This window comes from Rhizobium rhizogenes NBRC 13257 (assembly GCF_000696095.1).
Lineage (GTDB): Bacteria > Pseudomonadota > Alphaproteobacteria > Rhizobiales > Rhizobiaceae > Rhizobium > Rhizobium rhizogenes.
The window spans coordinates 1-57212 of sequence record NZ_BAYX01000008.1 but is presented as its reverse complement, the minus strand read 5'-3'; the positions used below and the strand labels follow the sequence as shown (position 1 = coordinate 57212).

General features: G+C 61.7%; 53 protein-coding genes (1 of these 53 running past the window's edge). 36 read left to right on the top strand and 17 right to left on the bottom strand.

Translation table 11 applies throughout. From position 1 onward, the window contains the following. The 4 genes from RRH01S_RS18880 to RRH01S_RS18865 form a co-directional block, all read left to right on the top strand. Nucleotides 1–259: the end of a glucokinase gene (locus RRH01S_RS18880; protein WP_012650739.1), read on the top strand. 764 nt of this gene lie to the left of the window's left edge; the window shows 259 of its 1023 coding nt (coding positions 765–1023); the start codon falls outside the window, past its left edge; the stop codon is at nt 257–259. A 185-nt stretch (nt 260–444) separates the two neighbouring features. After that, a complete protein-coding gene (locus RRH01S_RS18875; protein ID WP_042473642.1) occupies nt 445–2238 on the top strand; it encodes an ABC transporter ATP-binding protein in 1794 nt (597 codons plus the stop codon). A 15-nt stretch (nt 2239–2253) separates the two neighbouring features. Further along, nucleotides 2254–3078 carry a 4-hydroxy-tetrahydrodipicolinate reductase gene (gene dapB / locus RRH01S_RS18870; protein ID WP_042473638.1) on the top strand — a complete coding sequence of 275 codons (825 nt, stop codon included), beginning with the start codon at nt 2254–2256 and terminating at the stop codon, nt 3076–3078. Nucleotides 3079–3200: 122 nt separating this feature from the next. Next, nucleotides 3201–3836, top strand: coding sequence for a 2,3-bisphosphoglycerate-dependent phosphoglycerate mutase (locus RRH01S_RS18865; protein ID WP_007702987.1), 636 nt, complete (start codon nt 3201–3203; stop codon nt 3834–3836). Nucleotides 3837–3899: 63 nt separating this feature from the next. Here the strand turns inward: RRH01S_RS18865 and phnF are convergent, their stop codons facing one another. After that, nucleotides 3900–4634 (bottom strand): phosphonate metabolism transcriptional regulator PhnF, encoded by a 735-nt coding sequence (gene phnF, locus RRH01S_RS18860; protein WP_007702989.1) that lies wholly within the window; start codon nt 4632–4634, stop codon nt 3900–3902. 102 nt (nt 4635–4736) lie between these two features. Between phnF and phnG the strand changes: the two genes are divergently transcribed. From phnG to phnN, 15 genes are all read left to right on the top strand, one after another. After that, the gene (phnG, locus tag RRH01S_RS18855) at nt 4737–5213 is read left to right on the top strand and encodes a phosphonate C-P lyase system protein PhnG (protein WP_007702990.1); all 477 of its coding nucleotides are present in this window, start codon (nt 4737–4739) and stop codon (nt 5211–5213) included. Next, a complete protein-coding gene (phnH, locus tag RRH01S_RS18850; RefSeq protein ID WP_042473635.1) occupies nt 5213–5839 on the top strand; it encodes a phosphonate C-P lyase system protein PhnH in 627 nt (208 codons plus the stop codon). The genes phnG and phnH overlap by 1 nt, the downstream gene beginning before the upstream one ends. A 3-nt stretch (nt 5840–5842) precedes the next feature. Continuing rightward, complete coding sequence (locus RRH01S_RS18845) at nt 5843–6952, top strand: carbon-phosphorus lyase complex subunit (RefSeq protein ID WP_007702997.1); 1110 nt, start codon at nt 5843–5845, stop codon at nt 6950–6952. Beyond that, the gene (locus RRH01S_RS18840; RefSeq protein ID WP_007703001.1) at nt 6949–7845 is read left to right on the top strand and encodes an alpha-D-ribose 1-methylphosphonate 5-phosphate C-P-lyase PhnJ; all 897 of its coding nucleotides are present in this window, start codon (nt 6949–6951) and stop codon (nt 7843–7845) included. Before RRH01S_RS18845 ends, RRH01S_RS18840 begins: the two co-directional genes overlap by 4 nt. Next, the gene (gene phnK, locus RRH01S_RS18835) at nt 7842–8618 is read left to right on the top strand and encodes a phosphonate C-P lyase system protein PhnK (protein WP_007703004.1); all 777 of its coding nucleotides are present in this window, start codon (nt 7842–7844) and stop codon (nt 8616–8618) included. Before RRH01S_RS18840 ends, phnK begins: the two co-directional genes overlap by 4 nt. Before the next feature lie 12 nt (nt 8619–8630). Then, nucleotides 8631–9338 carry a phosphonate C-P lyase system protein PhnL gene (gene phnL, locus RRH01S_RS18830; RefSeq protein ID WP_007703007.1) on the top strand — a complete coding sequence of 236 codons (708 nt, stop codon included), beginning with the start codon at nt 8631–8633 and terminating at the stop codon, nt 9336–9338. Further along, the gene (locus RRH01S_RS18825; protein WP_042473630.1) at nt 9335–9952 is read left to right on the top strand and encodes a DapH/DapD/GlmU-related protein; all 618 of its coding nucleotides are present in this window, start codon (nt 9335–9337) and stop codon (nt 9950–9952) included. The genes phnL and RRH01S_RS18825 overlap by 4 nt, the downstream gene beginning before the upstream one ends. 94 nt (nt 9953–10046) lie before the next feature. After that, nucleotides 10047–10610 carry a pyridoxamine 5'-phosphate oxidase family protein gene (locus RRH01S_RS18820; protein ID WP_042473626.1) on the top strand — a complete coding sequence of 188 codons (564 nt, stop codon included), beginning with the start codon at nt 10047–10049 and terminating at the stop codon, nt 10608–10610. Between the two features lie 226 nt (nt 10611–10836). Continuing rightward, nucleotides 10837–11691: a phosphonate ABC transporter ATP-binding protein gene (phnC, locus tag RRH01S_RS18815; protein WP_042473624.1), complete on the top strand. Its 855-nt coding sequence runs from the start codon at nt 10837–10839 to the stop codon at nt 11689–11691. 95 nt (nt 11692–11786) lie between these two features. Further along, nucleotides 11787–12692 (top strand): phosphonate ABC transporter substrate-binding protein, encoded by a 906-nt coding sequence (gene phnD, locus RRH01S_RS18810; protein ID WP_007703018.1) that lies wholly within the window; start codon nt 11787–11789, stop codon nt 12690–12692. Nucleotides 12693–12760: 68 nt separating this feature from the next. Beyond that, nucleotides 12761–13741 carry a phosphonate ABC transporter, permease protein PhnE gene (gene phnE / locus RRH01S_RS18805; RefSeq protein ID WP_042473989.1) on the top strand — a complete coding sequence of 327 codons (981 nt, stop codon included), beginning with the start codon at nt 12761–12763 and terminating at the stop codon, nt 13739–13741. A gap of 8 nt (nt 13742–13749) precedes the next feature. Further along, on the top strand, nt 13750–15096 hold the full coding sequence (gene phnE / locus RRH01S_RS18800) for a phosphonate ABC transporter, permease protein PhnE (protein WP_042473620.1): 1347 nt from the start codon (nt 13750–13752) through the stop codon (nt 15094–15096). Nucleotides 15097–15286: 190 nt separating this feature from the next. Further along, nucleotides 15287–15979, top strand: a complete 693-nt coding sequence (locus RRH01S_RS18795; RefSeq protein WP_042473617.1) for a DUF1045 domain-containing protein — start codon at nt 15287–15289, stop codon at nt 15977–15979. A gap of 10 nt (nt 15980–15989) precedes the next feature. After that, a complete protein-coding gene (locus RRH01S_RS18790; protein ID WP_042473614.1) occupies nt 15990–17129 on the top strand; it encodes an alpha-D-ribose 1-methylphosphonate 5-triphosphate diphosphatase in 1140 nt (379 codons plus the stop codon). Next, nucleotides 17126–17728 (top strand): phosphonate metabolism protein/1,5-bisphosphokinase (PRPP-forming) PhnN, encoded by a 603-nt coding sequence (gene phnN, locus RRH01S_RS18785; protein ID WP_042473612.1) that lies wholly within the window; start codon nt 17126–17128, stop codon nt 17726–17728. The genes RRH01S_RS18790 and phnN overlap by 4 nt, the downstream gene beginning before the upstream one ends. Nucleotides 17729–17750: 22 nt before the next feature. Here the strand turns inward: phnN and polA are convergent, their stop codons facing one another. Further along, nucleotides 17751–20753, bottom strand: a complete 3003-nt coding sequence (gene polA / locus RRH01S_RS18780) for a DNA polymerase I (RefSeq protein WP_042473608.1) — start codon at nt 20751–20753, stop codon at nt 17751–17753. A 431-nt stretch (nt 20754–21184) separates the two neighbouring features. Between polA and RRH01S_RS18775 the strand changes: the two genes are divergently transcribed. Then, the gene (locus RRH01S_RS18775) at nt 21185–21616 is read left to right on the top strand and encodes a MarR family winged helix-turn-helix transcriptional regulator (protein ID WP_007703039.1); all 432 of its coding nucleotides are present in this window, start codon (nt 21185–21187) and stop codon (nt 21614–21616) included. Here RRH01S_RS18775 and RRH01S_RS18770 read toward each other — a convergent pair whose 3' ends face one another. Next, nucleotides 21617–23953 carry a bifunctional diguanylate cyclase/phosphodiesterase gene (locus RRH01S_RS18770; RefSeq protein ID WP_012650734.1) on the bottom strand — a complete coding sequence of 779 codons (2337 nt, stop codon included), beginning with the start codon at nt 23951–23953 and terminating at the stop codon, nt 21617–21619. A 197-nt stretch (nt 23954–24150) separates the two neighbouring features. Here RRH01S_RS18770 and RRH01S_RS18765 point away from each other — a divergent pair, with 197 nt between their 5' ends. The 3 genes from RRH01S_RS18765 (at nt 24151) to RRH01S_RS18755 (ending at nt 28327) form a co-directional block, all read left to right on the top strand. Beyond that, nucleotides 24151–25536: a M20/M25/M40 family metallo-hydrolase gene (locus RRH01S_RS18765; RefSeq protein WP_007703049.1), complete on the top strand. Its 1386-nt coding sequence runs from the start codon at nt 24151–24153 to the stop codon at nt 25534–25536. 86 nt (nt 25537–25622) lie between these two features. Beyond that, the gene (locus tag RRH01S_RS18760) at nt 25623–26546 is read left to right on the top strand and encodes a nucleoside hydrolase (protein WP_007703052.1); all 924 of its coding nucleotides are present in this window, start codon (nt 25623–25625) and stop codon (nt 26544–26546) included. Continuing rightward, the gene (locus RRH01S_RS18755; protein ID WP_042473604.1) at nt 26543–28327 is read left to right on the top strand and encodes an adenine deaminase; all 1785 of its coding nucleotides are present in this window, start codon (nt 26543–26545) and stop codon (nt 28325–28327) included. The genes RRH01S_RS18760 and RRH01S_RS18755 overlap by 4 nt, the downstream gene beginning before the upstream one ends. Here RRH01S_RS18755 and RRH01S_RS18750 read toward each other — a convergent pair. From RRH01S_RS18750 to RRH01S_RS18730, 5 genes are all read right to left on the bottom strand, one after another. After that, complete coding sequence (locus RRH01S_RS18750) at nt 28324–29499, bottom strand: M20 aminoacylase family protein (protein WP_034519802.1); 1176 nt, start codon at nt 29497–29499, stop codon at nt 28324–28326. The two genes, RRH01S_RS18755 and RRH01S_RS18750, sit on opposite strands and share 4 nt — an antisense overlap. 81 nt (nt 29500–29580) lie before the next feature. After that, nucleotides 29581–30642, bottom strand: coding sequence for an ABC transporter ATP-binding protein (locus tag RRH01S_RS18745; protein WP_012650730.1), 1062 nt, complete (start codon nt 30640–30642; stop codon nt 29581–29583). After that, on the bottom strand, nt 30639–32192 hold the full coding sequence (locus RRH01S_RS18740) for an ABC transporter permease (RefSeq protein ID WP_174010250.1): 1554 nt from the start codon (nt 32190–32192) through the stop codon (nt 30639–30641). Before RRH01S_RS18740 ends, RRH01S_RS18745 begins: the two co-directional genes overlap by 4 nt. 173 nt (nt 32193–32365) lie before the next feature. Further along, on the bottom strand, nt 32366–33382 hold the full coding sequence (locus RRH01S_RS18735; protein WP_007703078.1) for an iron ABC transporter substrate-binding protein: 1017 nt from the start codon (nt 33380–33382) through the stop codon (nt 32366–32368). A 223-nt stretch (nt 33383–33605) separates the two neighbouring features. Next, nucleotides 33606–34943, bottom strand: coding sequence for an MFS transporter (locus RRH01S_RS18730; RefSeq protein ID WP_007703079.1), 1338 nt, complete (start codon nt 34941–34943; stop codon nt 33606–33608). A 389-nt stretch (nt 34944–35332) separates the two neighbouring features. Here RRH01S_RS18730 and cyoA point away from each other — a divergent pair, with 389 nt between their 5' ends. From cyoA to RRH01S_RS18705, 5 genes are all read left to right on the top strand, one after another. Continuing rightward, entirely contained in the window at nt 35333–36460 is a 1128-nt protein-coding gene (cyoA, locus tag RRH01S_RS18725) for a ubiquinol oxidase subunit II (protein WP_012650729.1), read from the top strand. Between the two features lie 47 nt (nt 36461–36507). Then, nucleotides 36508–38511 (top strand): cytochrome o ubiquinol oxidase subunit I, encoded by a 2004-nt coding sequence (gene cyoB / locus RRH01S_RS18720; protein ID WP_007703086.1) that lies wholly within the window; start codon nt 36508–36510, stop codon nt 38509–38511. A 5-nt stretch (nt 38512–38516) separates the two neighbouring features. Beyond that, complete coding sequence (cyoC, locus tag RRH01S_RS18715; RefSeq protein ID WP_007703088.1) at nt 38517–39146, top strand: cytochrome o ubiquinol oxidase subunit III; 630 nt, start codon at nt 38517–38519, stop codon at nt 39144–39146. Next, nucleotides 39143–39544 carry a cytochrome o ubiquinol oxidase subunit IV gene (gene cyoD, locus RRH01S_RS18710; protein ID WP_007703092.1) on the top strand — a complete coding sequence of 134 codons (402 nt, stop codon included), beginning with the start codon at nt 39143–39145 and terminating at the stop codon, nt 39542–39544. Before cyoC ends, cyoD begins: the two co-directional genes overlap by 4 nt. 78 nt (nt 39545–39622) lie before the next feature. Then, the gene (locus tag RRH01S_RS18705) at nt 39623–40402 is read left to right on the top strand and encodes an SURF1 family protein (protein ID WP_374188761.1); all 780 of its coding nucleotides are present in this window, start codon (nt 39623–39625) and stop codon (nt 40400–40402) included. Nucleotides 40403–40485: 83 nt separating this feature from the next. Here the strand turns inward: RRH01S_RS18705 and RRH01S_RS18700 are convergent, their stop codons facing one another. Continuing rightward, a complete protein-coding gene (locus RRH01S_RS18700; RefSeq protein WP_012650727.1) occupies nt 40486–41052 on the bottom strand; it encodes a histidine phosphatase family protein in 567 nt (188 codons plus the stop codon). Nucleotides 41053–41291: 239 nt separating this feature from the next. On the opposite strand from RRH01S_RS18700, the gene RRH01S_RS18695 reads away from it, so the two are divergent. Genes RRH01S_RS18695 through RRH01S_RS18685 form a run of 3 tightly spaced genes read left to right on the top strand, consistent with a single transcriptional unit; the run spans nt 41292 to nt 42921 of the window. Then, entirely contained in the window at nt 41292–41501 is a 210-nt protein-coding gene (locus RRH01S_RS18695) for a CbtB domain-containing protein (protein ID WP_042473599.1), read from the top strand. 12 nt (nt 41502–41513) lie between these two features. Further along, nucleotides 41514–42254: a CbtA family protein gene (locus tag RRH01S_RS18690; RefSeq protein ID WP_012650726.1), complete on the top strand. Its 741-nt coding sequence runs from the start codon at nt 41514–41516 to the stop codon at nt 42252–42254. A gap of 1 nt (nt 42255) precedes the next feature. Then, nucleotides 42256–42921, top strand: coding sequence for a hypothetical protein (locus RRH01S_RS18685; protein ID WP_012650725.1), 666 nt, complete (start codon nt 42256–42258; stop codon nt 42919–42921). 41 nt (nt 42922–42962) lie between these two features. Here RRH01S_RS18685 and RRH01S_RS33545 read toward each other — a convergent pair whose 3' ends face one another. Beyond that, nucleotides 42963–43289, bottom strand: coding sequence for a GCG_CRPN prefix-to-repeats domain-containing protein (locus RRH01S_RS33545; protein ID WP_012650724.1), 327 nt, complete (start codon nt 43287–43289; stop codon nt 42963–42965). 279 nt (nt 43290–43568) lie between these two features. Here RRH01S_RS33545 and RRH01S_RS18680 point away from each other — a divergent pair, with 279 nt between their 5' ends. Beyond that, complete coding sequence (locus tag RRH01S_RS18680) at nt 43569–45176, top strand: inorganic phosphate transporter (RefSeq protein ID WP_037220887.1); 1608 nt, start codon at nt 43569–43571, stop codon at nt 45174–45176. Between the two features lie 184 nt (nt 45177–45360). Here RRH01S_RS18680 and RRH01S_RS18675 read toward each other — a convergent pair whose 3' ends face one another. The 5 genes from RRH01S_RS18675 to RRH01S_RS18655 form a co-directional block, all read right to left on the bottom strand. After that, nucleotides 45361–45810, bottom strand: coding sequence for a Ros/MucR family transcriptional regulator (locus tag RRH01S_RS18675; RefSeq protein ID WP_034520463.1), 450 nt, complete (start codon nt 45808–45810; stop codon nt 45361–45363). A 118-nt stretch (nt 45811–45928) separates the two neighbouring features. Beyond that, the gene (locus tag RRH01S_RS35240; protein WP_012650721.1) at nt 45929–46519 is read right to left on the bottom strand and encodes a helix-turn-helix domain-containing protein; all 591 of its coding nucleotides are present in this window, start codon (nt 46517–46519) and stop codon (nt 45929–45931) included. Further along, nucleotides 46516–47298: an EAL domain-containing protein gene (locus tag RRH01S_RS18665; RefSeq protein WP_007703124.1), complete on the bottom strand. Its 783-nt coding sequence runs from the start codon at nt 47296–47298 to the stop codon at nt 46516–46518. Before RRH01S_RS18665 ends, RRH01S_RS35240 begins: the two co-directional genes overlap by 4 nt. 353 nt (nt 47299–47651) lie before the next feature. Then, complete coding sequence (locus tag RRH01S_RS18660) at nt 47652–48518, bottom strand: sugar phosphate isomerase/epimerase family protein (RefSeq protein ID WP_234711711.1); 867 nt, start codon at nt 48516–48518, stop codon at nt 47652–47654. Nucleotides 48519–48749: 231 nt separating this feature from the next. Beyond that, nucleotides 48750–50627, bottom strand: coding sequence for an adenine deaminase (locus RRH01S_RS18655; protein WP_110924644.1), 1878 nt, complete (start codon nt 50625–50627; stop codon nt 48750–48752). Between the two features lie 272 nt (nt 50628–50899). Between RRH01S_RS18655 and RRH01S_RS18650 the strand changes: the two genes are divergently transcribed. Genes RRH01S_RS18650 through RRH01S_RS18635 form a run of 4 tightly spaced genes read left to right on the top strand, consistent with a single transcriptional unit; the run spans nt 50900 to nt 54661 of the window. Further along, a complete protein-coding gene (locus RRH01S_RS18650) occupies nt 50900–51940 on the top strand; it encodes an ABC transporter substrate-binding protein (protein WP_007703133.1) in 1041 nt (346 codons plus the stop codon). 40 nt (nt 51941–51980) lie between these two features. Beyond that, nucleotides 51981–52805 (top strand): ABC transporter permease, encoded by an 825-nt coding sequence (locus RRH01S_RS18645; RefSeq protein WP_042473590.1) that lies wholly within the window; start codon nt 51981–51983, stop codon nt 52803–52805. 2 nt (nt 52806–52807) lie between these two features. Further along, on the top strand, nt 52808–53596 hold the full coding sequence (locus tag RRH01S_RS18640; RefSeq protein ID WP_042473588.1) for an ABC transporter permease: 789 nt from the start codon (nt 52808–52810) through the stop codon (nt 53594–53596). A 6-nt stretch (nt 53597–53602) separates the two neighbouring features. After that, nucleotides 53603–54661 carry an ABC transporter ATP-binding protein gene (locus RRH01S_RS18635; protein ID WP_007695269.1) on the top strand — a complete coding sequence of 353 codons (1059 nt, stop codon included), beginning with the start codon at nt 53603–53605 and terminating at the stop codon, nt 54659–54661. Between the two features lie 87 nt (nt 54662–54748). Here RRH01S_RS18635 and RRH01S_RS18630 read toward each other — a convergent pair whose 3' ends face one another. Together RRH01S_RS18630 and RRH01S_RS34675 are read right to left on the bottom strand one after the other, a co-directional pair. Then, nucleotides 54749–56692 (bottom strand): methyl-accepting chemotaxis protein, encoded by a 1944-nt coding sequence (locus RRH01S_RS18630; RefSeq protein WP_042473584.1) that lies wholly within the window; start codon nt 56690–56692, stop codon nt 54749–54751. Nucleotides 56693–57018: 326 nt separating this feature from the next. After that, the coding region (locus tag RRH01S_RS34675; RefSeq protein ID WP_210165234.1) for a hypothetical protein at nt 57019–57212 on the bottom strand (194 nt) is incomplete at its 5' end.

Here is a 57212-nt window from a genome sequence, read left to right as displayed (position 1 = left end):
CGGCGATATCGCGCTGGTCTTCATGGCGCGGGGTGGCGTCTATATCACCGGCGGCATCTCGCAAAAGATCCTGCCGGCGCTGCAGAAGCCGGAATTCCGCGCCGCCTTCGAAGACAAGGCGCCGCATACCGCGCTCTTGAAATCGATCCCGACGCATGTGGTCACCCATCCGCTGGCGGCACTCTCAGGCCTCACGGCCTATGCCCGCGCACCGGCCAGTTTCGGCCTGGCAACGGACGGACGGCGCTGGCGGCGTTGATCCGGTCAGGGCCGTAGGCAGCCTTTTTGAAGGGGCTTCCTTCCCTTATAATGATCTTGGCTCCATGGCTTGCCCCTTAACCAGTGCGGCAGGCCATCTCTAGCCAAAGCCGTCCTAACTCTTTATAGAGCCGCGAAAGCATGTGCCATGTGCGGCTCGCTTGGTTTGAGACAGGAAGCCGATTTTTGAAATCGCCCGATACCAAAAACAATAGCGTCGACAGTGAGACCATCAGCGGTATCCTGAAGCGCATCATTGCCGAAAATGGCCGTGAGCACCTCTGGGGTTATTCGATTGCCATCGTTTGCCTGATCCTGGTGGCGCTTTCGACCGCATTTATCGCCTACATCATGAAGACGATCATCAACCAGGCCTTCGTCGAGCGCCGGGCCGATATCGTCTGGCTCGTTTGCTCCGCGATCTTCGTCGCTTTCGTGATGCGCGGTTTCGCGGGCTATTTCCAGTCGGTCATTCTCAGCAAGATCGGCAATAACATCATCGCGCGCTACCAGCGCCGGCTCTACGCGCATCTGATGACCTTGTCCGTTGGCTTCTTCAACGAGGCGCGGTCGGCACAGATCGCCGCGCGGGTTAGCCAGAACGTCTCCGGTATCCGCGACGTCATGAACCTGACGATCACCTCGACGGCACGCGACCTTCTGACCTTTGTCGCCCTGCTCGGCGTCATGGTGGTGCAGGATCCGATGCTGAGCCTTGCCGTCTTTATCGCGGCACCGCCGCTGCTCTATGCCCTGCGCTATGTCTCCAAGCGCCTTCGCTCGGCGACGCGCGAGGCAGTCAATCTGAACAGCCACGTTCTGGGCGCGATGCAGGAGACGATCCAGGGCATCTCCATCGTCAAAGCCTTCACGATGGAAGAGCAGCTGGATCGCAAGATCAATAAGCTGATCACCGCAGCCGAACACCGGCAGAACCGAATCGCCCGACTGTCGGAGCGCAACGGACCCCTGACGGAAAGTTTCGCCGGTTTCGCGGTCGCGAGCGTACTGGCCTATGCCGCCTACCGCTCGATCTATCACGACGTTCCTCCGGGCGCCTTCTTCTCTTTCGTCACTTCGCTGCTTCTGGCCTACGACCCGGCTCGCCGCCTTGCCAAGCTGCAAGTGCAGCTCGAGCGCGCCGTCGTCAACGCGCGGATGATCTACGAACTGCTCGACATGGAGCCGCGCCAGCGCGATCTGCCGGACGCCAAGCCGCTGGTCGTCACCGATGCCCGTATCGAATTTCGCGACGTACAGTTTGCCTATGGCGACGACACCGTTCTATCGGGCGTGAGCTTCACTGCCGAAGGTGGACAAACGACGGCGCTCGTCGGCCCCTCCGGCGCCGGCAAGTCCACCGTCATCAATCTCATTCCGCGCTTCTACGACCCGAAGGCCGGCAGCATCCTGATCGACGGGCAGGACATCAGCCACGTCACCAAGCAGTCGCTGCGCCAACACCTCGCCTATGTGTCGCAGCAGCCCTACCTCTTCGAAGGCACGATCCGCGACAATATCCGTTATGGCCGTCCGGAAGCGACGAATGCCGAAATCGAGGAAGCAGCCCGGCACGCTTACGCCCATGACTTCATACTGGCGCAACCGCAGGGCTACGACACCCCGGTCGGTGAAAACGGCGTGACGCTTTCCGGCGGCCAGCGGCAGCGCCTGTCGATTGCCCGCGCGCTGGTGCGCAATGCGCCGATCCTCCTTTTGGATGAAGCCACATCGGCGCTCGATACGGAGTCGGAAGCGGCCGTACAGAAGGCGTTGGACGAAGCCATGAGCGGCCGCACGGTCGTCGTCATCGCCCATCGCCTGTCGACGGTGGTCCGGGCCGAGAAGATCATTGTCATGCAGAATGGGCGCGTCGTCGAAGAGGGCAACCACGAGACGCTTGCGGAGGCCGACAATGGCCTTTACGCTCGCCTCAACAACCTTCAGCGGCCGGCCGTTTCCGGCAATTCCCGCAAATAAGACGATAGAGACGACATGAGCGACGATGCGATGAAGCTGGTGGTGGTGGGAGCGGCAGGCCGCATGGGTCAGGCTCTGATCCGCCTCATCCACGCCACCGAGGGCCTGACCCTACACGCCGCCGTCGCGCGTCCCGGTTCGGCTTTCATCGGCAAGGATGCCGGCGAGATCGCCGGGCTGGGGCCGATCGGCATTCCCGTCACCGACGATCCGCTTTCCGCCTTCCTGCATGCCGACGGCGTTATCGACTTCACCACGCCGGCAACCAGCGTCACCTTCGCCGACCTCGCCGCCCAGGCGCGCATTGTCCACATCATCGGCACCACCGGCTGCTCTGCCGAAGACGAGACCAGGTTCAAGGCTGCCGCCCGACACGCCCGCATCGTCAAGTCGGGCAATATGGGCCTCGGCATCAACCTTTTGAGCGTCCTTGTCGAGCAGGCCGCGCGGGCGCTTCCGCCGGCCGATTGGGACATCGAAGTCCTGGAAATGCACCATAAGCACAAGGTCGACGCGCCATCGGGCACCGCCCTGCTGCTGGGTGAAGCCGCTGCCAAGGGGCGTGGCATCGATCTCGGCGATCATTCCGTGCGCGTACGCGACGGCTATACCGGCCCGCGTCCGGCGGGTTCGATCGGCTTTGCCACGCTGCGCGGCGGTGCCGTCATCGGCGATCACTCAGTTATTTTTGCCGGTGAAGGCGAGCGGCTGACGTTGTCCCATAGTGCCGGCGACCGGTCATTGTTTGCCCGCGGTGCGCTTCAAGCGGCTCTCTGGGCGCGCGACAAGAAGCCCGGTCTTTATTCCATGCTCGATGTCCTCGGGCTTTCCACACGTTGATCCGATACTGGAGCGGTTCAGCACGGAACTGCTGAACCGCTCCAGCCTTTTGTTCTTACGCAATTCCGGACGGAAAACCGCTACGCACTTTTCCTGGAATTGCTCTATTAAGGAGTGACATTATGAGCGGTACTCTCGTCCTCGTTCGCCACGGCCAGAGCGACTGGAATTTGAAGAATCTCTTTACCGGTTGGAAGGATCCCGACCTGACGGCGCTGGGCGTTGAAGAAGCCAAGACCGGCGGCAAGGCGCTCGCCGATTACGGCATCAAGTACGACATCGCCTTCACCTCGGTGCTCACCCGCGCCCAGCACACGTTGAAGATCATTCTCGATGAAGTCGGTCAGCCCGGCTTGGAAACCATTAAGGATCAGGCGCTGAACGAACGTGACTATGGCGATCTCTCCGGCCTCAACAAGGACGACGCCCGCGCCAAATGGGGCGAGGAACAGGTGCATATCTGGCGCCGCTCTTACGACGTGCCCCCGCCCGGCGGCGAAAGCCTGCGCGACACCGGCGCCCGCGTCTGGCCTTATTACCTCACCGAAATCCTGCCGCGCGTGCTCGCCGGCCAGAAGGTGCTCGTCGCCGCCCACGGCAATTCGCTGCGCTCGCTGGTCATGGTGCTCGACCGCCTGACCAAGGAACAGATCCTGGCGCTTAACCTCGCGACCGGCGTGCCGATGGTCTACAAGCTCAACGCCGACTCCACCGTCGCTTCCAAGGAAGTCCTCGGCGATATGTCCGGCGCGCATTGAGCGCGCTTTTAGCCTTGCAATCAATGAGCCGGGGAGATTTGTTCTCTCCGGTTTTTTTTATGATCAATTCTCGATCGTAAACCGCACCCGATCCGCGGCGAAGCGTGAGATCGAGTACTGCACCGGCACGCCGTCGAGATCGGCGTTCAATGCCCTGGTGTTCATGACGATGGCGCCGGGGGAGAGTTCGAGGTCGGTGAGATCGCCTTCCTCCGCATGGGTGGCGGTGATTTCCGTGACGACGCGAACATAATCGGCGACGCCGAGTTCGCGGAAAGCCTTGGTGATCGAGCCGGTGGTTCCATAGATCTCAGCGATATCGGCAAAGCGGTCGGCGGGAAACCAGCTCGTGGCGCGCGACACCGGGCGATGGTCGGCCCGGCCGATCGTTTCCAGCCGGACGACGGCTGCGCCAGGTGTCAGCTTCAGCCAGCGGGCCACCTCGGCACTGGCAATTTCACGGCTGGCCGCCACCAGCACGCTGCGCGCTTCGCGCGCCTGATCGCCGATCCCTTGAGAAAATCGTGTCCGTTTCGAGATCGGGAAATTCAGGCGTTCCTTGCGCTCGATCAGGGTGCCCCGCCCCTGCACGGCGCGAACGATGCCTTCCTGCCCCAAAGCGGCCAGCGCGCTTCGCACCGTATGCCGGTTCACCCCGAATTGCAGCGCCAACGCCGTTTCCGGCGGCACCATGCCGGTCTCGTCGAAATCGCCCTGATTGATCGACGCGCGAATCCGGTCGGCAATCTGCCGCCAGAGCGCCACGCCCGTCTGTCTCTGTACCTTCTGCCCCGCCATATTTCTTGCTTGTCCTGTCATACGCTTGTCACGTCGCCCCAATAGATATAAAACATACCTTGTATGGTTGTCTATATCAATAGACATTTTGAGGAAGACGCGATGAATTCAGCACAGAGGCAAGAGGTAGCTGCGCAGGAGCGCCGGGAACGCAAGCGCACGGCGGACCTTCTGGCCCGGGCCGAGCGCGACGAGCTCGATGCGGCCTGGGAAGCACTGTCCGACAAGCCGGCTATCCAGCCCGTGCGCGGGCCAGAAACCGGTCTCGTCATGGTGCGCGGGCGCATCGGCGGCGGCGGCGCACCCTTCAATCTCGGCGAGGTCACCGTAACCCGCGCCACCATCAGGCTCGCCTCCGGCACGGTCGGCCACGCGCATGCGCTCGGCACCGACCGCGAGAAGGTACGGCTGGCGGCGATCTTCGACGCGCTCTGGCATCAGCCGGCCACCAAGGATTTCGTCGAGAAGGCGATCCTGCTGCCGATCACCGAGCGGATCGCCGGACGGGATCGGCAAAGAGCCGAAGAGACGGCCGCTACCCGCGTCGATTTCTTCACCATGGTCCGCGGAGAAGACTGATGACCCTTTCCAACACCATCACCCCTGACAACGATGCCCTGACCGGCGGCTTTACCAACCCGGTCTTAGACGCGCAGAGCGTCTTCAAGATGATGATGGACGCGATGGCGCGGCCGGGAACCCTGCAAACGGTCGTCTCCGACATCGCACCGCCCGCACCCCTCGGCATCGCCGCCGGCGCCATTGCGCTCACCCTTTGCGACCATGACACATCGGTCTGGATGTCGGGCGGCCTTGCGCGCTCGACCATGCCGGAATGGCTCGGCTTCCACACCGGCGCGCCGGTGACGTCCGAAAAGCTCGAGGCCCGCTTTGCCTTCGTCGAAGCCGGCGTGCTGCTCGCTTCGCTCAACCAGTTCGATGTCGGCACCCAGGAATATCCCGACCGCTCGACGACGATCGCGCTGGAAATCGCGAGCCTCGAAGGCGGCAAGGAACTGGCGCTCTCCGGCCCTGGGATTGCCGACATCAACATGATTGCGCCCATCGGCCTGCCGGACACGTTCCTGCGCTTCTGGAACGACAATCGCGCGCTCTTCCCGCGCGGTGTCGACCTCGTTCTGACGGCCGGACGGCAATTCCTTTGCCTGCCGCGCACCACCAAGATCATCGCGACGGAGATCTGACGCATGTATGTTGCCGTAAAAGGCGGCGAAGCCGCCATCGCCAATGCTCACCGGCTGCTCGCCGATCGTCGCCGCGGCGACCGCTCGCTGCCGGCGCTCGGCATCGACCAGATCGTCGCGCAGCTTGCGCTTGCCGTCGACCGCGTCATGGCCGAAGCCTCGCTTTATGACCGGACGCTCGCAGCACTTGCCGTGCGCCAGTCGCGCGGCGATATGATCGAGGCGATCTTCCTACTGCGCGCCTACCGCACGACGCTGCCGCGCTTCGGCTATTCCCAGCCGCTGGATACGGCGGCGATGAAGATCGAACGCCGCATCTCCGCTACCTACAAGGACCTGCCGGGCGGCCAGCTTCTCGGCCCTACCTTCGATTATACCCACCGCCTGCTCGACCCGAGCCTGCTCACCGACGAGCCGGTGGACGAGCCGATGCAGCGGTCGGCGGAAGAGGGTCGCGTCATGCGAGTCTCCGAAATCCTGGCCGAAGAAGGGCTGATCGAGGGCGATGGCGAGATGCCGATCGATCACGAAACCGGCGACCTGACGCGCGAGCCGATGGAATTCCCGATGACCCGCGACCTGCGCCTGCAGGCGCTCGCCCGGGGCGACGAGGGTTTTCTTCTGGCGCTTGGCTATTCCACCCAGCGCGGCTATGGCCGCAACCATCCCTTCACCGGTGAAATCCGCATCGGAGAAGTCGAGGTCGAACTCGACGTGCCGGAACTCGGTTTCGCCGTCTCACTGGGCAGCATCCAGGTGACCGAGTGCCAGATGGTCAACCAGTTCAAGGGCTCGGCCAAGGCGCCGCCGCAGTTTACCCGCGGCTACGGCCTTGTCTTCGGCCAGAGCGAGCGCAAGGCCATGGCCATGTCGCTGGTCGACCGGGCGCTACGCGCCGACGAGCTCGGCGAGGATATCGTCGCCCCCGCCCAGGACGAGGAGTTCGTCATCTCCCATTCCGACAACGTGCAGGCAACCGGCTTCGTCGAACATCTGAAGCTGCCACACTATGTCGACTTCCAGGCCGAACTCGACCTGGTGCGCCGCATGCGCCGCGACTTCGAGGCCGCCCGCGACGGCGGCAAGGATCCCCTGACGGAGGCAGCCGAATGACCGATCTCGCCACCTACAACTTCGCCTATCTCGACGAACAGACCAAGCGGATGATCCGCCGCGCCATCCTGAAGGCGATCGCCATTCCCGGCTATCAGGTGCCCTTCGCCTCGCGCGAAATGCCGATGCCCTATGGCTGGGGCACCGGCGGCGTGCAGCTCACCGCGGCGATCATCGGGCCGGACGATGTCCTGAAGGTCATCGATCAGGGCGCCGACGACACCACCAACGCCGTCTCCATCCGCGCCTTCTTCCAGAAGGTCGCCAATGTCGCGGTCACCACCCGCACGGAAGAGGCGACGATCATCCAGACGCGCCACCGCATCCCGGAAGCCAAGCTCGGCCCCAACCAGGTGCTGGTCTACCAGGTGCCGATCCCGGAACCCTTACGCTTCCTGGAACCGCGCGAGACCGAGACCCGCAAGATGCATGCACTCGAGGAATACGGCCTCATGCATGTGAAGCTCTACGAGGACATCGCCCGCAACGGCCGCATCGCCACGACATATGCCTACCCGGTCAAGGTCGCCGGCCGCTACGTGATGGACCCATCTCCGACGCCGAAATTCGACAATCCGAAAATGCACCTGTCGGATGCGCTGCAGCTCTTCGGCGCCGGCCGCGAGAAGCGCATCTATGCGGTGCCGCCCTATACCGACGTGGTCAGCCTCGATTTCGAGGATCACCCCTTCGAAGTACAGCGCTTCGAGAAGCCCTGTGCGCTCTGCGGGGCCGAGCAGGTCTATCTCGACGAAGTGATCCTCGACGACAAAGGCGGACGGATGTTCGTCTGCTCCGACACCGATTTCTGTGAAGACCGCCGCGCCCACGGCCATGTCGGCCCGATGCTGGCGCCAAATGGGCCGGCACCCAATCAGGAGGCCGCCGAATGAGCGACACACCACTCCTCAAGGTCAAGGACATCTCGAAATTCTACGGCAGTCGCATCGGATGCCGTGACGTCTCCTTCGATCTCTGGCCCGGCGAAGTCCTGGCCATCGTCGGCGAGAGCGGCTCGGGCAAGACCACCTTGCTCAACTGCATCTCGACGCGGCTGCTGCCGACCACCGGCAGCGTCGAATACCACATGCGCGACGAGACCTATCGCGACCTCTTCCGCATGAACGAGGCGGAGCGTCGCTTTCTGATGCGTACCGACTGGGGCTTCGTCCACCAGAACCCCGCCGACGGGTTGCGCATGACGGTCTCGGCCGGCGCCAATGTCGGCGAGCGGCTGATGGCGATCGGCAACCGTCACTACGGCAATATCCGCGCCACGGCGGTCGACTGGCTGGAACGCGTCGAAATCGATGCCGACCGCATCGACGACCAGCCGCGCGCCTTTTCCGGCGGCATGCGCCAGCGCCTGCAGATCGCCCGCAATCTGGTGACCGGCCCGCGCCTGGTATTCATGGACGAGCCGACCGGCGGCCTCGACGTCTCGGTGCAGGCACGCCTGCTCGACCTCGTGCGTGGCCTCGTCAACGATCTCGGCCTGTCGGCGATCATCGTCACCCACGACCTCGCCGTCGCCCGCCTGCTGTCGCACCGCATGATGGTGATGAAGGACGGATACGTCATCGAACATGGTCTGACCGACCGCGTGCTCGACGATCCGCGCGAACCCTACACGCAGCTGCTCGTCTCTTCGATCCTGCAGGTCTGAGGAAATAAGATCATGGCAACCCCCCTCGTCGTTTCCGAAGTCTTCAAGAGCTTCACCATGCATCTGCGCGACGGCATTCGCCTGCCTGTCGTCGCCGATGTCTCCTTCTCGGTCGCAGCCGGCGAATGCGTCGTGCTCGGTGGCCCCTCCGGCATCGGCAAGAGCTCGCTCTTGAAGATGATCTACGGCAACTATGCCGTCGACGCCGGTCAGATCCTGGTGGCGCACAAGGACAGGATCACCGATCTCGCCACCGCCGATCCGCGCACCGTGCTCGAGGTTCGCCGCCATACCATGGGCTATGTCAGCCAGTTCCTGCGCACCGTGCCGCGCGTGGCCGCCATCGATGTCGTCGCCGAGCCGCTTCTGGCGCGCGGCGTGGTACTGGCGGATGCCCGGCAAAGGGCCGGCGCCCTGCTCGCCCAGCTCAACCTGCCGCAAGAGCTCTGGCAGTTGCCGCCCGCCACCTTCTCCGGTGGCGAGCAGCAGCGCGTCAATATCGCCCGCGGCTTCATCACCGACCACGCCATCCTGCTGCTCGACGAGCCGACGGCCTCCCTCGATGCCCGGAACCGCGCCGTCGTGGTCTCGATGATCGAGGAGAAGAAAAAGGCCGGCGTCGCCCTGCTCGGCATCTTCCACGACGAGGAAGTGCGCGAAGCGGTCGGTAGCCGGATTCTCGACGTCTCCCGCTTCTCACCCAGAAAGTCCGCCGCATGAGCCGCCAACTGGGCGAATCGCCCTTCATCAGCCCGACAGCAACGGTCAAGAACTCGACGTTCGGCCGCTACACCGAGGTCTCGGAGCGTTGCCGTATCGACGAAGTCGAGATCGGCGATTATTCTTACATCATGCAGGACGGCGCCGTCTGGTGCGCGACGATCGGCAAGTTCGTCAACATCGCCGCCAGCGTCCGCATCAACGCCACCAACCATCCGACATGGCGGGCGACGCTGCATCACTTCACCTATCGCGCCGCCGATTATTGGCCGGATGCCGATATGGAGACGGATTTCTTCACCTGGCGGCGCGAGAACCGCGTCGTGATCGGTCATGACGTCTGGATCGGCCACGGCGCCACCATCCTGCCTGGTGTTGCGGTCGGCAATGGTGCCGTCATCGGCGCCGGTGCCGTCGTTTCCAAGGATGTCGCCCCCTATACGATCGTCGGTGGCGTACCGGCCAAGCTCATCCGCGAGCGTTTCACCGCCGAGGTCGGCGCGCGGATGGACAAGCTTGCCTGGTGGGACTGGGATCACGCCACTCTGCGCACGGCGCTGACCGACTTCCGCGCCCTTTCCGCCGAGGATTTTTTGATCCGCTACGGCGCATGAGGACGTTTTTCGCCGATACGGGGCTTGCGCCGGCCGACTGAGGATCCAGCGTCTGGCGACCCTTTGAGACCAGATATTCGAGGGAGACGCCTTCATGGCAAAACAGTTCGAAAGCATCGATGACCGGCTGAACGATTTCATTGCCCGGCAACATATCTTCTTTACGGCATCTGCGACCGGGACGTCCCGCGTCAACGTTTCGCCCCGCGAGACGCTGTGCCTGCGCATCATCTCACCCAATACCGCCATCTATCTCGACCGCACCGGCAGCGGCAACGAGACCTCGGCGCATATGAAGGCCGATGGACGGCTGACCATCATGTTCTGCGCCGTCGCCGGGCCGCCGATGATCCTGCGCCTCTACGGGCACGGCCGGATCATTCACCGGACATCGGCTGAATACCGGGAATTGCTGCATACCCATTATGCCGGCGACGAACCGCTCGGTGCCCGCCAGATCGTCTGGCTGGATATAGACCTCGTCCAGACCTCCTGCGGCTTCGGCGTGCCGCTCTTTTCCTATGAAGGCGAAAGGCCGAGCCTCGATCAATGGGCCAAGGCCAAGGGTCCCGATGGTATCGAGGAATACAGGCGGGAGAAGAACGTCCGCAGCATGGATGGTCTCCCAACGGGTTTATTTGACGCCGACAGCAACTAATGCGGCTCCACTGAATCATCCCACCGCACCAATAGCGGGGGATTGTAACAACACTTACACAAATCTGACATCGGAGCTTCATGAAGCGGCGATAATGCGTTGCCTATACTTGGCGCACAGCCGCTCGAAATTCCGTTTTGAGCCAAGGCACCTGTGCCTATTCATAGTTAGTAGCGCGACGTCAATGCCAGCTGCGGACCAAAGCAGCGGCGAAAGGGAAAGCTTCATGTTCGAGCTCAAGAATGTCTCGCGCCGGTTCGGAAACAAGCTCGCTGTCGATTCCGTGACGTTGGACATTCCGCAAGGACAGATGGTTGGCGTCATCGGCCGCTCGGGCGCCGGCAAGTCCACGCTGCTGCGCATGATCAACCGCCTCGCCGACCCGACTTCCGGCTCGATCCATTTCGCCGGCACCGAGGTTTCCAAGCTGAGTGGCCGGGCGCTGCGCAACTGGCAGCGCGACTGCGCCATGATCTTCCAGCAGTTCAACCTGGTCCCGCGCCTCGACGTCTTGACCAACGTCATGCTCGGCCGCCTCAACCAGCGCTCGACCGTCATGAGCCTTCTCTCGGTCTTCACCCGCGAAGAGCGCATCGAAGCGATCGCGGCACTCGAGCGCCTCGGCATCGAGCAGACCGCCTTGCAGATGGCCGGCACGCTGTCGGGCGGCCAGCAGCAGCGCGTCGCCATCTGCCGCGCGCTGATGCAGCAGCCGAAGATGATGCTCGCCGACGAGCCGATCGCCTCGCTCGATCCGCTCAACGCCAAGATCGTCATGGACGCTTTGCGCGACATCAACGAGCGCGAAGGCATCACCGTCATCACCAACCTGCATACGCTGGATACGGCCCGCAACTATTGCGAACGCATCGTCGGCATGGCCGCCGGCCGTGTCGTCTTCGACGGCAAGCCGTCCGACCTGACGGCCGCAGCCGTCAAGGAAATCTACGGCACCGACAAGGATGGCGCCGGTGTCGACGAGACGATGACGTCGACCGCCATCAACATTCCCGATCAGGCCGTGCAAGCCGCGGCACATGCATCCGCCGGCCCGCAACCGCTGGCACTGGCCGGTCCCTGAGAGGGAGCCGGCCGCGATCGAGAGCCCGCGTCAAGGGCGCATTTTTTCAGACCGAAGACATCCGGGGACACACCGGTTAACCAGGAGACGAACCCATGTTGAAGAAGACCCTTCTTGCAGCCACGGCGCTTCTCGCGCTTGCTGGCGGCGCTGCCGCTCAGGACCTCAAGGAATTCCGCGTCGGTATTCTCGGTGGCGAAAACGAAGCCGACCGCCTGCGCAACTATGCCTGCCTCTCCGATCACCTGAAGAAGGAATTCGGCTTCGAGAAGGTATCGCTGTTCCCGGCCGCCGACTATGACGGCGTTATCCAGGGCCTGCTCGGCGGCACACTCGACTTCGCCGAACTCGGCGCTTCCGGCTATGCAGCCGTCGCCATCAAGGACCCGAAGGCCGTCACCCCGATCCTGACCACGCAGCAGGCTGACGGCTCGACCGGCTACTACTCGATCGGTCTCGCGCTCAAGTCCTCCGGCATCAAGAGCATCAAGGACGCCAAGGGCAAGAAGCTCGGCTACGCCGATCCGGACTCCACCTCGGGCTATCTCGTTCCGCTGACGCAGATCCCGAAGGACACCGGCATGCCGAACGACAAGTTCTTCGCCTCGACCCAGTTCAACGGCGGTCACGAGAACAACCTGCTCGCCGCCTATGACGGCAAGGTCGACGTCGCTGTCGACGACTCCTCGGGCCTCGGCGACTTCAAGGACGGCTACACCTCCGGCACCTTCCGCAAGGAAGTCGACAAGGGCGCCGTCGACCCGAACAAGCTCGTCGAAGTCTGGCGTTCGCCGCTGATCCCGAACGGCCCGCTCGTCGTTCGCAACGCGCTCGGCGCCGAATGGCAGACCAAGCTGACTGACTTCTTCCTGAAGCTCCCGACCGCCGACGCCAAGTGCTTCAACGCCATCGAAGGCGGCGACTTCAAAGGCTACGTCAAGGTCAAGCCGGACTTCTACAACGCCGTTATCGAAGTTCGCAAAGCTGCCATCGGCGGCTGATCTTCGTCCTGACTGCGAGGCGGCCGGCAACGGCCGCCTCTTTGCTATTTTTCAAGGCGGTATTTTTCATGACGATTGCCGATGCCCAGCCACAGATGCAGAGCGCGCCCCACAGCGCCAAGGAGATCGGCGATGCCTGGAGCCGCATGGTGGCCCGGCGCCGTCTCTATACCGGGCTCGGGCTCGCGATCCTGATCATCGCCTTCGTCAGCTCCGTCCGCTTCGCTGACGAGAGCAATGCCGGCCATTTCTTCGACCGCCTGCCGCATCTCTTCGATTTCCTGAGCTGGCTGATCCCCAAGGATTGGGCCGACGTCTATCGCGCACTCTTCGATCTTGCGAGCTCGAACGGCGCAAACGGCGTTGGCGGCGAAGAATTCAATTTTCCCCTCGGCCGCGTCTATGTCTGGGGCAATTTCTACATTCCCGAATATTTCGAGCTGATGATCATCACGATCAACGTGGCGCTGGTATCGACCATCATCGGTTTCATCGTCGCCCTGCCTCTCAGCTTCTTTGCCGCCCGCAACATGTCGCCGTCCAATCCTGTGCGGCTGGTGACGAAGCGCGTCATGGAATTCCTGCGCGCCTTCCCCGAGATCGTCATTGCCGGGCTGTTTTCGGCGATCCTGTCGATCGGCCCGATCGCCGCCATCATCGCCGTCGGCCTGCACACGATCGGCGCGCTCGGCAAGCTCTTCTACGAAGTCGTCGAAAATATCGACATGAAGCCGGATGAGGGCATGAAAGCGGTCGGCGCCAGCTGGACGGAGCGCGTCCGCTTCGGCGCCCTGCCGCAGGTGATGCCGAATTTCATGTCCTATGCGCTGCTGCGCCTGGAAATCAACGTCCGCGCCTCGACCATCATCGGCGCCGTCGGCGGCGGCGGCATCGGCGAGGAGCTGAAGCTGTCTATCTCGCGCGGCTTCGGCGCCAAGACGGTGGCGCTCGTGCTGCTGCTCTTCATCACCATCATCGCCGTCGATCAGTTTTCCGCATGGCTCCGTCGCCGTCTCGTCGGCGAACATGCCTTCCTTCTGCAGCATTGAGGTCGCCCATGTCCGTTATCGACGCCAGCCGCATGCAGGATATCGAAGCACGCTACCCGGAGATCCTGCACCGATCCTTTCGCCAGCGCTTTGGCGCCCTGATGGTCTTCATCGGCGTGATCCTCTACGGCTTCTACGCCGTCTGGTTCTTCGACCTGCCGAAAGTCATCACTGAGGCCCACTGGGAGCGCGTCGGCATCTATCTGAGCGAATGGGTCAGCTACGACGTACAGCCGGAATTCCGCATTTCCGGCGACACGATCAGCATCAAATATCCGCGCTTTTCGCCGCTGGGTGATAATCCGCACCCGGATTGGGTGACAAACAACCCCGACGGCAGCCTGACAGTCTCGGTCAGCGGCACCAGCCGCACCGTGACGATCACCAAGACACAGGCGATCCTCACCGCGCATGGTGTCACTATCCCGATCGACATCACCGGCGACGTGCCAAAGGTGATCGGCTCGGAGCCGGTTCCCGCCTGGATGACGGTCTATGACGATAATATCCTCGTGGACATGGGTTTTGCCGGCAATGTCAGCATCTCCACGGACCGCGTGAAAATCCGCAAGCGCTTCATCGGCTGGGCGAATTTCGTCTTCGACACGCATTCGCCCTTCTTCGACAAGCCTGCGGGCGAAGTCATCAGCCTGATCGTCTCCGGTCCCCGGCTCAATCCCGATGAATCGAACCTTTCGCTCGCCTTCGACAATGTCTGGAACAATGCCGCCTGGCAGCACGGTGATGTCTGGTCCAAGCTGTTCCAGACCATCGTCATGGCCTTCCTCGGCACGCTGCTCGGCTCAGTCGTCGGCTTTCCGCTGGCCTTCCTGGCGGCGCGTAACATCACGCCGAACCGGCTGCTCAATCAGGTGCTGAAACGCTTCTTCGACTTCCTGCGCTCGGTCGACATGCTGATCTGGGCGCTGTTCCTGACCCGCGCCTTCGGCCCCGGACCGCTTGCCGGCAGCGGCGCAATTTTCCTCACCGAGACCGGCACGCTCGGCAAGCTCTACTCCGAGGGTCTCGAGAATATCGACAACAAGCCGCGCGAAGGCGTGAAGTCCACCGGTTCGTCGACCATCCTCGTGCATCGCTACGGCATCATGCCGCAGATCGTTCCCGTCATCGTCAGCCAGACGCTCTATCAATGGGAATCCAACGTGCGTGGCGCCACCATCATCGGCGCGGTCGGCGCCGGCGGCATCGGCCTGAAGCTATGGGAAGCCATGCGTACCAACGCCAATTGGGAAAACGTCGCCTATATGGTGCTGCTGATCCTGATCGTCGTCTTTCTGTTCGACACCGCCTCCAGCGCGCTGCGGACACGCCTGATGGGCACGCAAAACAGGTAAAAAAGACAACAAAAAACCGTATCGCATCATCATTTTGTCACGGGAATCCTTTAGCGGAAGCCCGGGCAGGATAAGATCGGGCGCACCGGGTTTAGCCGGATTCGATTCGATACCATCTGGCCTCTCTTGCGGTTTGGCGCAAATCACCCAACAGTGTCTCGCGCAGCCGATTTTTCCAAGGAATATAGCCTTGCGCTACGCTCTCTATTTTACGCCGCCAAAAGCCGATCCCCTGACGGCGCTCGCCGCCCGATGGCTCGGCCGCGATGCCTTTTCGAATGAAATCTTTTCCGACAAGGCGATCGGCGTCGTGCCCGAGAACCATGCCGAGGTCACCGCCGACCCGCGCCGTTACGGATTTCACGCCACGCTGAAGGCGCCCTTCGAGCTGGCAAGCTCGGTCACGGAGCGCGATCTTCTCGATGTGGCCGCCGATTTCGCCGCGCGCACGCCGGCCTTTGCCATTCCTGAGCTTGTGCTCGGCCAGCTCGGCCAGTTCTTCGCGCTCGTTCCGGGAGCCGTCTATCAGCCGCTTCAGGATTTCGCCGCTCAAGTCGTCAAGACCTTCGAGCCGTTCCGCGCCGCCCTTTCCGAAGCCGATATCGCGCGGCGCAAGCCGGAGGGATTGAGCGAGGCGGAGCGTGCAAACCTGCTGCGCTGGGGCTATCCTTACGTGAACGACGAGTTCCGCTTCCATATGACACTGACCGGCAAGGTCGCGACAGAGCAACAGGCCGGCATCCATGACCTGCTGCGCGATCGTTTCGCCGACCATACCGGCAAGCCGCTCGATATTTCCGGCCTCGCCGTCTTCGTCGAAGAAGAGCGCGGCGCACCCTTTACCGTCCGTTCCTGGCTGCCGCTTGCCGACGCCCAAAAATGAAAGACCTGACATGACCAAAGAAACCGTCCTCTCCAATGCCCGCATCGTCCTCGAAGACAAGATCCTCGAGGGCTCCGTGCTGATCCGCGACGGGCGGATCGCCGATATTTCCGACGGCAGGTCCGGTATCGGCGAGGATTTCGAGGGCGATTATCTGATCCCCGGTCTGGTCGAGCTGCATACGGACCATCTGGAAGCTCATTATTCGCCGCGCCCCGGCGTGCGTTGGAACAAGACGGCCGCCATCCAGGCACATGACGCCCAGATCGTCACCTCGGGCATCACCACCGTCTTCGACTGCCTGCGCATGGGCTCCGACGAAGACGGCGGTTTCGAAAAGGGCGAGATGCGCGACATGGCCGACGCCATCCAGGCGGCACAGCGCGAAGACCGGCTGCGCGCCGACCACCTGATCCACCTGCGCTGCGAGGTCTCCTCCGACAACGTTCTCGATCACTTCCAGGATTTCGAGAAGGACCCCTATGTCCGCCTGGTCTCGCTGATGGACCACGCTCCGGGCCAGCGCCAGTTCCAGACCATGGACCAATACATCTTCTACTACCAGAAGAAGCGCGGTCTCAGCGACGAGGCCTTTGCCGTTTTTGTCGCCAAGCGCCAGGCAGAATCGGCCCGATACGCGACGCCGCACCGCGATGCCATCTCGAAGGTCTGCAATGAGCGCGGTATTACCATTGCCAGCCATGACGACGCGACGCTTGCCCATGTCGACGAGGCGATCAATTACGGCGTGCGGCTGGCGGAATTCCCGACCAGCGTCGATGCGGCGAAGGCATCGCATGGGGCCGGCATGAGCGTGTTGATGGGCGCACCGAACATCGTGCGCGGCAAGTCGCATTCGGGCAACATCGCCGCCCGCGATCTCGCCGAACTCGGCGTGCTCGACGTGCTCTCCTCCGATTATGTGCCGCTCAGCCTGCTGCATGCACCCTTCATCCTCGCCGACGAGGTCGAGGGCATCTCGCTGTCGCAGGCGATCGCCATGGTCACCGCCACCCCGGCCAAGACCGTCAGCCTCAACGATCGCGGCCGTATCGCCCTGGGCCTTCGTGCCGATATCGTGCGCGTCCGCCGCGATCACGGCGTGCCGGTGACGCGCTCGGTCTGGCGGGAAGGGCGGCGTGTGGCATGACGCTCGACGCCAAGACAGAGCCGACTAAGGACCTCTCGGCAAACACAGCCGGGATCATGCTCGTGGTCGTCGGCCCGAGCGGCGCCGGCAAGGATACGCTGATGAATCTCGCCGCCCGGCATTTCGCCGGCCGGTCGGACATTCATTTCGTCCGTCGCGTCATCACCCGCGATGGCGATGCTGGTAACGAAGACCACAGAAGCGTCTCCGACGCCGATTTCGACGCCATGGAACAGGACGGCGCCTTCGCCGTCTCCTGGGAGGCGCACGGCCTGAAATATGGCATTCCTAGTGATGTCGAGGGCGAACTCGCCAACGGCCACCTCGTCGTCGCCAATGGCTCCCGTTCGGTGCTCCATCGTTTCCAGGCGGCATTTCCGAAGCTGAAGGTCATCAACGTCACGGCGCGGCGCGAAGTATTGGCGGAGCGACTGATAGCGCGCGGCCGAGAAAGCCGCGAGGACGTGCTGAAACGGCTGGAGCGCGGCTCGCTCACCGTTCAGGGCAGCTACGATGTCGCCGACATCGACAATAGCGGCACGCTGGAAGAGGCGGGCCGTGTGATCGTCGCAGAGCTGGAAACGCTTATAAGACGATAGGAATCAGCTTGAGATAAGGCGCTCAGTGCGCCTCATCCCAATTGTTCGCCGCCCGCGCATCGACCTTCAGTGGCACGGACATGTTCACCGCCGGCATGGCGGCATTTTCCATGACCGAGACGATGACCGGAGTCGAGCGCTCGACATCGGCGTCCTCAACTTCGAAGATCAATTCGTCGTGCACCTGCAGCAGCATGCGAACGCGATCGCCAAGACCCGCATCGGCCAGCGCCGGCTCCATCTTGATCATCGCACGGCGAATGACGTCGGCGGCCGAGCCCTGGATAGGGGCATTGATCGAAGCGCGCTCGTTAAAGGCGCGCACGGAGGGATTGGAGGAGCGGATTTCCGGGAAATGGACGCGGCGGCCGAAGATGGTTTCGACATAGCCCTTGTCACGCGCCGTCGCCTTGGTGCTTTCCATATAGTCGCGAATGCCGGGGAAGCGCTCGAAATACTTCTTGATGTAGTCGCCGGCTTCCGAGCGCTCGATCGACAGCTGATTGGCAAGGCCAAAGGCCGAAATGCCGTAGATGATGCCGAAGTTGATTGCCTTGGCGCGGCGGCGCACTTCGCTCGGCATGCCCTCGATCGGCACGCCAAACATTTCCGACGCCGTCATGGCGTGAATATCGACGCCATCGGCGAAGGCCTGCTCGAGCTGCGGAATATTGGCAACATGCGCCAGCACACGCAGTTCGATCTGGCTGTAGTCGGCCGAGATCAGCTTGTGGCCGGGCGTCGAGATGAAAGCCGTGCGGATCTTGCGGCCTTCAGCGGTGCGGACCGGAATGTTCTGCAGGTTCGGCTCAGAGGAGGACAGGCGCCCGGTCGTGGTCGAGGCCAGCGAATAGGAGGTGTGGACGCGCTTGGTCTCGGGGTGGACGTAGCCCGGCAGTGCGTCGGTATAGGTGGATTTCAGCTTGGTGAGCTGGCGCCAGTCGACGATCTTACGTGGCAGCTCGAAGCCGGCAGCCGCCAGGTCTTCCAGCACCTGCGCCGAGGTCGACCACTGCCCGGTCTTGGTCTTGCTCCCTCCGGCAAGGCCCATCTTGCCGAAGAGGATATCGCCGAGCTGCTTGGGCGAACCGATGTTGAAACGCTCGCCGGCGAGCGTATAGATCTCGTCCTCCAGCCGGGCCGCACCCTGCGCCAGCTCGCCGGAGAGACGCGACAGGATTTGCCGGTCGATGGTGATGCCGCGCTCTTCCATATGGGCAAGCACCGGCACCAGCGGCCGCTCCAGGCGCTCATAGACGGTTGCGAGTTTTTCTGCTGCCAGTCGGGGCTTCAGCACCAGCCAGAGGCGCAGCGTCACGTCGGCATCCTCGGCGGCATAGGCTGTGGCGCGGTCGATATCGACGAGGTCGAAGGTGATGTTAGACTTGCCGCTGCCGGCAACGTCCTTGTAGGCGATCGGCTTATGGCCGAGCCAGCGTTCCGACAGGCTGTCCATGCCATGCGTGGCGTTGGCGCCGCCGTCGAGCACGTAGGACAGCAGCATCGTGTCGTCGAAGCCCTTGGTCTCGATGCCATAGCGCTTCATCAGCAGGTAGTCGTATTTCAGGTTCTGCGCGATCTTGAGGACGGAAGTATCCTCCAGCAGCGCCTTCAGCCGCGGCAGCGCGTCGCGCAGCGGGATCTGGTTGTCGGCAAGTCCGCCACCGAGCAGGTCTCCGACACCATTCTTGTGGTTGAGCGGGACATAGGCGGCGCGGATGGAAGCGCCCGTAGGATCGTTCTTGTTATCGGCAATCGCCAGCGAAAAGCCGACGATTTCGGCTTGCATGACATCGAGCGACGTCGTCTCTGTGTCGAAGGCCACGATGCCGGTTTCGCGCGCATCCGCGATCCACTGGTCGAGGGTGGCGACGTCGCGGATGGTGACATATTTCGAATGGTCGATCGGTGCGGTGGCGAAGCTTGCCGCGCGGGCCTTGGTGAGGTCGGCCGGTTCGGTCAGCCCCTCGACACCCACGCGCGGCTTGACCGCCGGCGCGGGAACGGAAGCGCCCTCGGCCGCGACGGTGCCGCCGGCGACGAGCTCGACACTGTCTCCGACATCGAGATCCGGGCCGTGGGCGGTGTCGCCCCACTCGACCTTGACGTCAGATGGTTCGATCGCCGTCGGATCGCAATTGCAGGCCTCGGCGACGCGGCGCGTCAGCGAGGTGAATTCCATAGCCTTCAGGAAGCCGACCAGCTTCGGGCCGTTCTGCGGCTCGAGCACCAGTGCGTCGAGCGGCAGTTCCAGCGGTACGTCGGTCCTGAGCGTCACCAACTGCCGGGAAATCCGGGCCAGATCGGCGTTGGCGATGATGTTTTCGCGGCGCTTCTCCTGCTTGATCTCGCCGGCGCGGGCGAGCAGCGTGTCGAGATCGCCGAACGTCTCCAGAAGCTGCGCCGCCGTCTTCGGGCCAATGCCGGGGATGCCGGGCACGTTGTCGACCGAATCGCCGGTCAGGGCCTGCAGGTCGATCATCTTTTCCGGCGGCACGCCCCATTTCTCGATGACGTCGGGAATGCCGATCTGCTTGTCCTTCATGCTGTCATACATGTGGACCATTGGGGTAACGAGCTGCATCAAGTCCTTGTCGGAGGAGATGATGGTGACGTCGGCACCGGTTGCCTCGGCCTGGCGGGCATAGGTGGCGATGATGTCGTCGGCCTCGAAACCGTCCGTCTCGATACAGGGCAGGTTGAAGGCGCGGGTTGCCTGGCGAATGAGCCCGAATTGCGGGATCAGCTCTTCCGGCGGCGCCGAGCGATTTGCCTTGTAGGCGTCGTAGATATCCTTACGGAATGTCTTCGAGGAATAGTCGAAGATGACGGCGAAATGCGTCGGCGTCACGCCGACCGACGTATCGCGCGCCGAGGTCAAAAGCTTCCACAACATGTTGCAGAAACCGGAGACGGCGCCGACCGGCACTCCATCGGACTTGCGCGTCAGCGGCGGCAGGGCATGGAAGGCCCGGAAAATGAATCCGGAGCCGTCGACGAGGAAGAGATGATCACCTTTTTTCATGGAAGCATGGATAGCGTGGTGCACTTCCAACGTCCATATAAAGTTCCATCAGACAACGCGCGGACAGGCCAAATCTCTCACTGAAACGTTACCAAGTTTTAATCAATCTAAACTGCATATTCCCTTGAAAAACCATATTTGGAACCTCATTTCATACTCACCGGCGATTGATTACGCCGAGGGTCTGACAACCGGCCTGTCCCCCGCCATGTCAGACTTGGACAAAGGCCTATCCCCCTCTCCGGGCCTTTGTCCTCCTTTTCTAAGCCGCCATGGCGCCCCTCCAGGCCATGGCGGCTTTTCTGTTTGATCCGCTCGCACAGCCCAGCGGAACGCTGCTCGAAATACCGTTGCAACTCCGCCGATTCCGGACAGGCCCCGCCCGAGAATTGCCGATTGTTTTGGCCCGGAATACTGGCATAATTACAATCATGGGATTTAACCGGACGGACTCCGCGACCTACCTTGCCAATCAGATGGCAAAGGGATTTTCCCGCTCGTTACAACAACGTGCGGCACGGCTCGGCTTTTCTCCCGGTCAGTTCCCGATCCTGCTCGAATTATGGACCGAAGACGGGCTGACGCAGAAGCAATTGCTGGAGCGCGTCGACATAGAACAAGCGACGATGGCCAATACGCTCTCACGCATGGAGCGCGACGGGTTGGTGGAGCGCCGGCCGCATCCATCCGACAAGCGCGCGCAGCTGATCTTCCTGACCGGCAAGGCCACCGCCATGCAAACCGAAGCCGTCGAGGCCGCGATCGCAGCCGACAGGGACCTCTTCAGAGGTTTTCGCACCTTCGAGCGCGAATTGCTGCTCGAATATGTCAAACGCATCCTGGAAAACGCCAAACATATCTAATCAGGCTACCGTCTTATCCGATGCGGAAAACCTGCTGCTCGGCTCGATATCAGGCTTACCCAGTAGGAAGCCCTGAAGTTGCGCGCAGCCCTCCTCTACGACGATACGGCGCTGGCTCTCCGTTTCCACACCTTCCGTCACCACCGGCATGTTCAGGCTATGACCGAGCCCGATGATGGCGCGCACGATGGAACGGGCCGCCGGATCATGTTCCAGCGCCCCGGTGAAGCTGCGGTCGACCTTGATCTTGTCGAAGGGAAAGGCGCGCAAGTTGCTTAGCGAGGAATAGCCGGTGCCGAAATCGTCCATCACGACACGAACGCCCAACCGGTGCAGACGCTGCAGGGTTGAGAGCACGACAACGCGGTCGCGCATCAGGGCGGCTTCGGTGATCTCGAGCTCCAGCCGATGCGGATCGAGACCAGTCCTTGCTAAGATCTGCGCCACCTGATCGTACAAGGTCGGAATCATGAATTGCACCGGCGAAACATTGACGGCGATACTGGCCTTGTCGTGCCAGCGCGCCGCCTCGATGCAGGCCTGTTCCAGCACCCACTCGCCAAGCTGGACGATCGATCCACTCTCCTCGGCGATCGGGATAAAGGTATCCGGCTCGATCACGCCGCGCACCGGATGATCCCAGCGCAACAGGGCTTCATAGCCACTGATCTGACCGTTTTGAGCGTCGAGGATGGGCTGGTAGTCGACATGGAGCTGTCGGCGCAGGATCGCCTGACGAAGGTCGCTTTCGATCTGGCGGCGGGTGCGGACCGTTTCGTCCATACCGGCATCGAAAAAGCACGCGAAGCCACGGCTGGTATGTTTGACGCGGTAGAGGGCGATATCGGCATTGCAATAGAGCTGCTCGGCGCTGTGGCCATCCCGCGGATAGATGGCGATCCCCAGGCTGACGCCGACGGCAGTCGGATCGCGCGCCGTGTCCATCTCCGCGGCGAATTCTGCCAGGATGCGCTCCGCCAGCCGGCGCGCACCCTCCGGCTGCGATTGCCCCGGCTGAATGATCGCGAATTCATCGCCGCCGAGCCTTGCCACCGTGTCGCTATCCTCGGCCGAACGACGAAGAATATCAGCGACCTTGCAAAGGATACGGTCCCCTTCGGCATGACCGAAAACGTCGTTGATCGCCTTGAACCGATCGAGGTCGAGGCAGAAGACGGCGGCCTCCGTCCCCTTGTGCTCTGCCATCTGCAAGGCCTGACGGATGCGCTCGTCGAAAAACGCGCGATTGGGGAGATCCGTCAGCGTATCATGATGGGCCAGATGCTCGATCATCTGCTGCGCCTGCCGGCGCTCCGTCAAATCCCGCACGACCAGCACGCGGCATTCGTGCCCGCGATAGATGATGGTGCGGATGACGACCTCGACGGGAATGCTCCTGCCGCTTTCACTTAAGAGCGCGGTTTCCAGCGAAGCGGCTTCCTCGGGGCGCATGGCGGCGTCCAGCGTGAGAAAATCCCCCGGCGACTTACCGATCAACCGCTGCAACGACCAGCCCGAAATGGCGACGAACCGCTCATTGGCATCGATGACGCGGCCGTCGCGAACGATCAGCATACCCTCAAGCGAGGCATTGGCGAAACCGCGCAAATCGGTCAGATGGCGGTCGACGAAGGCAGCGCCAAGCGCAATCAGAACCAGCCCCGTCGATGCCGCCATGATTATGCCGGCCAGCACGATACGGTCGATCGAAAGGGTCGCCGCCTCCACAGTCGGGTCCGGCGTCAGCGTAACGCCGCTCATGGCGGTAAAGTGCAGGGCGCAGATCGCCAGCACCAGAAGCAGCGTGCCGAGCGCGATCCGCCGGTGGCCGCCCATGCGGAAAAAGGCGACGAAGGAGAGTGCTCCCAAAGCAGCGCCGGCTGCAATTGCCGCCAATGTCCGCGACGGATCGTGGGCAAGGATCGCTGGCGCCTGGATGGCCTGCATGCCGGTGAAGTGCATGGAGGCGATGCCAAGTGCCATCAGCATGCCGCCGATGGCAAAAGAGATGGTGTTGTCCCATTCGAAAGCAACCGCAATGGCGAACCAGGAACCAAGGATGGCAAAGACCACGGAGAGGATCGTGAGCGAAAGGCCGTAGCTGATCGGCAGACCGCCGTCATAGGCCAGCATGGCAATGAAGTGCGTGGCCCATATGCTGACCCCGCTGGCAAAGGCGGCAGCGACCACCCAATAGCTGCGCTGCTGCGATCGGCATTCCTGCGCCCGCGAAAACAGCAGCATCGTCGCCAGGCTGCCGATCAAGCAAATGGCGGCGGCGACGAAAATCAACCTGATGTCGTGCTCGTCGCGAATGCATGCCATTACAGAGAACATTCAGCATCTCCATTTGCTTTTATCGATCGAGCTTATTTTCGATGCTCTAAATAACCGTAAATTAAATAGGCGACTATTTATGCTGAAACGCATCCTCCGCATGCGGCAATCGCACTGCGAAATTTTCGGATTTCCCGCCTCGAAACCGGCCGGGCTTTGGTCTATCGTCCCAGCAATTTCCATGTAAGGAGTCGGATATGACCGATGTATCGCCCGTTCTCGACCGTGCCGATGAGAACCTTCCGTCCAGCCTCGACAATCTGTTCGAACTGCTGCGCATCCAATCCATCTCGACCGATCCCGCCTTCAAGCCGGAGTGCCGCAAGGCAGCGGAATGGCTCACCGCCTATCTGATCAAGCTCGGCTTTACGGCATCCGTGCGCGATACGCCCGGCCACCCGATGGTCGTTGCCCATCATGATGCCGCCAGCGCCGATGCGCCGCATGTGCTGTTCTACGGTCACTACGACGTACAGCCGGTCGATCCGATCGAGCTTTGGGAGAGCGATCCCTTCGCCCCCGCCATCAAGGACATGGGCGACGGCCGGAAGATCCTGGTCGGGCGCGGCACCTCCGACGACAAGGGCCAGTTGATGACCTTCGTCGAGGCCGTTCGCGCCTACAAGGAGATCCAGGGTGAGCTGCCGGTTCGTATCACCATCCTGTTCGAGGGTGAGGAGGAGTCCGGCTCACCGTCGCTGAAGCCCTTCCTCGAAGCCAATGCCGCCGAGCTGAAGGCCGACTACGCGCTCGTATGCGATACCGGCATGTGGGACGGCGACACCCCGGCAATCGCGGCCGCCCTGCGCGGTCTGGTCGGCGAGGAAATCACCATCAATGCTGCCGACCGCGATCTGCATTCCGGCCTCTACGGCGGCGCGGCGGCCAATCCGATCCATATCCTCTCCGATATCCTTGCCGGCCTGCACGACGAGACCGGGCGTATCACGCTTCCCGGCTTCTACGATGGCGTGGAGGAGACACCCGCCAACATCAAGGCTTCCTGGGAAACGCTCGGCCGCTCGGCACAGAATTTCCTCGGCGAGGTCGGCCTGTCGATCCCGTCGGGAGAAAAGGGCCGCTCGGTACTGGAACTCACCTGGGCGCGGCCGACAGCTGAGGTCAACGGCATCTGGGGCGGCTATACCGGCGCCGGCTTCAAGACGGTGATCGCAGCCAAGGCTTCAGCGAAAGTTTCCTTCCGCCTTGTCGGGCAACAGAACCCGGCAGCGATCCGTGACAGTTTCCGTGCCTATGTTCGCTCGAAGTTGCCGGCCGACTGCTCGGTGGAATTCCACGAACATGGCGCTTCGCCGGCCATCCACCTGTCCTACGATTCGCCGGTACTGACCAAGGCGAAGAGCGCCCTTTCCAATGAGTGGCCGAAACCGGCGATCGTCATTGGCATGGGCGGCTCGATCCCGATCGTCGGCGACTTCCAGAAGATGCTCGGCATGGAATCCCTGATGGTCGGCTTTGGCCTTGCGGACGACCGCATCCATTCGCCGAACGAGAAGTATGAGCTGCGGTCCTATCATAAGGGCATACGCTCCTGGATCCGCATCCTCGACGCACTCGCTTGAGCGAACGAACGGCGGCGCGCGGTCCCGGTCGCGCGTCCCTTCGATGGCGCCTCCCCCTCTTTTCAATTCAACAGACAGGCACGGCCATGGGGATCTGGATCGATACCGACATGGGGTTCGATGATATCGCCGCCATTCTGGTGGTCGCGCATTCGAGCCTTGCGATCGACGGCGTCTCGCTGGTGAGCGGCAATGCACCGCTCGCGCAGATACGCGCCAACGCCGCCAGCGCCGCAGCCGCCTTCGACTGGACATTCCCCATCCATACCGGCCGCGAACTGCCGGTGCTCTGCAAGCTGGAAACAGCGCAAAACATTCTCGGTTCAAGCGGCATACCGACCGAGGGCAAGAGCCTGCCGCCGGCGGATGCGCTTCCTTCCAGCGATGCCTTTGCCGCCCTTTGCGACTGGCTGGCGGACGGCTTGGGGCCGAAGCGGATCCTCGCACTCGGTCCGCTCACCAATATCGCCGCGGTGGCGCTCGCCCGGCCCGATCTTGCCGCCCGCATCGACGAGCTGACATGGATGGGTGGCGGCGTGACCTCCGGCAACCACACGGCCTCGGCCGAATTCAACGCCTTTGCCGATCCGGAAGCGCTCGCCATCGTGCTCGCCCATGGCCTGCCGCTTCGAATGATCGATCTCGACATTTGCCGAAAGGTGCTGGCGCGGCCCGACGATGTCGAACGGGTGCGTCAGGCCGGTGGCAAGAATGCCGAACTGCTTGCCGATCTCCTCGGCGGCTACGTCAACATCGCCATCAGCCGCGGCCGTCCGGCCATGGCGGTCTACGATCCGACTGCCGCCGCCATCTTCGTCGCCCCCGATATCGCCAGGCTCCAGCATGCCCGGATCGATGTCGAGCTGTGGGGGCAGCACACACGCGGGCGCACCGTCGTCGAGACGCGCGCATCGCATGCGGAATTCAACGCCCATTTCGCCGCCGAGATCGATGCCGACAGGGCTCGCGCCATCATATTCGACGCCATGATCAATGAGGCACGCCGATGATCCAGCATTCCCTCGAGCCCGGCGACCTCAACGCACCTGAGCTGCGCGCCCGCGCGGTTGCGGCTGCGCGCGGCGATGCGCCCTTTGATCTGCTCATCGCGGGCGGCCGTTTGGTCGACATGGTGACCGGCCAGATCCGCGCCGCCGATATCGGCGTCGTCGGGCCGCTGATCGCAAGCGTGCACGCGCCGGGTAGCCGCACCAATGCCGCCGAGACGATCGATGCCGCGGGCTGCTTCCTCTCGCCCGGCCTGATCGACACACATATGCACATCGAAAGCTCGATGGTGACACCGGCCCTCTATGCCGAGGCGGTGTTGCCGCGCGGGGTCACGACCATCGTCTGGGATCCGCATGAGTTCGGCAATGTGCATGGCCTTGATGGCGTGCGCTGGGCGGTCGAGGCGACCCGGCTGCTGCCGTTGCGGGTGATCCCGCTCGCACCGTCCTGCGTGCCCTCCGCCCCCGGGCTGGAGCTGGCGGGCGCCGATTTCGATGCCTCCGCCATGGCCGAGATGCTGGCCTGGCCCGAGATCGGGGGTGTTGCCGAGGTCATGACCATGCGCGGCGTTATCGACGGCGATCCGCGTGCCAGCGCCATAGTCAACGCCGGGCTGCAATCCGGTAAGCTCGTCTGCGGCCATGCCCGTGGTCTCGAAGGTGCCGATCTCAGTGCCTTCATGGCAGCCGGTGTCTCCTCCGACCACGAGCTGACCTCCGGCGCCGATTTCCTCGCCAAGCTTTCCGCCGGCCTGACCATCGAGCTGCGCGGCTCGCATGACCATCTGCTGAGGGAATTCGTCGAGGTCATCAACGATCTCGGCTTCCTGCCGCAGACGGTGACGCTCTGCACCGACGACGTCTTCCCCGACGAACTGCATGTCAACGGCGGCCTCGATGATGTCGTCCGCCGGCTGGTGCGCGACGGCTTGAAGCCGGAATGGGCGCTCCGGGCGGCAACGCTCAACGCTGCCATGCGGCTCGGCCGCAACGATCTCGGCCTGATCGCCGCCGGCCGCCGTGCCGATATCGTGCTATTCGAAGACCTCCGGGCTTTCAAGGCGAAGCGAGTGATCGCCAACGGCGAGATCGTCGCCAAGGCCGGCAAGATCGCGGGCACCATCGCGCCTCTCGATACAGCCCCGCTGCAGAACTCGATCAAACTCGAGCCGCTGACTGAGGATGACTTCCGCGTACCGGCCAGCGGCAACCGCGTGCGGCTTGCGACGATCGACCGGCCGCGCTTCACGCAATGGGGCGAAATCGAAGCCGAGGTGGCGGACGGATATGTCGTGCCGCCGGCCGGGACCACCATGATCGCCGTCGCCCATCGCCATAGCAAGGCGGATGGACGCCCACGCGTAGGCTTCCTCACCGGCTGGGGCGAATGGCGCGGCGCGCTCTGCACCACAGTCTCGCATGACAGCCACAATCTGACGGTCTTCGGCGGCAATATCAGAGACATGACGCTCGCCGGCAACGCCGTCATCGCAGCAGGCGGAGGCCTGGCTGTGGTGAGCGACGGCAAGGTCCAGATCGTGCTGCCGCTGCCGCTTTCCGGCCTGGTGAGCGATGCACCGCTTGAAGAGACAGCCCTGACCTTCAGTGTTCTGCGCGAAGCAATGGACAAGATCGTCGACTGGCAACCGCCCTATCTCGTCTTCAAGGCGTGCTTCGGCGCGACACTTGCCTGTAACGTCGGACCGCATCAGACGGATCGTGGGATTGCCGATGTGGTGACGGGGCAAGTGTTGGAGACGGCGGTGCTTGGGAAGATTTAGGCGTCAGCCCCCAGGTCCTGCTCCACCAACGTCGTCCAGAACGCCACGCCCGACGCAATGGCGTCATCGTTGAAATCGTAAGCCGTGTTGTGATGCAGCGCTCCGTCTACAGCGGGGCCGTTGCCGAGCCAGACGTAGCAGCCCGGGGCATTCTGGCCGAAGAAGGCGAAATCGTCGCCGGCGGTGGAGGGCGGGAAGCGGGTGAGAACTTTTTCGCCGAAGATGGCAGTCGCGGCTTTCAGCGCCCGCGCGGTCGCCTCGGGATCATTTACGACCGGCGGGATGCGGCGCTCGAACTGGTAGTCCACCGCGATGCCGTACATCGCCGCCGTGCCATGCGCCAGCCGGCCGATCTCCTGTTCGAGCTGATCGCGGACTTCCGGTGTATAGGCGCGCGCCGTGCCGCCGATCTCGACGGTGTCGGGGATGACGTTCAGGGCCTTGGGGTCGCCCGCTTGTACCGAACAGGCGCTGACGACGGCCGGCTGCAGCGGGTCAACGACGCGGCCGACGATGGTCTGCAATGAGGAGAGGAATGTCGCTGCCGCCGTGATCGGGTCCTTGCCGAGATGCGGCTTGGCGCCATGGGTGCCGGTGCCGCGAAAGGTGATGCGCCAGCTATCCGAGGAGGCAAGCTGCGGCCCTTCGACCACGGCCATCTCATCGATATCGAGACTCGGCATATTGTGCAGGCCATAGACGGCATCGCAGGGGAAAAGGTCGAAGAGGCCTTCCTCGACCATGCGCTTCGCGCCGCCGCGCCCTTCCTCGGCCGGCTGGAAGATGAAATGCACGGTGCCGGAAAAGCCGCGCGTTGCCGCCAGTTGCCGGGCAGCGCCCAAAAGCATCGTCGTGTGGCCGTCATGACCGCAAGCATGCATCTTGCCGGGGATGGTGGATTTATAGGGCTTGTTGCCTTTTTCCGGCATGGCGAGCGCATCCATGTCGGCGCGAAGGCCGATGCGACGGGTGCCGTTACCAACCTGCAGCGTGCCGACGACGCCGGTCTTGCCGAGGCCGCGATGCACCGTGATGCCAGCTTCTTCCAGCAATGTCGCGACGATGCCGCTGGTGCGCTCCTCCTCGAACCCCAATTCCGGATGAGCGTGCAGGTTATGGCGGAGGGATGTCAGAAAGGGGAGATCCTGGGAGATCTCATCGGGAAGAGACATGGGGGTTCCTTTGGCATCGGCCATGATGGCGGCCTCACCTTATCTTCCCTAAAGCGCCGACGGCTTCAACCCAAAAGCAGCTCAGACGCCAGTCTTGTCGAAGACATGCGCTTTACCAAGCACGGTCACCGAGACCATGCTGCCGATCTCGGGCAAGCCGACGCCGGAGCTTTTGATGTTCAGCGTCTCGGCGCCATTGGCCTGGGAAAGGACGACCGTCACGGTGCAGACGGCACCGCCGAATTCGACGTCGGTAACCTTGCCGACGCAGGCGGCGCTCGCTCCGGCATCATCGAGGACGCTCAGTTGCAGTTGTTCCGGCCGCAGCATGATATCGGCGCGGCCCTGCCGACCGTTGGTGTCGGTCGGAATACGGCCCAGCGCGCAATTGGCAAAGCCATCGCCAAGGTCTGCCGGCAGCAGGATGGCGTCGCCGAGAAAGGTGGCGGTCTCGCGATCCCTAGGATGGAGGTAGAGCGTTTGCGGAGTTCCGGCCTGCACCAGCTTGCCATCGCGCAGAACGGCGACCTGATCGGCGAAGGACAGCGCCTCGGCCTGATCATGCGTCACCAGGATCGTCGTGATGCCGGCGATTTGCAGGACGCGGGCGACGGCCTTGCGCATGTTTTCGCGCAGGCCCGTGTCGAGTGCGGAAAAGGGTTCATCGAGCAGCATCAGCCGTGGCTTACGGCCAAGCGCGCGGGCAAGCGCCACACGCTGCTGCTGGCCACCGGAGAGCTGATGCGGGCGGCGATCGAGCATGTTGCGATCGAGCTCCACCATGTCGATGAGCGCATTGATCTGCTCGGCGCGATCCGGCCGTCCGCGCTCCATGCCGAAGCTGATGTTATCGGCCACGCTCAGATGCGGAAACAGCGCACCATCCTGCGAGACGATGCCGATGCCGCGACGATGGGCGGGCACGACGGATGGACCATCCGCCAGCGTTTCGCCTTCCAGCGTCACCTGGCCGGCATCCGGGGTCTCGAAGCCGGCGATGATGCGCAGCAGCGTCGTCTTGCCGGAGCCGGACGGACCGACGATGGCGGTGCGGCTGCCGGGAGCGACAGTGAGGTCGATAGTATCGAGCGCGCATACCGGTCCGTAGCGCTTGCTGATGGTCTTGATCGCCAGAAAGGTCATTGTCCCGCCGTCCGCTTGGATTGCGTGTAGAGAAGAAGGGTGAGCGGCAGTGACAGAACCACCATCATGAAGGCGTAGGGCGCGGCGGAGACATAATCGATCTCGCTGGTCAACGACCAGAATTTCGTCGCCAGTGTCACCGTACCGTTCGGCGACAGCATCAGCGTCGCCGTCAGTTCATTGGTGATCCCGAGGGCAACCAGCGCGACGCTGGCGGCAAAGCCGGGAGCGGCAAGGCGCATGGTGATCTGCCGCACGGCTTGGGCCGGCGTGCGCCCGAGCGCCATGGCGGCGCGTTCGAGCTCGACTGGGGCCTGGGCGATGCTGGCGCGCAAGCCCACCATGGCGCGCGGCAGGAACAACAGGACATAGGCAAGCAGCAGCGTTGCGAAGGTCTGGTAGAGCGGCAGGATCAGCCGCACCGTGATCGACACCAGCGCCAGGGCGACGACGACGCCCGGCAGCGAGCCAACATAGTAATGGCAGGCCTCGAGGATACGCTGCAACCGGCCGGGCGCGCGCACCGAGAGCCAGGCCATCGGGATGGCGGCGACGGTGGCAAGCAGTCCGCCGGCAATCGCCAGACCGATGGTCTGCAATAGCGCATTGCCGACCGTCTCCATCCGCCAGATGCCGGCGCCGCCCAGGTAGAGCCAGCGCGCCAGCGTCACGAAAGGTACGCCGAGCGTGAACGCGGCCACCAACACCGGAAGAGCGACGGCCGGGACGACGAACCAGCCGAGACGGCGGCGATCCGCAGGACGAGCGGCACCGGAGCCGACGCGGGCATAACGCTCGTTGCCGCGCACCAGCACTTCGATGCCGAGCAGCAAGAGACAGCAAAAGACGAGGACGCCGCCGAGCATGTTGGCAGCGGGGCTGTTATAGGCGGACTGGAACTGATCGACGATCGCGGTCGAAAACGTATCGAAGCGGATCATCACGTAGAGACCGTATTCCGCCAGCAGGTGCAGGCCGATCAGCAGCGAGCCGCCGCAGATGGCAAGGCGAAGCTGCGGCAGGATCGCCCGGAAGAAGACGCGCCAGGGATTGAGGCCAAGCGAAGCGGCGGCATCTTCGATCGCCGGATCGAGGCGGCGCAGCGCTGCCGCCACCGGCAGATAGAGGAAGGGATAATAGGCCAGCACCGACACGAGCACGCCGCTCGACAGCCCGCGCATGCCGGGCACCAGGCTGACCCAGGCGTAGCTGTGCACGAAAGCCGGCACGGCAAGCGGCGCGACCGCCAGCCAGGACCACAGGCGTGCGCCGGGGATATCGGTACGCTCGGTCAGCCAGGCGAGCGTGACGGCAAGCAGGATGCAAAGCGGGATGGTGCAGACTTCGAGAAGAACGGTATTGACCAGCAATTCGCCGACGCGATTGCGGAAGATAAGCGCGATGGCTTCGTTCCAGCCGGTGTCGACAGTGATCCAGATGATGAAGCCGAGCGGTACCAGGCTCAGAAGAGCGACGACGGATGCAAGGGCGATAACGGAAGCGTGCGGAACGCGGCCGCGAGACGCAGCCGTCAGCGGAGGCACTCGCATGGCAGCGGCCCGACCGGCCGGCGCGGCATATGTGTTCTTCTGCAGCAAGTCTCAGCTGCCTTTCACGCCCTGAAACAGGAAGGCAACCGCCGTTTAAGGCGATTGCCGGGATCGAATTGGCCAAAAGACCATCCGCATGCCCCTAGCAGGGCATGCGACAGTGATGCAAGAGCTTAGATCAGTCCGGCTTCCGTCATCAGATCGGTGACCTTCTTGCTGTTCAGCTTGGAAGGCTCGACCTTCGGGGCCTGCAGATCCTTGATCGGCACCAGCTTCGGATTGGATTCGGCACCGTTGCCGACAGCATATTCATAGGAATCGCCGTCGCGCAGAACGGCCTGGCCGCCCTTGCCGGTGATCCACTTCAGGAATGCCTGGGCTTCCTTCTGGTGCTGGCTGGAGGCGAGAACACCGCCGCCGGAAATGCTGACGAAAGCGCCCGGATCCTGGTTCTTGAAGTAATGCAGGAGGACGTTCTTGCTGTTTTCACCGGTCTTGGCCTGATCGCCGAACCAGTAATAGTGATAGATGACCGCACCCTCGATTTCACCGGCGTTAACGGCCTTCATGGCAACGCTGTTGCCCTTGTAAGGGGTGGCGTTTTCCTTCATCGCCTTCAGCCAGGACTTGGTGGCGTCCTCGCCCTTCAGCTCGAGAAGCGCGCTGACGATCGCCTGGAAATCGGCACCGGCCGGCGACGCGCCCCAGCGGCCCTTCCACTTGGGATCGGCGAGGTCGAGCAGCGACTTCGGCAGATCGGCTTCCTTCAGCTTGGTCTTGTCATAGGCGAAAACCGTCGAGCGGGCGGCGACGCCGACCCAGTTGCCATCGACCGCCTTGAAGTTTTCCGGCACCTGCGCCAGCGTGTCAGCATCGACAGGGGCGAAGAGCTTGTTGGCGTCGACCAGGGTCATGCCCGGAGAATTTTCCGTCAGATAGACGTCGGCGGGGGACGCGGCACCTTCCTCGACGATCTGGTTGGCGAACTGCATGTCGCTGCCGTTGCGGATCGTCACCTTGATGCCGGTTTCCTTGGTAAAGCCATCCGCCCAGGCCTGGGTCAGCGTCTCATGCTGGGCATTGTAGACGACGATGCCTTCGGATTCGGCGGCATTTGCCATCAGCGGAGCGACTGCAAGGCCCGCGGCAAGCGCCAGCGCGCTGGTAAGATGGGTAAAGGAAAAAGTCATGGGCGTCCTCTCGCTTGAAAACCCCGTCTTTGACGGTGGTGCGATAGCCTATATTTTTCCTGACTATTCTTTTCAAGTTTCCGCACGCCCGTTTGTATCACAAAAGCTTGAAAGGAGAGTCAAGATTTCGCCGGATTTTCCAGCAGCGTGGATGCTTGTGCCGCAACACGCAAAAGGCCGCGACGCTTTCGCATCGCGGCCTTTTGATACCCCGAAGGTCCGATCAGGTGTCGCGCGTTTCAAGCGTCTTGCTGAAGAAGATCGCGACAAGCGTGCAGACGACGCCGGAGAGCAGATAGAGGCTAGTGTAGACCAGGCCGAACTGGCTGGAGAGGCTGAGCGCCACGAAGGGTGCAAAGCCAGCGCCGATCAGCCAGGAGAGATCCGAGGTCAGGGCCGAACCGCTGTAGCGATAGTTCCGGCTGAAGCGTGAGGCGCTCGCGCCGGCGGCCTGGCCAAAGGAAAGGCCAAGCAGCGTGAAGCCGAGAACCACGTAGATGTGGCGGCCGGTGCTGCCGCCGTCCAGCAGCCAGGGCGCGACGAAGGCGAAACAGGCGATCAGCACCGCACCGACGGCCAACTGGTTGCGCCGGCCGATGCGATCGGCCAGCAGGCCGGAACAGATGATCGCAACAATGCCGCAGATCGCGCCGACGAATTCCACCAGCAGGAACGACCCGGGCGATTGGTCGCTGTAGAGCGTCATCCAGCTCAGCGGGAAGACGGTAACCAGATGGAAGGTCGCGAAGCTTGCCAGCGGCACGAAGGCGCCGATCAGCACGTCACGGCCATGCACGCGCAAAAGCTCCGTCATCTTGACCGGCTCCAGCTCATGACGCTCCAGCAACGCGCCGAATTCCGGCGTGGCGACCAGGCGAAGCCGGGCGAAAAGCGCCACGACGTTGACCATGAAGGCGCAGAAGAACGGATAGCGCCAGCCCCATTCCAGGAAGTCGGCAGTCGTCAGGCTCATGACGAAGTAAGCAAAGAGCGCACTTGCCAGCATGAAGCCGATCGGCGCGCCGAGCTGCGGGATCATTGCAAACCAACCGCGGCGATTGGCCGGTGCATTCAGCGCCAGCAGCGAGGCCAAACCGTCCCAGGCGCCGCCGAGCGCCAGACCCTGGCCGATACGGAAGACGGCGAGCAGAAGGATTGCGTAACCGCCGATCTCGGCATAGCCGGGCAGGAAGCTCATCGACGCCGTCGAACCGCCGAGCAGGAACAGCGCAATCGTCAGCTTGACGCCGCGGCCATAGGCGCGGTCGATCGCCATGAAGATGAACGAACCGATCGGGCGGGCGATAAAGGCAAGCGAAAAGATCAGGAAGGAAAGCATGGTGCCATGCAGGGGATCCGCGAAGGGGAAGATCAGCTTCGGGAAAACCAGGACCGATGCGATGGCATAGACGAAGAAATCGAAAAACTCGGACGTGCGACCGATGATCACGCCGATGGCAATATTGCCGGGTGCGACCTCACTGCCCGCATGCATGCTGCGGGCGTCGCGTTCAAAACCTGTAGATGTTGCATTTACTGCTTCATGCGTAACACTGACCATGTGTGAGAGCCTCCCTCTCGAGACGCGAACTCCTCCACGAATTCGCGTACAATCAAAATGTTGATCAAACGTGCGAACTTATCAAGTGTCGAGCATGAAATAATTCGCAAATTAGCCGTTGAATCAGGTCAATTCGACTTTCGCTGCCGCAATGCCGGGTTGATGTGCCACAATCGGTAGCCATTTTCGCCGATCCGGGTATATTGGCGCCGATAAAAGCTACGGACCGTTGGAAAACCTTCTGGATTTATCAGGGTTTTCCCGATAGTGAGACCGCGCCTAATACCGCATTGCACCCGAACTTGCTGCGGTGCGACGAAACACCTCATATCGTTCATGACCTCCGTCCTTTAGCTGCGGTAGGGTCGAAACAAAAAGAGCTTTAAGACGTGCTAAGACTATCGAAGATTTTCAGCCGCTTATTTGTCCTCCCGCTATTCCTGCTGCTTTCGGGCTGCAATCTGGTGGTGATGGCTCCATCCGGCGACATCGCCGTGCAGCAACGCGACCTCATCGTCATCTCGGTCGTCCTGATGCTGATCATCATCATACCGGTGATCTTCCTCACGCTGTTCTTCGCCTGGAAATATCGCCAGTCGAACACGGCCGCTCCCTATGATCCCGAATGGCATCATTCGACCCGTCTGGAATTGGTGATCTGGTCGGCGCCGCTGGCCATTATTATCGCGCTCGGCGCGGTAACCTGGATCAGTACCCACCAACTCGACCCCTACCGGCCGCTCGACCGCATCGCGGCCGGAAAGCCGGTCGCCGAGAACGTCAAGCCGCTGACCGTCGAAGTGGTCGCGCTCGACTGGAAATGGCTGTTCTTCTATCCTGATCTCGGCATCGCCACGGTCAACGAACTGGCCGCCCCGGTCGATACGCCGATCAACTTCAAGATCACGGCCTCCGCGGTTATGAACTCCTTCTTCGTGCCCGCGCTTGCCGGCCAGATCTATGCCATGCCGGGCATGGAGACGAAACTGCATGCGGTCATCAACCATCCGGGCGAATATCAGGGCCTTTCCGCCAATTACAGCGGCGCCGGCTTCTCGCATATGCGCTTCAAGTTCCACGGTTTCTCCCAGGCCGATTTCGACCAGTGGGTCGCAAAGGCCAAGAGCCAGGGCTCGGCGCTCGGCCGTCCGGAATATCTGGCACTCGCCAAGCCGAGCGAACGGGAGCCCGTTCGCTACTATAACGCCGTCGACAAGGACCTCTACGAGGCCATCCTCAACATGTGCGCCGATCCGAGCAAGATGTGCATGAGCGAAATGATGCATATCGACGCCAAGGGCGGCGCCGGCAAGGACAGCCAAGAAAACCGCGAGCGTCTGATCCATGACAACCGCGATGCGGATCATGCGGACGTCACACCGGTGAGGGCTGACGCTCCTGCGGCCCACTCCATGCAGCATGGCGACAATTCCATGCCGGGCATGGACATGGGCGACGGTTCGTCTTCGAATTCGTCGACAGGTTCCTCGCAGCCGGCGCAGCACCAGGATCATTGATCCCCGTGCGCTCAGTAACAAGTTATCTATAAGGACAGAGGCAATCCATGTTTTCCAACCCGGACCTCTATAAATTCATCTTCGGTCGGCTGACGCTCGACGCTATCCCCTATCACGAGCCGATCCTCGTCCTGACCTTCACCGGCGTCGCGATCGGCGGCATCGCTCTTCTGAGCGTGCTCACCTATTTCCGCCTCTGGGGTTATCTCTGGAAGGAATGGTTCACCAGTATCGATCACAAGAAGATCGGTATCATGTACATCATCCTGGCGCTGATCATGCTGCTACGCGGCTTTTCAGATGCGCTCATGATGCGTGCGCAGCAGGCGCTCGCCTTCAACGGCTCCGAAGGCTACCTGCCACCGCACCATTACGACCAGGTCTTCACCGCCCATGGCGTGATCATGATCTTCTTCGTGGCGATGCCGATGGTGACGGGTCTGATGAACTTCGTCGTCCCGCTGCAGATCGGCGCGCGCGACGTGTCCTTCCCCTTCCTCAACAACTTCTCCTTCTGGATGACGACGGCCGGCGCGATCATCGTCATGATCTCGCTGTTCATCGGCGAGTTCGCAAAGACCGGTTGGCTCGCCTACCCGCCGCTTTCCGGCATCGCCTACAGTCCCGATGTCGGCGTTGATTATTACATCTGGGGCCTGCAGGTCGCGGGTATCGGCACGCTTCTGTCGGGCATCAACCTGGTGGCCACCATCGTCAAGATGCGCGCGCCGGGCATGACCATGATGAAAATGCCGATCTTCACCTGGACCTCGCTCTGCACCAACGTGCTGATCGTCGCCGCCTTCCCGGTCCTGACCGCCGTTCTTGCCCTGCTGTCGCTCGACCGCTACGCCGGCACGAACTTCTTTACGAACGACCTTGGCGGCAATCCGATGATGTATGTCAACCTCATCTGGATCTGGGGCCACCCGGAAGTCTACATCCTGATCCTGCCGGCCTTCGGCGTGTTCTCGGAAGTCGTCGCCACCTTCGCCAGCAAGCGCCTATTCGGCTACGCCTCAATGGTCTACGCCACCGTCGTCATCACCATCCTGTCGTACCTGGTCTGGCTGCATCACTTCTTCACCATGGGTTCGGGCGCCAGCGTCAACTCCTTCTTCGGCATCACGACGATGATCATCTCGATCCCGACGGGCGCTAAGCTGTTCAACTGGCTCTTCACCATGTATCGCGGGCGTATCCGCTTTGAAGTGCCGATGCTGTGGACCGTGGCCTTCATGGTCACCTTCACCATCGGCGGCATGACCGGCGTCATGCTCGCTGTTCCGCCGGCCGACTTTGTGCTGCATAACTCGCTGTTCCTGATCGCCCACTTCCACAACGTCATCATCGGCGGCGTGCTGTTCGGCATGTTCGCGGGTATCGCCTACTGGTTCCCGAAGGCTTTCGGCTTCAAGCTCGATCCCTTCTGGGGCAAGATGTCCTTCTGGTTCTGGGTCGTCGGCTTCTACTTCGCCTTCATGCCGCTCTACGTGCTCGGCCTGATGGGCGTTACCCGCCGCGTCTCGCAGTTCGACGATCCGTCGCTGCAGATCTATTTCATCATCGCCGCACTCGGCGCCGTGATGATCGCCATCGGCATCGCCTCCTTCCTGATCCAGCTCGTCGTCAGCTTCATCAAGCGCGAAGAGCTTCGTGATCTCACCGGCGACCCATGGAACGGCCGCACGCTGGAATGGTCCACTTCGTCGCCGCCGCCAGCATATAATTTCGCGCTGACGCCGATCGTCTACGACCACGACGCCTGGTGGGACATGAAGAACCGCGGCCACAAGCGTCCGACCGAGGGCTTCATACCGATCCACATGCCGAAGAACACCGGCACGGGCATCATCCTCGGCGTTCTCTCCATCGCCTTCGCCTTCGGCATGATCTGGTACATGTGGTGGCTCGCCGCCATCACCTTCGCCGCCATGATCGTCGTGACGATCGGCCATACCTTCAACTATAAGCGCGACTTCTACATTCCCGCCGACGAGGTCGTGAAGACCGAGAACGAGCGTACGAAGCTGCTCGCAGGACAGGTATAAGACCTATGACGACCCAAACCTCATACGCTCTCAAGGACGGCGAGACCCCTGCATTCTATTTGACGGAGGAGCATCATCCCGAAGGCAGCACCATGCTGGGCTTCTGGATCTACATCATGAGCGACTGCCTGATCTTCGCAGTCCTCTTCGCCACCTATGCCGTCCTCGGCCATAACTATGCGGCCGGCCCGTCGCCGGCCGACCTGTTCGAGCTGCCGCTCGTCGCCCTCAACACGGCGATGCTGCTGTTCTCCTCCATCACCTATGGCTTCGCCATGCTGGCGATGGAGAAGGGCAACAAGTCGGGAACGATGATGTGGCTGGCGATCACTGGCCTGTTCGGCGCAGCCTTCATCTATTTCGAACTCTACGAGTTCTATCACCTGATCCTTGAAGGCGCCGGCCCGCAGCGCAGCGCCTTTCTGTCGGCCTTCTTCGCGCTGGTCGGCACGCACGGCCTGCACGTCACCGTCGGCATCGTCTGGTTGATCACGCTGATGGTACAGGTAAGCCAGCATGGCCTGATCCCCGAAAACAAGCGTCGCCTGATGTGCCTGTCGATGTTCTGGCACTTCCTCGACGTCGTCTGGATCGGCGTGTTTTCCTTTGTCTATCTCATGGGAGTTCTCGGATGAGCTCGAACAATCATTCGCATCATTCCGCAGACGCCCACGGCCATGACCACCATGGCGGCCACGAGGCCAGCCACGGCACGTTCAAGAGCTACATGACGGGCTTCGTCCTCTCCGTCATCCTGACCGCCATTCCCTTCTGGCTGGTCATGGGCAAGGTCTTTGCCGATCCGGTCGTCACTGCAGCCCTGATCATGGTCTTCGGTGCGATCCAGATCATCGTGCACATGATCTACTTCCTGCACATGAACACCAAGTCCGAAGGCGGCTGGAACATGATGGCGCTGATCTTCACCATCGTTCTGGTGATCATCGCACTCTCCGGCTCGCTCTGGGTCATGCACCATCTCAATGCCAACATGATGGTCATGTCGCCCGAGATGATGCGCAACATGCCGTAATGACAAAGCGGCGGGCGTCCCCGAGGGATGCCCGCCCTCTCCGGCGTGATGTTTCCGCCGGCTTTTTTCGCGCCTCCGATGGAGTTTTGCGCCTTGACCGATATCCCGACCGACTCTCTTTCCGAAAAACCGCGCTCGACGCTGAAGCTCGCCACCTGGGTGATCCTGCTGCTGCTATTGACCGCCCTGCTCATCGGGCTCGGTACCTGGCAGGTGCAGCGGCTGTCTTGGAAGCTGGACCTGATCGCGCGCGTCGACGCGCGCGTGCATGCGCCGCCCGTCGCCGCTCCCGGCCCGGCGGAATGGTCCGCCATCGATGCCGCCGGCTATGAATACAAGCGCGTCGAGGTGACCGGCACCTTCCTCAACGACAAGGAAACGCAGGTCTATGCCTCGACCGTGCTCGGCCCCGGCTACTGGGTGCTGACGCCGATGCGAGAGGTGGATGGCACCGTCGTCGTCATCAATCGCGGCTTCGTGCCGACCGTCAAGCGCAATCCGGACACCCGCCCCGCCGGAGAGCTCAGCGGCGAGACCACCGTCACCGGCCTGCTCCGGATCAACGAGCCGAAGGGCACGCTGCTGCGCTCCAACGTTCCGGCGGAAGAGCGCTGGTATTCGCGTGACGTCACCGCGATCGCCGAGGTGCGCGGCCTCAAGAACGTCGCGCCCTATTTCATTGATGCGGACGATACGAAAAATCCCGGTGATTTGCCGGTCGGCGGCCTCACCCAGATCGCCTTCCACAATAGCCACCTGGTCTATGCCATCACCTGGTACGGGCTTTCTTTGATGACGCTCGGCCTTGCCGGCTATCTCATCCGTTTCGAACGGCAGCGGACCAAAGCCCGCCGCTAATCGTTAGAGCGCTTCAGCGCTCTAGCTGATTGTTTCCACGCAATTCCGGACGGAAAACCGCCGATACGCTTTTCCTGGAATTGCTATCTCAGGACGTTCGGGAAACGGAGCTGCCAGCGACGGCCGTCGCTGGTCATCTCCACGATGCCGAGCGGTTCGACATCGATGGACCAGAAGGCCGAAGGCGGTGCTTGCAGCATATGCAGGATGGCGACGCGGATGACGGTGGCATGCGTGACCACGACGGTGTGACCGCTATCGCCGATATGGTCTTTCATCCAGCCACCAACGCGCGCAAAGACTGCGGACAACGCCTCACCGCCATGCGGTGCCGCATCCAGATCCAGCATCCAGAGCGCCAGGGCTTCCGGATCGCTGTTATTGAGGTCGGCAATGCTCTTCCCCCGCCAGCGACCGTAGTCACACTCGCTGAAGGCAGGCTCGGCGACGCCATCAAGTCCAAGAGCCGCAGCCGTCTGGCGAGCCCTGAGAGCCGGACTGGACCAGGCCCGGTCGACCGTTCCGAGCTGCTCGGCAAGGATCCGGGCGTGTTGCGCGGCCTTTGCCTCCAGCGGCTCGTCGGCCGGAAAACGGCTGTTGCGGTTGGCCTCGGTCGGCCCGTGGCAAACCCAGCTCAGATGCGCTCTCATAATGTTGGATTTCCCCAGGCCTAATACGCCGCAACCACCTTGGCGGGCAGCGGGCGTGTTGATTGACAATCGTCTTTGCAGCCAGATATAAACTTAGACTTACGGGTGTGGAAGCCGGTGAAATCCCGGCGCGGTCGCGCCACTGTAATCGACGGGCGGATACCGCCCCCAGAGAGCCAGACCCTTCCCGTAAAAAACCCTTCCGCAAATGGAACGCGCTTTTCTGAAGAGGGAATGAAATGTCTGACACCGTATTCGCACCATCCGCGATCCCGACGCCGATTCCGCTCGGCCAAATCCTGCCCTGGGCGATCTTCGCCGGTCTTCTGATGCTGTTGGCGATCTACTTCGTCGGCGCCGAGGAAGGCGCGACATCGCTGATCTCGGGCATGTATGTGCACGAATTCGTGCATGACGCCCGTCATCTGCTCGGTTTCCCCTGCCACTAAGGGATCAGGAACATGGTTGGACGTCTTTTGCTCCGCGGCATGCTGGTCGGAGCGCTTGCTGGTATTCTCATTTTTATCTACGCCCGCATCTTCGGCGAGCCGCTTGTCGATTGGGCGATCGGCTTTGAGGAAAAGGTCGCACAAGCGGCCGGGGAAGCATCCGAGCCGGAAATCGTCAGTCGCGCCACGCAGGCGGGCGTCGGTCTTCTCATCGGCAGCCTGATCTACGCAACGGCAGTCGGCGGATTGTTCGCGCTGGTGTTTGCCTTCGTCTATGGCCGCATCAGCTCGCTCGGCGCCCGCGGTACGGCCGCATTGCTCGCCATCGCGGCGTTCGTGGCGATTTCGCTGGTTCCCGACCTCAAATATCCGGCCAATCCGCCGGCCGTTGGCAATCCCGATACGATCGGCGCCAGGACCGAACTGTTCTTCGTCATGATCGTGGCCTCCATCGTCGGCATGATCGTCGCCGTCGGGTTCGGCCGCCGGCTTGTCGCGCGATACGGCTCATGGAACGGCGTAATTCTTGCCGGCATCGGCTATTTCGTCTTCATCGCGCTGATCCAGTACCTGCTGCCGCCGATCAACGAGGTGCCGGAGCAGTTCTCGGCCATCGTTCTCTGGCAGTTCCGGATCACGTCGCTCGGGATGCACGCCATCCTGTGGGCGACACTCGGCCTCGCCTTCGGGGCATGGGCTGAGCGCGACCTGCCCCAGGTTCGCTACGGTCGCACGGCTCTGCGCCGGGCCTGAGATGACACGCTCAATGCATCCCGCGCATGGTTTTATGCGCGGGAAATGCCTGACGGGCTGTGGCGCACTGCTCTGGCTGATCTGCTTGATGGCGCTGGGCTGGCCGATATCGGTGGCCGCTCATGGCGGCGGCTCGTCCGGGAGCCAGGCGGGCATTCCGATACCAAGCCTGACGCATGGCGAAATGGCCGTGATCGATCCCTATTATAGGCGTATCGTCGCGCTTGCCGCTGCGGCAACGGATACCGACGAGACCTTCCGTCGTGTCCTGAATTTCGCGCAGATCCAGCGCAGCTATTGCCTCTGGGGCGTGATGCCGGGAGGCATCAGCGACGAGGAAAGCCCGTTCAATGAATGTTCGCACGCCTATCTCGCCGCCGCCAAGGCGGTGCTGCTGCGGATGCGGACTATGAAGGACGAAATGGTTGCCGCCGGCGATCTGGTTTCCGAAATCGACGCTGATCTCGTGCGCAACAATCTGTCGCTCATTCTTTGCCGCTTCAGCGGCGAAAGCTTCAACACCGCCGATCTCATCCGGCCAAGACTTTCGGACATTGTCGTGCATGCCAAGAGCCTGGCAACGATCCTGCTGGCGTTACTGGCAATGGCGGTCGGCATGTGGTGGACCGCGCGTGCTTTGCGGACAAAACCGCTTACGACAAAATAGACGATACCCCGCCGCAACTTGACGGCGGGGTATCTGTTTTTTTACCAATCCCGGCGGCGCTCGCGCCAGCCGTCACGTTCCCATCGATCACGATGGGGGCGGTGGCCATAGTAGCCCCAAGGCGGTGGCGGTGCCGGCCTATAGTAGCCGTAGCCACGCGGCGGACCCCAGCGTCTCGGTCGGCATTCGCCCCAACGCGTCAGGCGCCAGCCGCGACCGCAGGCATAATCGACCTTGACGACCGGCGCCTCAGCCGCTGTCCTGACGACGGCGGGGATGGACCCGGTGGCGGAAACAGGCATTGCTTCTGCCGAAGATACGGCCAGTCCACCGAGCACGGCAGCGATGGCAAATACAGATAATCTCATCTTGATAGACCCCTATCCAAGTCCCTTACACGCCAATTTAAAGCCCTGAGAGCTGAACGCCGGCTGAACCGAACAAGGCGTTTTCGGGGCGAAATCAGGATGCTGAACGGGAAGTTGCGATGCCTTCCGCATATATTGTCGCTTAACGAGCAACACGCTTTCGATGAGCCGCACTGCGCGCACGGCCGGCCAGCGCGCGAAGATCGCGGCATGCGTCACGAGAGCTTCATCAACCGCGCTTAAAGGGGAAATGTTATTCGCCACAGGGGAGTGCGTGAGATGGTCGATGTCGCTTCAAGCAATGCGGAGGGTGGCAATGCCAATCATCCTATTCACGGCGCGGGCGGTTCCGCCAAGTGGTTTCTGCCGCTCTTCGGCGTGGTCGTGCTCGGTGGCCTTGGCTATGTCGGCTATGCCCTCGGCAATGATCTGGCCGAAGCCGCGACTGTCCCGTGGATTCTGCTCGGCCTGGCGCTGCTGATCGCACTCGGCTTCGAATTCGTCAACGGCTTCCACGATACGGCCAACGCGGTCGCCACCGTCATCTACACCCGCTCGATGCCGGCCGAATTTGCCGTTATCTGGTCGGGCTTCTTCAATTTTCTCGGCGTGCTGACCTCTTCCGGCGCCGTCGCCTTCGGCATTCTGGCGCTGTTGCCCGTCGAATTGATTCTCCAGGTCGGCTCCGGTTCCGGTCTCGCCATGGTCTTCGCGCTGTTGATCGCCGCAATCGTCTGGAACCTCGGCACCTGGTATCTCGGCCTGCCGGCCTCGAGCTCTCACACGCTCGTGGGCTCGATCATCGGCGTCGGCCTTGCCAACCAGTTCCTCGCACCCGCGGGCTCGGCCACCAGCGGCGTCGACTGGTCGCAGGCGAGCAGTGTCGGGCTGTCCCTGCTTCTATCGCCGCTGATCGGCTTTGGTCTGGCGGCCTTGCTGCTGCTGGTCTCCAAGGCGCTGATCCGCAACAAGGCGCTCTATGAGGCACCGAAGGGCAATGCACCGCCGCCGCTGTGGATTCGTACATTGCTGATCTTCACCTGTACCGGCGTCAGCTTCGCCCATGGCTCCAATGACGGCCAGAAGGGTATGGGCCTGATCATGCTCATCCTGATCGGCCTGGTGCCAACCGCTTTTGCCCTCAACCGCACGCCCGACATCAACTATCTCGAAGCCTACAAGGCCGCCTCGACGCAGGTCGAGTCCGTGCTTGGTAAATATGTGAAGCCAGGCGTTGCTGCGCCGGCCGATCCGAAGGCTGCCGTCAGTGACGCGGTGAAGAACAAGACCTGGACTGACGCCACGACGCCGGCGCTGCAGGCCTATATCCACGCCACCGGCATCGAGATCGCTTCCTATCCTTCCGTCGAGAAGCTGCCGAACGGCCTGGTCGGCAACGTCCGCAACGACATCTACCTGATCGGCGAAGCCTTGAAGCTGATCGACAAGCGCAAGCTGCTGCCGATGGGCGCGGATGACCTGAAGGCGGTGACGCAATATCACGCCGCCGTCGACAATGCGACGAAGTTCATCCCGCTCTGGGTGAAGGTCGCCGTGGCGCTGGCGCTCGGCCTTGGCACGATGGTCGGCTGGAAGCGCATCGTCGTCACCGTCGGCGAGAAGATCGGCAAGACGCACCTCACCTACGGCCAGGGCGCCGCCGCCGAAGTCGTCGCCATGTTGACGATCGGTGCCGCCGACCATCTCGGCCTGCCGGTGTCCACCACCCATGTCCTGTCCTCGGGTGTCGCCGGCACCATGGCCGCCAACGGCTCCGGACTGCAATGGTCGACCGTCCGCAACATGCTGATGGCCTGGATCCTGACGCTGCCCGCCTCGATCGCGCTTGCCTTCACGCTGTTCATCGTGCTCCGCCAGGTGTTCTGACCGGAGGCCAACTGATCGTGGTGGTTTGGGCTGTGGCATAATGCACAAAAGACAATGGCGCCCCCTCGTAGGGCGCCATTGTCTTTGTCGCTTCCCATCGAAAACGGAACCGCCGCAACGTCACTTGCAACGGAAAGCACACAATCCCGTTTTAAAATCCGTTCGGACTTTCGAGGTCTCCACGCTAGCGGACACTATCTTTCTTGTTGCCATTGGCACCAAGGCCAGAGAGCTTGGCGAGCTCCGAGCGGCGGTTGGCATAATTCTGCGCCACCATCGGATAGGTGGGAGCAAGACCCCATTTCTGGCGATACTCCTCGGGCGTCATGCCATAGTGAACGCGCAGATGGCGCTTTAGCGTCTTGAAGCGTTTGCCGTCCTCAAGGCAGATGATGTAGTCGTTAGTCACCGATTTCTTGAGATCGACGGCCGGCACCGGCTTTGACCGCTCCACCGACGGTGTTGTCCCGTCCAGGGTCTGCAACGCCTCGTGCACATCCGTGATCAGCTTGGAAAGACTACCGATGGGGACGGTGTTGTGGCTGACATAGGCAGAAACAATCTTGACGCAGCCATCGGACAGGCTGCTTGCCTGAAGTTGGGTCAGGTCTTTTTTGCTGCTGAAAGCGTCCATGATCGTTTCCCGAATCTCATTTGGTCCGGCGTGCTTCGCCTCGCGTGATTGCGTCATGTCATCATCCATGTCTTCGTCTGCGTGCGGGGATTGCCCGCTGTGTTGAGAACGTCCGCACTCATCGCCGGTCTCCTTCTGCCCTGCGCGCAACATCGGTTGTGCCTTTGGAAAGATCCTTTGCTGTGTCCGGAAAATAGACGGCCAGTTTGCGGCAGAGCGCCGTGAGGGAGATGCCGAGCATGAAGGCGGTGTGGGTGAGATTGCCGCTGCAGTGACGCAGCGTCTGGAGGATGAGCTTACGCTCGACATCTTCCATGGTCTGGCCGACAAGAATGCCGACGGCGCTGTCGATCGTGCGCGGCACAAGGTCATCGTCGCCGGCCGAAAGATGCGCGACGATCTCATCGATCAACCGCTCTTCGCTCGCCGTCGCCAGCACGATACCGGCTGTGCGGTCGAGTTCGCAAAAGACATAGAGGCCATTTTCGGCGTCGATCGTCACCCGCGCAGAGATATTGCGCGATCCGGTGCGAATGGCGATGTGTGGATCGCCCCCGCCCATGAGCGCAACCGGCGGCGTGTTGCCGGCACCGGAAAACAGGTCGCGCAACTCCTCGAACAAGACGTCGAGCCGCGCCCGCGGCTGGACGTCGCGCGCCGTCATGGCGGCTGAGAAACCATAATCCCGCGCGAAGGAAGGGCGCTTCATCGTTCACCTCCCCGCGAGCTAAATTTGCTCTTTTCCTGCCGAGGCCGCGGCAACCAGGCCGGTCGTGACAGCAGGAAGCCCTGCACATGCGTCGCGCCCGCCGTGCGCGCCGCCTCGAACTGCGCCTGCGTCTCGATGCCCTCGACCACCACCACCGGCGCGATGCAGGAGGCAAAACCGACCATATGATACAGGCTGTCGCGCCCATCACGGCCGGATCTGTTATCGCGAACAAACGACGCATCGATCTTGACGATATCGGCCGAGACCTGCAGCAGGTTTGCCGGCGTTGCGAAGCCGACACCGAAATCATCGATCGCGATGCGGCAGCCGAGCGCGCGGATCATCTTCAAGCGCTCGATGGCCGCGCCGACAAGCGGATGCGTTTCGGTAATTTCGACGACGAGCCGCGATGACAGCTCGGGATGACGGGTGATTCGGCCGAAGATATCGGCGAATCGATCCGAGGCGGAGAGATTGGCCGCAGTCAGGTTGCAGCCAAGTATAAGCGTCGTGTCCGCCGCCAGCGCGGACAGAACCATGTCCAGTATCCTCAGGTCGAGATTGAACCCGTCGTGCAATTGCGGCACGAAGCTGCTCGCCGTGTGAACGACGCCCTCGGTATCCGTCACGCGCGCCAGGCTCTCGGCATAAAGAATGTTCGAAATGTTCTCTATCTTATGGATCTGCTGTATGGCAAAGCTCAGACCGCCGCCAGCAATCGCCTTTAAAATCAGGGCGTTATGGGCGCTGTCGCTCTGCTTGCTCCTAGCGGGCATCAAGCCTCCGATGGCTGAAGGATCGACAGCGGGCGGAAATTCGATAGGGAGACCCCGCGCTTTGAAACGACGCAAGCGCGTGCGGAACATGGGATTCGTGGCACCCAAAATCCGTCTTTTTCATCTCCCAGACACCCTCCAACCCCCATGGGGTTCCCCTGCAACGAGCCGGAAATATTGCACTGAAAACGATAATCAACCCGAGGCCGACAGCGCTTTTAATATTTAGCGTTACTTTATGCTAATACACTAATAAAGCAACTCTTGCAAACATTCAATTATAGCGAGTTTTCCTTGTTATTGATTCAATTGCCGTGAAAAACGATCCATAGGGCAAGCAAGACGCGACGAATCTAGTGTGCAAAATCACTTGAAAGCTGATCGTCAGGATTGGATCGCGGCCACCAGTCTCTCTTCCGTGCCTCCTGAAGTGCCAGATCCAGTGGCGGAAGCTGCATATGCCACAGGCGCTCCCATTCCAGGCTCATGACACCAGCATAACGATCGGCGGCGAGCACGGAGAGCAACGCCGCCATCGGAAACTCGCCAGTGCCCGGAAGCGCATAGCTATAGGGCAGTTTCTCGCTTGGCTGCGAGACGCTGTCCTTGACGTGGAGGTGGCGCGTGTTGTGGCGCACCTGCTTCCAGGTCTCTACCGGATCCTGCCCTCCCTTACGCCATGTATGGTGGGTATCCCAGATCAGGGCACAATCGGGTGCCGCTTCCAGAAAACGGCCGATAGTCTCTGACCGCACCAGGACGTCATGCGTCTCCACCACCATATCCGCCGCAAAGCCCTCGCGGCGGGCCGTCTCGCGCCACCAGCCCAGCGTTGAAAAAGCCTCGGCAAGCTCTCCGGCATCGCCTGTGGTGCCGCCATCGAAAACGCGTAGCGATTTGATGCCAGCCGCTTCGGCCCAGGGAAGATAGCGCAGAAATGTCTCCTTCGCCTCCGGCGTCGCGCCGACAAGACGCAGCGACGTATTGAGAGCGCAGACGGCGACGGGAGAGCGATCGAGTGCCTGGGCCAAGCCCGCCGGCGTGCCAAACCGTTCGGTGAAATAAGCAGACAGATCGATCGTGCCGCCAAGCGCGCGAATTTCGATCGCGTCGAGACCATGGCGCGCCGCCAGGGCAAGCGCCTCGTCCAGCTCCAGCTCCGCACATCCCAATGTGGAAAATGCCAGAGTCATCCTCTGCGGCTTGAGATCGTCGGTCACCAAAGCCTCCTCCGCTTGGTTCTTCGATAGGGGCAGGCGAGGTGAATCGAGGCGGTACCTGACTTTCAGACACGTCGACTCAGCTACGGCGTTAGTAACCAAACGGATAATTACGGTATAGACCCTGAGCGTCAAGCCACCAGCGGCAATGACAATCGAACCGTCCCTCTATCGGATCATCATAGAAGCCGGTTCGAGAAGGGATATTTCATTGCAATAACTGGATATCCCCTACCAGACGATTGGATGCGTCTCTCCGGTCGCAACATTGACGAAACCCTCGGGAGCCCTTTCGGACGGCGCCACCAGAACCCAGCGCCAGGGTGCGCAGGTGAGCGTCGCGAAAGAAAGGCGTTCCGGAAAGCCCGGCCACCAGCGTGGCGAGAAGGTCGGTTCGTACATCCAGTCGATTTCGGCGCCAGCCTTATAAAGTGCCTGCATTTCCGCATCCAGCTCCTCAGCCGGACGTGCCGTCATCAGACCACCAACCTCATAGTGAACGCGGGCAACGACCTTGCCGCCGGAGACCAGCACCCAGCCACCCTGCTGTTCATTGAGCGCATTGGCGACCATTGCCATTGCCTCATCGGAGGAGCCAACGACCCAAATATTGTGCTTGTCATGCCCAAGCGTGGCGCCGAGCGCCGTATCGGGAGTGCGCGGCCCTGTGCCGAGCCAGAACATGCGGGCGACCTTGGCCTCGCCGGAGAAGCGATCGACGATCGCAAATTTGGTGACGTTGCGGTCATGGTCTCGTTGGACCGCGCCATCCGCAACCGGCAAGTCCATGGTGATGAATTCATCTGCCCAATGGAAGGGACGCAAGAGTGCTGCCTTTGCCGTCGGCGCATTCGAAGGGGCCGCAATGCGGAAATCCTCCGGCAGGACGGTCCTGTCGATTTTCACAGTCTTTGTCGCCCAATCCGGCCAGGCGATCTCGGGACGGATGCCGACAAAGCTCTTACCCTCCGAAGCCGGGCGGCCATCCGCCCAAACCTTGGCGATCGACAGTGTCTCGACATCATCCAGAAGCACGATATCGGCGAAACGGCCGGGCGCAATCGAGCCGACCCAGGGCGTCAGCCGCATGTGCCGCGCCGGATTGATCGTCACGCATTGAATGGCGATTTCCGGCGCCAGCCCGTTTTCGATGGCAAGCCGGACATTATAATCCGTCGCCCCCATCTTCAGCGTATCCGAGGCGCTGCGGTCATCCGTTACGAAGGCGATTTGCGACCAGTCGGAAAGGCCCTTCTCGATCAACCCCTTGATCACCTCGGGCAGCGAATGCGGCCGGAGCTCGATGAACAGGCCGTGGGTCAGCTTCTCCCAAATCTCCTCCAGGAACCAGCCCTCATGATCCGAGGCAAGGCCCGCGCCGGCAAAGGCATTGATTGAGGCAAGATCGCGCAAGCCGGCGCCATGTCCCTCGACGACGCCGCGCTGCTCGAAAGTAGCGCGGATCATACCCCAGAGACGGTCGTAAGCCGGATTCTCCGGATTGCTGACCGAGGGCCAATCCATCACCTCGTCGAGACCAGCCACCATTAGGCTCTCGGAAAGAAAGGCCTTCTGCTCGTCATAGCCGAAATGGCCACCACCCCACTCATAGGCGGTCGGTGGTACGGCGGAGCCGGGCAGCGGGAAGATCTTCATCGGCGAGCCGCGCCGGCGCGCCTCCAGCCAGAATTCCAGGTTGCGCGGACCATTGACGTTGGAAAACTCATGGCTTGCCTCGCAGGTCCAGGTGATGCCATGCGGCATGACCAGCGCCGCCTCCCATTCCGGGGTCAGATGCGAGCTCTCTATATGCTTGTGCGCCTCGCCGAAGCCGGGAACGGAGGCAAGATGCGGTTCGGACAGACGCTCGCTAACCTCTCCCGTATAACTGCCGGCGGGGCCGACATAGGCAATGCGCCGTCCCTTGATCACGATCTCCTGGTCCTCAAGCCAGGTGCGGCTATGGACATCCAGAAGCCGGCCGACCCTCAGCAACCTGTCAGCAGGACGCCGACCAAGCGCGGTGAGCGTCAGATCCTGTCGGATCAGCACCTCGTCGGCCGCGTTGATGAGCAGATCGTCGGGAAGATTTGTGGGCAAGGATGCCATCGGAAGAATGCCTGCGAGAAATTCGGTGGCGCGACCGTAGAACCGACGACAGAATGTGTAAAGCGCATGGCCAAAATTGCGCAAAAGCTGAATCATCTCAGCGATTTGCAAACGGGCATAGGTGAGATCTCGCCGCTCATCCCGCGCGCGACGAAGATTTACAGAAAACGTCGTTTTGCTCAATTGTTAGGCTTGTAAAGCCTATGCTCGAAAAATAGTATTCCGCCAGCCAGACACCCCACCCGATTTCACTGACGATAAGGATTTCGACCATGAAAGGCCTCACCCTGCCCCGCGTCGCGGGCCTTGCCCTCATCGCGGCGACGACCGTCGCGCTGCCGGCTTACGCCCAGGCGACGACGCTGACCATTTCCTGGTGGGGTTATAATGGCGAGAAGATGAAGGCCAACATCATCGAGCCTTTCAAGAAAGTTTGCGGCTGCGATGTCGTCTTCGAAACCGGCAACAATGCCGATCGCCTCAACAAGCTGAAGCTTCGCGGCGGCAAGGGCGTCGACGTGATTTATTTGACCGACAGCTATTCGCAGATCGGCATCCAGCAGGGGCTCTTTCAGGAAGTCGACCGCGCCAAGCTTCCGAACATCGCCGACCTCTACGATTTGGCCAAGGCGCCGCAGGGCAATTACGGCCCGGCCTATACGATCGGCCGCGTCGGCATCGTCTACGACAAGGCGAAGGTCAATCCGCCGATCACCTCCTGGAACGATCTCTGGCGCGACGATCTGAAATCCGCCGTCACGCTGCCGGGCATCACCACCACCGCCGGCCCGCTGACGGTTCTGGAAGCCGGCAAGCATGCGGGTGCCGATGCCTATGAGGATACCGACAAGGCTTTTGAGGCGATCACCGCGCTGAAGCCGAACGTCGTCAAGAACTACAATACCGGCTCCGAGCTGGTAAACCTGATCTCCACCGGCGAAGCCAAGGTGGCGCTTGCGCAGGACTTCACGCTGGCCTCGATGCAGGCCGCCGTTCCGACCATGACCTGGGCGAGCCTCAAGGAAGGCGACATGGCGACGCTTAACACCGTCAATATTCCCAAGGGTTCGGAGAATGTCGAGCTGGCGCATCAATTCATCAACTTCATTCTCTCCAAGGATGTCCAGCAGGCGGAAGCCGAGCAGGGCGTCGATGCGCCGGTCTCCACCAAGGTCGTGCTGACGCCGGATCAAGCGAAACTCTGGACCTATGGCGCCGACATGATCGCCAAGCTCGGCCGCATCGACTATGCCAAGCTGAACGCTGCCCAGTCGGACTGGATCGATCGCTGGAATGAAATCTTCGGCATGTGATGGCCTGCCCAGCGGAATTTGGCCGCACGGAATTTGACTGATGAAGCATCTTGCAAAATGGGGTTTGGCGGCGCCGGCTCTGGTCGCCGTCGTACTCTTCCTGGTCGTCCCGGTGGTCATCACGATCGCCGCGACTTTCATGGAGCCGAAGGGGGTTTTCTCGCCCTATGTCGCCTTCTTCAATAGCGGCTTTCGCCGCACGGTGCTCTATCGGACGATCGAGATCGCCCTCATCACCACGGTGATCTCGCTGTTCGTAGGCTTCATCGCCGCCTATGTGATTGCCCAGATGCCGGGCCGTGCAAAAAGCGTGATGATCATCGCCGCCGTCTTTCCGCTCCTGACCGGTGTGGTCGTGCGCTCCTTCGCCTGGCTGATCATTCTCGGCAAGAACGGCATTCTCAACACCATGCTGCTGTCGGTCGGCGCTATCAGCGAGCCGCTTTCGATGCTCTATAGCGAGGGTTCGGTGATCGTCGCCATGGTCTATCTCTTCGTGCCGCTGATGATCCTCACCCTCGTCGGCGTTCTCGAAGGCATTCCGCAGGACCTGATACAGGCCGCGACTTCGCTTGGCGCGACGCCCGCCGCGACCTTCCGCCAGGTCATCCTGCCGCTTGCCACCCCCGGCCTTATCGTCGGTGCCGTGCTGGTCTTCACTGGCAGCTTCACCTCCTATGCCACCCCGCAGCTTCTCGGCGGCGAAAAGCAGATGACGATGGGCACATTCCTCTACCAGCGCGCCATGGTGACCTTCGACTGGGTCGGCGCCTCGACCATCGCCGCGATCATGGTCGTCGTCACCATCGGTATCGTCCTGATCATGAGCCGCATCGCCCGCCGCCTCAACCCGATGGCGGTGTAAGCATGGTGCATCGTGTCCACCCTCTCCTGATCGCCTTTACCGTCTGCGTGTTCTTCTTCCTGCTGGCGCCACTGGTCATCATCATCGGCTCGGCCTTCAGCGACACGAGCTATCTGACCTTCCCGCCGCAGGGCCTGACGCTGCACTGGTTCTGGAATATCTTCGAGATCGAGGCATTCCGCACGACGGCGATCACCAGCTTCGAATTGGCTTTCCTGGGCACGGGTCTGTCGCTGCTGATGGGCATACCGGCCGCCTATGCCATCTGCCGCTACCGGCTGGAGCTGCCAAGCTGGCTTTCGACGCTCTTCATCCTGCCGATCCTGGTGCCCGAGATCGTCTTCGGCTTCTCGCTGATGAAATCAATCACCATCGGCCTCGACCTGCCGATCTTCGCAAGCCTGTTGATCGGGCACGCCCTGCTCGTCCTGCCCTATTCCGTGCGAGTGGTGAGCGCCAGCCTCGCCAGCTTCGATTTTTCCATCGAGGAAGCGGCGATCAGCCTCGGCTGCCCGCCGGTGAAGACGTTCATGACGGTCGTGCTGCCGAATATCCGCGCCGGCGTCATCGCCGCCTTCATTCTCGCCTTCATCACCTCAATCAATGACGTCTCCGTTTCGGTCTTCCTGACCGGACCGGGCATATCCACACTTCCCATCCAGATCCTTGCCCATATGGAACAGTTCTTCGATCCGACGATCGCCTCGGTGTCCGTGCTTCTCATGCTGGTCACCGTCGGCGTCATGGCGATCGTCGAAGCGACGCTGGGCCTCACCTTCCTGACAAAGTAGCCGCACGTGACCGTATCGCTTTCCATCGAAGCCATCACCGCCCATTACGGCAATACCGCCGTGTTGCAGGACCTGTCGCTGTCCATCGCCGCCGGCGAACTCGTCTCGCTGCTCGGCTCCAGCGGCTGCGGCAAGACGACAACGCTGCGCTTGGTCGCCGGTTTCCTGCAGCCGACGAGTGGCACGATCCGTCTCGGCGATCAGGACCTGACGCGGCTTCCGGCGCATGCCCGCAATATCGGGCTGGTGTTTCAGAACTACGCGCTCTTCCCGCATCTGACCGTCCTCGACAACGTCGCCTTCGGCCTGAAGCAGCGGGGCATCGCCTCAGCGGCACGTTCGAAGAAGGCGGGGGAAATGCTGGAGCGCGTCGGGCTGTCCGGCTTTGGCGACCGGCTTCCTTCGGCCCTTTCCGGCGGGCAGAAGCAGCGCGTGGCGCTTGCCCGCGCCCTTGTCATCGAGCCGCCGCTGCTGATGTTTGACGAACCGCTTTCCAATCTCGACGCCAAGCTCAGGATCGACATGCGCGTCGAGATCCGCCAGCTGCAACGCGCCAACGGCACGACATCGCTCTACGTGACGCATGACCAGGAAGAGGCCTTCTCGATCTCGGACCGCGTCGCCATCATGAATGCCGGCCGTATCATGCAGCTCGATACACCGGAAGTGCTCTATCAGAAACCGGCCAACGCCTTCGTCGCTCGCTTCGTCGGCTTCGAGAACCTACTGGCGATGCGAGTTGTTGAACGCGAGGGCACCTCCGTGGTCGCAGAAGCCAAGGGCGGCGCCAGGATCACGCTCTCGCAGAACGATTACGGAGAGATCCCCGACAACTTCCTCCTCGCCTGCCGCGCCGATGGCCTTGCAGTTCGGCGCGATGGCGCGGGCCTTCCTGCGGTGCTGGGAACAAGAACCTATCTTGGCCGAGCCTATCAATATCAATGCACGACACCCGCCGGCGATATCGTCGCCAATGGGGCTTTGACGGAACCGATGGCTGCAGGAAACGAGGCCGTGCTCGTTCCGATGCCGGAACAATGCTGCGTTCTGGCTCCGGAGCAATAGGCGGCGGCCTCATGATAAGACGACCTCTCCTTTGCCCGCGAAGCGGCGGAGGCTGAGACTATCGTCTGCTACCTTGACCCGTCTTTCTCAAAATTCTTCCCATTCGTTTTGGATATTGGCTGCGGCCGACGACCCGTTCCCGCTGACGGCAACCCGCCTTGGTCGAGGCATGGAGGTACCGCTGTCCTGCCAGGCTGGTGCAGCCAAGGCGCGTGCCGTCTGCCGAAGCGCGGATGATTGTGCCGAGGCCATGGCCTGCAGTTTGAACTGGGACACCAGATCGCGAAGCTTGGCCGCCTCCATGGCGAGGCTCGCTGAGGCCGCGGTCGATTGCTCGACCATGGCCGCGTTCTGCTGTGTGGTTTGGTCCATCGAATTAACAGCGGTGTTCACTTCGGCAAGCCCGGTGGACTGCTCCTTTGCGGATGTCGCAATCGCGTTCATATGCTGGTTGATCTCTGCGATCTGCTCGCCGATCGTCTTCAACGACGCGCCGGTGTCCATGACGAGCTTGACGCCGCTTTCAACCTCCGAAGACGACTTCTGGATCAGCCCCTTGATCTCCTTGGCCGCCTGCGCCGAACGCTGTGCCAGCTCACGCACTTCCTGAGCGACAACTGCGAAACCCTTGCCTGCTTCCCCAGCGCGCGCAGCCTCGACCCCGGCATTCAGCGCCAGAAGGTTGGTCTGGAAAGCAATCTCGTCGATCACGCCGATGATGCTGGAAATCTGCTGCGAAGACGCTTCAATACGACGCATCGCTTCCTCGGCATGCGATACGACTTCGGCGGATTTTGCGGCACTGCGATTGGCTTGCGTCGCCGCGGTGCGGGCCTCCTCGGTGCGGCTGCTCGAGTTCGACACATTGGCGGTGATCTGATCAAGGGCCGCTGCCGTTTCCTCAAGCGAAGCCGCCTGCTGTTCGGTGCGTTTGGAAAGATCGTTGGCCGCTGAGGAAATCTCCCGCGTGCCGTCATCGATCGCCGCGATACCGGTCGAGATCGCACCGAGCGCGTCTCCGAGCTGCTTGACCGAACTGTTAAAGTCCTGCCGAAGCGCTTCGAAGTCCGGCGAGAACGGTTCTTGGAGCTGGAATGCAAGGTCGCCACCGGCAAGCCGCTTCAACCCGGCTGCGAGACCGGACGTCGCGGCGCGAAGTCGCTCCGCTGCCTCTTCGTCCGCCTGCCTTCTGGCGGCGATCCGGTCGGCTTCGGCTTGCGTTCTGGCTGCCTCGGCATCCTGCTCGAGTTTCCGGTTGGCGATTGCCGCCTGGCGGAAGATTTCGACGGCCGATCCCATGGTGCCGATCTCATCCGAACGGCCGATGGCCGAACAGGCGATATCGGTGTTACCGTCTGCCAGTGCCTGCATATCATTGGACAGCATAAGGATCGGTTTGGTGACGGTCCTGCGCGTAAGCCAATAGAGGCTGAAAGAAAATAGCGCGGCCAAAGCCAGAAGAGCCTTCATGAGCGTATCGACAAGCACCTGCATATCTGCGCTGCGTTTGGCAGTCGCTTCCGACACCGAGCCTATCTGTTCTCCGGCCTGTTCCATGGCCGATTCGAGAGCGGAAAACTGATTCATAAAGTTGGGCAGCGATTTCAGAGCGGCCGTTTGATCCTTCGCGGCAAGATCGACCATCTTCGTGGCGCTATCGATATAGGTAAGAAGCGGCGCTTCGATCTTTGCCAGGACATCCTGCGTGGTCTTATCGGTTGCCAGTTTTTTGTTCGCGGCGATCATATCGTGGAACGACGTCTCATGTTCCGCCAGATCCGCTTTCACTGCATCGGCGCCTATTCCCGCCGCCGGATTGGCCGCCAGCAGCGACGCCAGCACGTCTGCGCGAAGCGCGTCGTGCATCATGTCCGCTTGCATGTGGTTGCGGAGCACCTGTGACGAACGTGCAACCTCGGCATTGTTCTGCGCCAAGGTTGTCGCCGACCACAGCCCGACGCCCGTGGCGCCCCCGGCCAAAGCGAAAATCGCCGCGCTTGCAACGATAATCTTATGCTGAATCAATGCCATGCCCGGATCCTCCGCCAATCACCAATACTAAAAATAGCCAAACAATGTTAATTATTTATCAAACATAAGTTTCGGAGATTTGGTCATTATCAGTACGGAATCTATATGCCTTGATTTTCAACATGATGATAAGCAATCGAAACTGAGTATCTTCGTTGCACATTCTCCATCTACCTCTATTAAGACTTCAAGCAGCAGCCGCATGACCTCGTCTACACCATGACATCCACAGACATATATAAAGAAATGCTTTCTGACGCATTCCTTATCTGTACAGAGTGCCGCTGACGAAACCGAAAACACCAAAGCCCGCACGAGGCGGGCTTTTATGTATTTGATTTAGTTGCCAGGCTTATCCGCGTTTGTTTTTTGGATAGTGCGCTGGACTGTGCGATCAAGCGTCGCTCGAACGCGCCTTCGGGCTTGATCAATAAATCCACCAAACTGCATTCGCCAGATGGGATAGATTCACCGCTTACATCAAGGCTATCGACGCCAGATGGGGTCTGCTTGCCGCTTA

Coding starts and splice junctions, on each gene's coding strand:
- dapB (WP_042473638.1), top strand. CDS start 2,254: ATGAGCGACGATGCGATGAAGCTGGTGGTGGTGGGAGCGGCAGGCCGC.
- RRH01S_RS18865 (WP_007702987.1), top strand. CDS start 3,201: ATGAGCGGTACTCTCGTCCTCGTTCGCCACGGCCAGAGCGACTGGAAT.
- phnF (WP_007702989.1), bottom strand. CDS start 4,634: ATGGCGGGGCAGAAGGTACAGAGACAGACGGGCGTGGCGCTCTGGCGG.
- phnG (WP_007702990.1), top strand. CDS start 4,737: ATGAATTCAGCACAGAGGCAAGAGGTAGCTGCGCAGGAGCGCCGGGAA.
- phnH (WP_042473635.1), top strand. CDS start 5,213: ATGACCCTTTCCAACACCATCACCCCTGACAACGATGCCCTGACCGGC.
- RRH01S_RS18845 (WP_007702997.1), top strand. CDS start 5,843: ATGTATGTTGCCGTAAAAGGCGGCGAAGCCGCCATCGCCAATGCTCAC.
- RRH01S_RS18840 (WP_007703001.1), top strand. CDS start 6,949: ATGACCGATCTCGCCACCTACAACTTCGCCTATCTCGACGAACAGACC.
- phnK (WP_007703004.1), top strand. CDS start 7,842: ATGAGCGACACACCACTCCTCAAGGTCAAGGACATCTCGAAATTCTAC.
- phnL (WP_007703007.1), top strand. CDS start 8,631: ATGGCAACCCCCCTCGTCGTTTCCGAAGTCTTCAAGAGCTTCACCATG.
- RRH01S_RS18825 (WP_042473630.1), top strand. CDS start 9,335: ATGAGCCGCCAACTGGGCGAATCGCCCTTCATCAGCCCGACAGCAACG.
- RRH01S_RS18820 (WP_042473626.1), top strand. CDS start 10,047: ATGGCAAAACAGTTCGAAAGCATCGATGACCGGCTGAACGATTTCATT.
- phnC (WP_042473624.1), top strand. CDS start 10,837: ATGTTCGAGCTCAAGAATGTCTCGCGCCGGTTCGGAAACAAGCTCGCT.
- phnD (WP_007703018.1), top strand. CDS start 11,787: ATGTTGAAGAAGACCCTTCTTGCAGCCACGGCGCTTCTCGCGCTTGCT.
- phnE (WP_042473989.1), top strand. CDS start 12,761: ATGACGATTGCCGATGCCCAGCCACAGATGCAGAGCGCGCCCCACAGC.
- phnE (WP_042473620.1), top strand. CDS start 13,750: ATGTCCGTTATCGACGCCAGCCGCATGCAGGATATCGAAGCACGCTAC.
- RRH01S_RS18790 (WP_042473614.1), top strand. CDS start 15,990: ATGACCAAAGAAACCGTCCTCTCCAATGCCCGCATCGTCCTCGAAGAC.
- phnN (WP_042473612.1), top strand. CDS start 17,126: ATGACGCTCGACGCCAAGACAGAGCCGACTAAGGACCTCTCGGCAAAC.
- polA (WP_042473608.1), bottom strand. CDS start 20,753: ATGAAAAAAGGTGATCATCTCTTCCTCGTCGACGGCTCCGGATTCATT.
- RRH01S_RS18775 (WP_007703039.1), top strand. CDS start 21,185: ATGGGATTTAACCGGACGGACTCCGCGACCTACCTTGCCAATCAGATG.
- RRH01S_RS18770 (WP_012650734.1), bottom strand. CDS start 23,953: ATGTTCTCTGTAATGGCATGCATTCGCGACGAGCACGACATCAGGTTG.
- RRH01S_RS18765 (WP_007703049.1), top strand. CDS start 24,151: ATGACCGATGTATCGCCCGTTCTCGACCGTGCCGATGAGAACCTTCCG.
- RRH01S_RS18760 (WP_007703052.1), top strand. CDS start 25,623: ATGGGGATCTGGATCGATACCGACATGGGGTTCGATGATATCGCCGCC.
- RRH01S_RS18755 (WP_042473604.1), top strand. CDS start 26,543: ATGATCCAGCATTCCCTCGAGCCCGGCGACCTCAACGCACCTGAGCTG.
- RRH01S_RS18750 (WP_034519802.1), bottom strand. CDS start 29,499: ATGTCTCTTCCCGATGAGATCTCCCAGGATCTCCCCTTTCTGACATCC.
- RRH01S_RS18745 (WP_012650730.1), bottom strand. CDS start 30,642: ATGACCTTTCTGGCGATCAAGACCATCAGCAAGCGCTACGGACCGGTA.
- RRH01S_RS18740 (WP_174010250.1), bottom strand. CDS start 32,192: ATGCGAGTGCCTCCGCTGACGGCTGCGTCTCGCGGCCGCGTTCCGCAC.
- RRH01S_RS18735 (WP_007703078.1), bottom strand. CDS start 33,382: ATGACTTTTTCCTTTACCCATCTTACCAGCGCGCTGGCGCTTGCCGCG.
- RRH01S_RS18730 (WP_007703079.1), bottom strand. CDS start 34,943: ATGGTCAGTGTTACGCATGAAGCAGTAAATGCAACATCTACAGGTTTT.
- cyoB (WP_007703086.1), top strand. CDS start 36,508: ATGTTTTCCAACCCGGACCTCTATAAATTCATCTTCGGTCGGCTGACG.
- cyoC (WP_007703088.1), top strand. CDS start 38,517: ATGACGACCCAAACCTCATACGCTCTCAAGGACGGCGAGACCCCTGCA.
- cyoD (WP_007703092.1), top strand. CDS start 39,143: ATGAGCTCGAACAATCATTCGCATCATTCCGCAGACGCCCACGGCCAT.
- RRH01S_RS18705 (WP_374188761.1), top strand. CDS start 39,623: ATGGAGTTTTGCGCCTTGACCGATATCCCGACCGACTCTCTTTCCGAA.
- RRH01S_RS18700 (WP_012650727.1), bottom strand. CDS start 41,052: ATGAGAGCGCATCTGAGCTGGGTTTGCCACGGGCCGACCGAGGCCAAC.
- RRH01S_RS18695 (WP_042473599.1), top strand. CDS start 41,292: ATGTCTGACACCGTATTCGCACCATCCGCGATCCCGACGCCGATTCCG.
- RRH01S_RS18690 (WP_012650726.1), top strand. CDS start 41,514: ATGGTTGGACGTCTTTTGCTCCGCGGCATGCTGGTCGGAGCGCTTGCT.
- RRH01S_RS18685 (WP_012650725.1), top strand. CDS start 42,256: ATGACACGCTCAATGCATCCCGCGCATGGTTTTATGCGCGGGAAATGC.
- RRH01S_RS33545 (WP_012650724.1), bottom strand. CDS start 43,289: ATGAGATTATCTGTATTTGCCATCGCTGCCGTGCTCGGTGGACTGGCC.
- RRH01S_RS18680 (WP_037220887.1), top strand. CDS start 43,569: ATGGTCGATGTCGCTTCAAGCAATGCGGAGGGTGGCAATGCCAATCAT.
- RRH01S_RS18675 (WP_034520463.1), bottom strand. CDS start 45,810: ATGGACGCTTTCAGCAGCAAAAAAGACCTGACCCAACTTCAGGCAAGC.
- RRH01S_RS35240 (WP_012650721.1), bottom strand. CDS start 46,519: ATGAAGCGCCCTTCCTTCGCGCGGGATTATGGTTTCTCAGCCGCCATG.
- RRH01S_RS18665 (WP_007703124.1), bottom strand. CDS start 47,298: ATGCCCGCTAGGAGCAAGCAGAGCGACAGCGCCCATAACGCCCTGATT.
- RRH01S_RS18655 (WP_110924644.1), bottom strand. CDS start 50,627: ATGGCATCCTTGCCCACAAATCTTCCCGACGATCTGCTCATCAACGCG.
- RRH01S_RS18650 (WP_007703133.1), top strand. CDS start 50,900: ATGAAAGGCCTCACCCTGCCCCGCGTCGCGGGCCTTGCCCTCATCGCG.
- RRH01S_RS18645 (WP_042473590.1), top strand. CDS start 51,981: ATGAAGCATCTTGCAAAATGGGGTTTGGCGGCGCCGGCTCTGGTCGCC.
- RRH01S_RS18640 (WP_042473588.1), top strand. CDS start 52,808: ATGGTGCATCGTGTCCACCCTCTCCTGATCGCCTTTACCGTCTGCGTG.
- RRH01S_RS18630 (WP_042473584.1), bottom strand. CDS start 56,692: ATGGCATTGATTCAGCATAAGATTATCGTTGCAAGCGCGGCGATTTTC.